This is a genomic window from Corynebacterium sp. ACRQJ (genome assembly GCF_022346045.1).
GTDB classification, from domain to species: Bacteria; Actinomycetota; Actinomycetes; order Mycobacteriales; family Mycobacteriaceae; genus Corynebacterium; species Corynebacterium evansiae.
The window spans coordinates 1-55,710 of record NZ_JAKRMT010000008.1; the positions used below are offsets into that span (position 1 = coordinate 1).

The window sequence follows — 55,710 nt, forward strand, 5'->3', positions numbered from 1 at the left end:
GAATGGCGGGGATGGGGCTGGTGGGAATGGCGGGGATGGGTGAGGTGGAGGCGGAGTCGGGTGTGGGGCGGACTCAGGCACAAGAAAACCCCAGCGCCAGCAGCAAAGTACCAGCGCCGGGGCTATCGCGGGCCGGGACCCAGCCCGGCGGCTACTTGTTGGTGTTCAGGCCGTCGATGATCTCATTGAACGTCGAGGACGGGCGCATCACAGCGTTCGTCTTCTCATCGTTCGGCCAGTAGTAACCGCCCAGGTCCACCTCGTGACCCTGAATATCCAGCAGCTCCTGGGAGATCTTCTCCTCGTTGGCCTCGAGGGCGTCAGCAACAGGCTTAAAGATCTCCGCCAGCTCAGCATCGCGAGTCTGGTCAGCCAGCTCGCGAGCCCAGAACTTCGCCAGGTAGAAGTGGGAGCCGCGGTTGTCGATCTCGCCGACCTTGCGGGACGGGGACTTCGACTCGTTCAGCACGGACTCGGTGGCAGCATCCAGAGCATCGCCCAGGATCGGGGTGCGCGGGTTATCGTCCGTCTCCTGCAGCTTGCGCAGAGACTCCGCCAGCGCCAGGAACTCACCCAGGGAATCCCAACGCAGGTGGTTCTCCTCCACCAGCTGGGCCACGTGCTTCGGCGCGGAACCACCCGCACCGGTCTCGAACAGGCCACCGCCGGCGATCAGCGGAACCACGGAAAGCATCTTCGCGGAAGTGCCCAGCTCCATGATCGGGAACAGGTCCGTCAGGTAGTCGCGCAGCACGTTGCCGGTGACGGAAATCGTATCCTCGCCAGCGCGGATGCGGTCGATGGACAGCTGCATTGCCTCCTCCGGCGGAAGAATGCGGATATCCAGACCCTCAGTGTCGTGATCCTTCAGGTAGGTCTCCACCTGCTTCTGCACGTTCCTGTCGTGTGCGCGCTCCGGATCCAGCCAGAACACAGCCGGGGCGCCGGTAGCGGCGGCGCGCTTCACGGCCAGCTTTACCCAGTCCTGCAGCGGGATGTCCTTGGCCTGGCAAGCACGCCAGATGTCACCTGCAGCTACCTCGTGCTCCATCAGCACGTCGCCGGCACCATTCAGCACCTGCACGCGACCCTCGGCCTCAATGCGGAAGGTCTTGTCGTGGGAGCCGTACTCCTCGGCCTTCTGCGCCATCAGGCCCACGTTCGGCACAGTGCCCATCGTGGTCGGGTCGAAGGCGCCATTCTTGCGGCAGTCGTCGATAACGACCTGGTAGATGCCCGCGTAGGAGGAATCCGGCAGAACTGCCAGCGCATCCTCGGTCTCGTCGTTCTTGTTCCACATCTGGCCGGAGGTGCGGATCATCGCCGGCATGGAAGCATCCACAATCACGTCGGAGGGCACGTGCAGGTTGGTGATGCCCTTGTCGGAGTTCACCATCGCCAGATCCGGGCCGTCGGCCAGAGCCTTGTCGAAGGCTTCGCGGATCTCGGCTGCGTTGTCTACCTTGCCCGCATCCAGTGCGTCCAGGATGGCGCCCAGGCCGTTCTCGCCGTTCAGGCCTGCCGGCAGCAGCTGGTCGCCGTACTGCTCGAACACGTCGTGGAAGTATGCGCGCACTGCGTGGCCGAACATGATCGGGTCGGAGACCTTCATCATCGTGGCCTTCAGGTGTACGGAGAACAGCACGCCCTCCGCCTTCGCGCGAGCCACCTGAGCCCGGAAGAAAGTGCTGAGAGCCTCGGCGCGCATCACCGTGGCGTCAACAATCTCCTTGTCCAGCACCGGCAGCTCTTCCTTCAGCACCTGCGTCTCACCGTTCGGCTTGACCAGCTGGATGCGCAGCGTGTCATCGCCGTCCATAATGACCGACTGCTCGTTGTGGCGGAAGTCGTTGGCCTCCATTGTCGCGACGTTCGTCTTGGAATCCGGCGACCACTTGCCCATGGAGTGCGGGTGCTTGCGGGCGAAGTTCTTCACGGCCTTCGGCGCGCGTCGGTCGGAGTTGCCCTCGCGCAGCACCGGGTTAACGGCGGAGCCCTTCACGGAGTCGTAGCGGGCCTGCGCGTCGCGCTCCTCGTCGGTCTTCGGCTCGGACGGGTAATCCGGCAGGTCGTAGCCCGCCTTCTGCAGCTCCGCGATGGCTGCCTGCAGCTGCGGGATGGACGCAGAGATGTTCGGCAGCTTGATGATGTTCGCATCCGGGGTCTTGGCCAGCTCGCCGAGCTCAGCCAGAGCGTCGTCAACCTTCTGCTCCTCGGGCAGCACGTCGGAGAACGCGGCCAGGATGCGGGCGGCCAGCGAAATATCGCGGGTCTCCACATCCACTCCAGAGGTCGAAGCAAAAGCCTCCACAATCGGCTTCAAAGAATACGTCGCCAAGAGTGGGGCTTCGTCGGTGCGGGTGTAGATGATCTTTGCCATGTGGCGTTCGTCTCCCAGCCTCTAGTTAGTCAGTTGGTCTTTTAGTGGTTTACGATCCAAGAATACGGCAAATATCAAACCTGTGAATGGTACGGGGTTATTGCCCACCGCGTGGCCTGTTCGGTTTTAAAGCTTAAAAATTTTTATTGACGCCTACCCGCCGCGCTTTTGCGACCCACCCGCCGCACTTCCCGCAGCCCCGTCAACCCGCCTATCAACCTGCCCTTTTACCCGTCTCTACAACTAATGAAAGCGAGCGATGCCCGTGAGCGAAACGAAACTTACAAAGTTGCCCTCCCGCCGCCCGGTTCCGCGCCAGACGGAGATCTCCACCCGCCACCGTTACATCGCCATGGTGGCGATGGCTCTGGGCGGTTTCGGCATCGGCACCACGGAGTTCGTGGCGATGGGTTTGCTGAACCTCATCGCGGAGGACTTCGCCATCTCGGAGGACCAGGCCGGCCACGTGATTTCCGCCTACGCGCTGGGCGTGGTCGTCGGCGCCCCGCTGATCACCACGCTCACGGGTTCGATCCCGCGCCGGCGCCTGGCGCTGCTGCTGATGGGCGCCTTCGTGGTCGGCAACGGCCTGAGTGTCTTCGCGCACTCCTATGGGATCCTGATGCTCTCCCGCTTCATCGCGGGCTTCCCACACGGCGCGTACTTCTCCGTCACGGCGCTGATCGCCGCGTCCATGGCGCCAAACGGCAAGCGCGGTAAGGCGGTGGCGCTGACGGGCATGGGGCTTTCCGTTGCCACCGTCATCGGTGTGCCGATTGCGCAGTGGCTGGGCTCCACCTTCGGGTGGAACGCGGCCTTCGCGATGGTCGCGGCCATCGGCGTGGTCACCTTCGTCGCCCTGTGGTTCACGGTGCCGCACATGACGTTGATGCCGCGCACCAAGCCGCTGACGGAGCTCGGCGCATTGGTGAACTCGCAGGTTCTCATGACCCTCGCCATCGGCACCGTCGGCTTCGGTGGCATGTTCGCGGTTTACACCTATATCTCCTGGACCCTGACGGAGAACGCGGGCTTCAATGCCAACCTCATCTGGATTCCGCTGATGGTCTACGGCATCGGCATGGTCATCGGCACGTATATCGGCGGTGTGCTGGCCGACCGGAACTTGGAGTACGCGATCCTCAGCACCTTGCTGTCCCTGATCGTCGTCCTTTCCGCCTTTTACTTCCTGTCCCACAATGCGGTGGCGGGCATCATCAACTTCGGCGTGATCGGCCTGTTGGGCTCCACCCTGGTACCGAACCTGCAGACCCGCCTGATGGACGTTGCGGGCGAGGCGCAGACCCTCGCCGCGGCGCTGAACCACTCTGCGTTGAACATGGCTAATGCGGCGGGAGCGGCGGTCGGCGGTGCCGTCATCGCCGCTGGTTATGGTTATTCCACCCCTGCGCTCGCTGGTGCGGCGATGGCCGCCTGTGGCGCTCTGCTGTGGATTCCTGCCTATTATTTACGACGCCGTCAGCTCGCAGCCGCCCGGGCGTAGGTTCTAAAGCTCTAAGGAAAAGTAAGGGTGAGTCGGCAGGGTTAGTAGGGTAGGGACTCATGAAGTCACTGACTATTGCGACGGTTAACGTCAATGGAATTCGGGCGGCAGCGAAAGTGCGCCACGAGGACAACCGGGGGATCCTGCCGTGGCTGGAGGCCACGCCAGCGGACGTGGTGCTGATGCAGGAGGTGCGCGCGGACGAGAAGCAGACGCGCGCTGCCCTGGAGCCCGTTCTGGACGAGTGGCACCTGGCTCAAGCTCCGGCGGCCGCCAAGGGGCGGGCCGGGGTGGCGATCCTGTCGCGTTTGCCCCTGCGGGACGTGCAGATCGGCTTCGGTGACGGTCCAGGAAGCGAGGAGTTTGCCGACTCCGGCCGCTACATCGAGGCCACGGTGGACGCCGGGGATCTGCCGGTGCGCGTGGCCTCCCTGTACCTGCCCAGCGGCTCGGCGGGGACGGAGAAGCAGGACGAGAAGTACCGCTTCCTGGATTCCTTCGGTGAGTACCTGCAGAACCGGGCGGCACAGGCCGAGCAGGCCGGACACCCCGAGCTGGTAGTCGGTGGAGACTGGAACATCTGCCACCGCCGCGAGGACCTGAAGAATTGGAAGACCAACCGCAAGAAGTCCGGCTTCCTGCCCGACGAGCGGGCATTCATGGATTCCCTATTAGGCACCTTCCCGGACGATGCCACCCAGGTCGCAGACGCCGAAGATTCCGGCCGCAACGGTAACCCCGCAGGCGTGGCCGGGGACTTCTTCGGGGCAGTGGACTACACGCCGGGGGATCTTGCCAACGCCCGCCTGGCCGCCGGCGCGGTGGAGGAGCCACACTACTTCGACGTGATGCGCCGGGTGCTGCCCGACCAGGCCGGGCCTTACTCCTGGTGGACCTATCGCGGCCAGGCCTTCGATACAGACGCGGGCTGGCGCATTGACCTACAGGTGGCCACCCGCGGCATGCTGGAACGCGCGCTGACCGCCAACAATGTCTGGGTGGATAAGGCCGCGGCCTACGACCAACGCTGGTCCGACCACTCGCCGGTGCTGGTGGAGTACGCATGCTGACCGTCCTCTACGTCCTGGGGCTTACCGCCGAATCAATGACGGCGGCCTTGGCTGCGGGACGTCAGCGGATGGACATGTTCGGCGTCATGCTCATCGCCTCCGTGACCGCCTTCGGCGGCGGCACGGTACGAGACTTACTGTTCGGCCATTACCCGCTGCGCTGGGTGGACGAGCCGATCTTCCTGGCTATCGTGCTGGGCGCCGCGCTGGTGACGGTGCTGGCCAGCTTCTTGATGGACTACTTCCGCACCATCTTCCTGGTGCTCGACGCGGTGGGCCTTTCCACCTTCGCCCTGCTGGGTGCCCAGGTGGCGCTGGAGCTGGGCTACCACCCCCTAATCGTCGTGGTCTCCTCTGTGGTGACGGGCGTGTTCGGCGGCGTGCTGCGCGATGTTTTGTGCGACCGGGTGCCACTGGTGTTCAGCGAGGAACTCTACGCCTCCATCGCCATCCTCGTGGCGGTGATGTACATGGGCATGCTGCACTTCAACATGGACGAGACCATCGGCAGCCAGCTGGTCATCGTCATTTGTCTGATCTTCGCCTTCGGACTGCGCCTGCTGGCGATCTTCTACCGCATTTCCCTGCCAGTTTTCGAATACCAGGAGCGCGAATACGTCCGCGACCCCGCCGGGCGGTTGACCATGTGGGCACTCAACAAGGCGGGAGTGCAGCGCCGTGAGATGCGCCGGCGCAGCGTGGGCGCCCCGAAAGCCCCGAAGGACAAGTCCGGGCAAAAGAAGCGCAAAAGGAAAAACCGGTTCGAACTGGTCGATCGGGGAGAGTACGAATACGGGGACGAGCAGGCGTCACAAAACCCACCCGAAGAACCCCGCAACAGCGACGAGTAAGGTTACATAACATGAACCAACCTGCGAAGAAACAGCGCGTCGTCTCCGGCCTGCAGCCGACCAGCGATTCCTATCACCTGGGCAACTACTTGGGAGCAGTCAAGCAGTTTATCCAGTTGCAGGAAGACTACGAGACCTTTTACTTCATCCCCGACCAGCACGCCATCACCGTGCCCGGCTACAGCCCCAAGGATCTGCGCAAGCGCACCCTCGCGGGCGTGGCACAGCTGCTGGCGCTGGGCATCGATCCGGAGCGCTCCACCCTGTACGTGCAGTCCCACGTGCCGGAGCATGCACAGCTGGCGTGGGTGCTGATGTGCATCACCGGTGACGGCGAGGCGCGCCGCATGACGCAGTTTAAGGACAAGTCCGCCAAGCAGGGCGGCGACAACACCACCTCCGGCCTGTACGCTTACCCGATGCTCATGGCCGCGGACATTCTGCTGTACCGCCCGCACCTGGTGCCGGTCGGCGAAGACCAGCGCCAGCACCTGGAGCTCACCCGCAACCTGGCGGAGCGCTTCAACTCCCGCTACAAGAAGACCTTCGTGGTGCCCGAGGACTTCATCCCCGAGGGCGCGGCCAAGATCTACGACTTGCAGAACCCGACGGCCAAGATGTCGAAGTCCACGGACAACCCCAAGGGCCTGATTAACCTGCTGGACGACCCGAAGGTCTCCGCCAAGCGCATCCGCTCGGCAGTGACCGATAATGACGGCGAAATCCGTTACGACAAGGAAAACAAGCCGGGCGTATCGAACCTGCTGGTCATCCAGTCCGCGCTGGGGGATAAGAGCATCGACGAACTGGTGGAGGGCTACCAGAAGGCCGGCTCTGGCTACGGCGACCTGAAGAAGGACACAGCCGAAGTGCTGGAGGCGTTTTGCACCCCGCTGCGCCAGCGCTACGACGAGTACATGGCCGACCCCGCCGAGCTGAACCGCATCCTCGCAAATGGTGCGGACCGCGCCCGCGAGATCGCGGCGAAGACCATCGAGCAGGTCTACGAGCGCGTGGGCTTCCTGGCGGAAGTAAGGCAGTAGCGAAGCAATAACGCGGAACAAGCAACGCGAAACAGCAAAGCACGGCAGCCCCCGCCGTGCTTTACTAATGTGAAGAACTTTCAAGACGAGACGACCGGAAGGAAGGGCCGTCCCTTTGGCGACCACCGATCCTGATAAGAGCAAGCTGGATAACTATGGCGTGGAGCGATCCCGCAAGGACGATCCAGGCCCGCTGGATAAGTACCGCGACAAGTGGCCGTGGCTGGATCACGTGCTGCGGATGCAGGATCGGTACTCCGAGCAGGGCGGTAACCAGTTCGCCGCCGGCATCACCTACTTCTCGGTGATGACGATCTTCCCCCTGATGATGCTGACCTTGGCCGTGCTGGCCATGATCCTGGCGGGCAACGAGAGGCTGCTGAACGACGTCATGGACAGGGTCGCCAACATGGGCGACGGCAGCATGGGAGATGTGCTGCAGACCATCATCGAGCAGTCCATCGAACAGAGGAAGTCCGTATTCTCCATCGGTCTTCTGTTGGCCCTGTGGACCGGACTGGGCTGGATCGCCCACCTGCGCCTGGGTGTTTCCGCGATGTGGAAGGTCGACGGTACGCCTTCCGGTTTCGTCTCCGGCAAGGTAAAGGACCTGATTGGCCTGGTCGGCCTGCTGGTCTCCCTGATCGCTGCCTTCGCCATCACCACCATCGGCAACTCCGGCCTGACCACCCAGCTGCTGGATGCAGTCGGGCTGGCAGACGTGCCGGGCATCCGCTACATCACCTTCGGCGTGGCCCTGCTGGTGGCGCTGATCGCTAACTTCTGCGTGTTCTTCTGGATGATCCTCTACCTGCCGCGCACCAAGGTGCCTCGCAAGTCCGCGGTGAAGGCCGCTGTTATCGGCGCGATCCTGTTTGAGATCTTCAAGCAGTTCGCCACCATCTTCTTCTCCAACGCGCTATCCAACCCCGCCGGCGCGGCCTTCGGTCCGGTGATCGGTGTGATGGTGCTGATGTACTTCATCTGGCGCATCCTGCTGTACTGCTCCGCGTGGGCTGCGACCACGCCGGAATCCTTGGCTAACCTGCGCCCGGATGCACCGCCGGCCGCCGTTATTCGCGTGCGCCAGGAGGTGCGTGCGGGTAGTGCCGACGCCAACCGTGCCGGTCTGCTTGGCATCGGCGCAGCCGCGGGCGTGGTCGTTGGCGGATTGGTCACCAAGATCTTCAAGCGCTAGCGGCCAGCTGCGAGCGTGGGACGCGAATGCAGCTAGGATCTTTAGACATGATTGACTCTGACATCATCGCGTCCCTTCCCAAAGTAGAGCTCCACGACCACCTCGACGGTGGCGTCCGTCCCGCCACCCTGGTCGAGCTTGCCGAGAAGATCGGCTACGAGCTGCCCACCACCGACCCAGTAGAGCTGGAGAAGTGGTTCTACGAGGCGGCGAACTCCGGCGACCTGCCGACCTACCTCACCACCTTCGATCACACCACCGCCGTCATGCAGACCGCCGAGGGGCTGGTGCGCATCACCCGCGAGGCCGTCGAGGACCTGGCCGCCGATAACGTTTGCTACGCCGAGCTGCGCTACGCCCCCGAGCAGCACCAGGCCGATGGCCTTTCCCTGCAACAGGTCGTTGAGGCCACGGTGCAGGGCGTGAAGGAGGGCGAGCGCCTGGTCGCCGAGCGCGGCGGTCGCATCCACGTGCGCCTGATCCTGTGCGCCATGCGCCACGCGGATCGTTCCGAGGAGATCGCCCAGCTCACGGTGGACAACTATGGCGAGCACACCCCGGGCGAGGGGTACGTGGTGGGCTTCGACATCGCCGGCGCCGAGGATGGCTTCCCGCCGTCAAAGCACGCCGCCGCGTTCGACCTGTTGCGTAAGAACCTCGTTCCTTTCACCATTCACGCTGGTGAGGCCGCCGGTGTGGACTCTCTTCGTGACGCCCTAGCGCAGGGCGCCCGACGTATCGGCCACGGCGTGCGTGTGTACGAGGACTTTAATGCCACCATGAGCGGCATCGAGCTGGGTCCGGTCGCCCGCTTCATGCGCGACCAGCGCATCGCCCTGGAGATCTGCCCGACCTCTAATACGCAGACGGGTATCTGCGACGACGTGGCGGAACATCCGTTTGGCCTGCTGTACGAGATGGGCTTCTTCTGCACCGTGAACACGGATAACCGCCTGGTTTCCGGCACCACGATGTCCCGCGAGTTCGAGCTGCTGGCCGAGCACTGCGACCTGGAGCTGTGGCAGCTGCTGGAGCTTACGAGCAACGCACTGCAGGTGGCGTACTGCGACGAGGGGCTGCGCGAGGACCTCGAGCGCAACGTGATCTATCCGGCCTACGCCGAGGTTGGCAATAACTTGCCGGACGATGCCCTGGACGCAGGCGACGCGGAGGGCACCGAGTTTTCCAACGGCATGCAGCGCCTGCACGGCCACGGCCAGCCGCACGGCGCGGGTGTTGCAGCGGGCGCAGGCCAGCAGGATATTGAGCTTTCTATGGAGAACCTCAAGGCCGAGCTGGAGGAGCTGGGCCTCAGCCTGGACGATGAGGAAAGCGATGGCGAAGCAGGCGACCAAACCTCCAGCTAGACGCATCTGAATGCTTTAAGTTGTCCCGCTTAGGGTTGGGTTTTGCCCCTGTGAACTGGCAAAATGCTCTGCATGGCGAATTCTTGGGGAATTAAGTTCAACCTCCGCCGCGCGGTGGCGATGCTGGTGATTATCTGCACGGGCGCGGCGCTTGCCGCGTGCTCGGAGACCGGTGGCCGACCGCGCGGCGGTGCGTCCGGCGACGGCGGCGGGGGAGTGGATACTCCGCGCTACACCGTGGCGATGGTGAGCCACGGCGCGCCGGGCGATACCTTCTGGGATCTCGTCCGCGCAGGCGCGGAGGATGCTGCCAAGAAGAACAACCTGGAGCTCCGCTACAGCTCCTCCCCGCAGGCACCTGACCAGGCGAACCTGGTGCAGAATGCCATCGATTCCAACGTCGACGGCCTGGCCCTGACCATGCCCACCCCGGAGGCTCTGGGGCCGGCGGCGAAGCGCGCGGCGAAGGCGGACATTCCCGTGGTCGGCTTGAACTCCGGCATGGAGCACTACAAGAAGTACGACGTCAGCGCCTTCTTCGGCCAGGACGAGTCCGTCGCCGGCGAGCGCGCCGGCGAGCGCCTGTCGAAGGACGGCGCCAAGAAGGTGCTGTGCGTCATTCACGAGCAGGGCAACCCCAGCCAGGAGTCCCGGTGCGCGGGCATCAAGAAGGGCCTCGGCGGCGGTTCTGTGGAGAACCTCTACGTCAACGGCATGGATCTGACCAGCGTGCAGTCCACAGTGCAGGCCAAGCTGGCGCAGCAGAAGGACATCGACTGGGTCATGGGTCTGGTCGCCCCCGTCGCGCTGACGGCCGTGCAGGCCAAGGAGCAGGCCGGTTCCAAGGCGAAGATCTCCACCTTCGACACCAACGCGGAGCTCGTCGCCGCAATCAAGAATGGCACCATCGAGTGGGCCGTGGACCAGCAGCCTTACTTGCAGGGCTACATGGCCATCGACGCGCTCTGGTTGGCCAAGCGCAACGGCTCCACCGTGGGTGGCGGCCAGCCGGTGCTGACCGGTCCGTCGTTCGTGGATAAGTCCAACGTGGACACCATCGCGGACGCGGCCAAGGAAGGGCTGCGATGAAAGCGATGAGTATCCTTAAGCGTCCCGAGTTCACCTCGGTGCTCGGCGCGGTCCTGATCTTCACACTGTTCATGATCGTCGCCCCGTCGTTCCGCTCCCTCGATGCGTTCTCTACGGTGCTGTACGCCAGCTCCACTATGGGCATCATCTCCCTGGCCGTCGGCCTGCTGATGATCGGCGATGAGTTCGACCTATCCTCCGGCGTGGCCGTCACCACCGCCGCACTGGCCGCCACAATGCTGAACTACAACTTCTGGCTGAACTCCTGGGTGGGCGTATTCCTCTCCCTGCTGATCGCCCTGGCCATCGGCGCCTTCAACGGAATGATGGTGATGCGCACGGGCATCCCGTCGTTCCTCATCACCCTGGCCGCGTTCCTGATGCTGCAGGGCATCAACCTGGCCGTTACGAAGCTGGTCACCGGCCAGGTCGCCACCCCGTCGATTGCCGACATGGAGGGCTTCGAATCCGCCAAGGCCGTCTTCGCCTCCTCGATCAACATCTTCGGCGTGGAGGTCAAGACTATCGTCTTCTGGTGGCTCCTCTTTGTGGCTCTGGCCAGCGTGCTGCTGTTCAAGACGCGCTTCGGTAACTGGATCTTCGCCGTCGGCGGCGATGCCGAGGCCGCTCGTGCCACCGGCGTGCCGGTACGCCGAGTGAAGGTGATCCTGTTTATGTTCGTTGGCTTCGCCGCATGGTTCGTGGGCATGCACAATCTCTTCGCCTTCGATTCCATCCAGGCTGGCCAGGGTGTGGGCAACGAGTTCCTCTACATCATCGCCGCGGTCATCGGCGGCTGTGCCCTCACGGGTGGGCGCGGCACCGCCATCGGTACGGCCATCGGCGCGCTGATCTTTGGCATGACGAACCAGGGCATCGTCTACGCAGGTTGGAACCCGGATTGGTTCAAGTTCTTCCTCGGGGCCATGCTGCTGTTTGCGGTGCTCACCAACAACTCTGTCTCCAAGTTCACTTCGGGAGGTCGCAGCTAAATGTCTTCTTCTAATGACGCCACCCCGATTATCAGCCTCCGCAATGTGGACAAGGACTATGGCGATGTCCACGTGCTGAAGGACATTGACCTGGATATCTACCCCGGCAAGGTGACCTGCATCCTGGGCGACAATGGTGCGGGCAAGTCCACCCTCATCAAGATCCTTGCCGGCCGCCACAAGCACACCAGTGGCGAGGTTCTGGTCGACGGCGAGGAAGTCAACTTCAACGGCCCGAAGGATGCCCTGGATAAGGGCATCGCCACCGTCTACCAGGATTTGGCCGTGGTCGGACAGATGTCCGTGTGGCGGAACTTCTTCTTGGGCCAAGAGCTCACTGGGCGTTTCGGCTTGCTGCGCGCCGACGAGATGCGCCGCATCGCGTCCGAGGAGCTGGAGAAGATGGGAGTGCACCTGGACGATGTCGAGGTGCCCATCGCCAACCTGTCCGGTGGCCAGAGGCAGGTCGTGGCCATTGCGCGGGCTGTGTATTTCGGCGCGCGAGTGATCATTCTGGACGAGCCAACCGCAGCGCTGGGCGTCAAACAATCCGGCATGGTGCTGCGCTTCATCAAGTCCGCCGCCGAAGGTGGGGTAGGCGTGGTGCTTATTACCCACAATCCCCACCATGCGTATCTGGTGGGCAGCCACTTTGTGCTGCTGAACATGGGCGAGCAGACCCTGGACGCGGATTATTCCGAGGTCACTCTGGAGCAGTTGACACTGGAGATGGCCGGCGGGGGCGAATTGGATTCTCTCAACCACGAGCTGCGGGATTTAAGTTAAGCTAAATGCCTGTATAACGACATTTTAAGGATGGGAGCTGACCGAAGCCGTGGCGCACTACAACCTGTACGAGTCGCTTGGGATCGACCGGAGCGCAAGCACTCAGGACATCGCAGAGGACATCGATAAGCGCCTGAGCACGGGTAATGCTTCCAACCCGGGCGGGGAAGACGAGCTGCAGGTGGCGCGCCAGGTGATTGCGGATCCGACGAAGCGCGGCATGTACGATGCCCGCCTGGACGATCCGAATGCCCCCGAGATCGACATTGCCGCGCTGCGTGACCTGGGTGAGATGCAGGTGCCGGCGCAGGGGCAGGCACAGCCCCAGCAGTTCCAACAGTTCCCGCAGCCCGGTCAGCCGCAGCAACCACAGCAACAGCCGCAGCAGCCCAAGCAGCCGTCCAAGCTGAAGCGCGAGTTCGCCCGTTCCTCGAAGCTGGCGCTGACCGTGGCGGCTATTGTCCCCCTTCTCGCAGTCCTGGTGTTGTTTGGGGCCTACAAGGGTGTGAGCTGGTTCTTCGGAGACGAGCGAGAGGTGAAGAACCTTTCCCAGGAGTTCCTGGATCTGCGTAAGAAGGGCGAGACCCAGATGTGGATGGACGATCACGTCGGCAAGGAATTCATGTCCGATGCCTCGGATTACTTCGACCTGGACGACGGCGGATACGAGGGCATGAATAAGGAGTTTGACGCCCTGGCTCTCCAGCCCAGAGAAGTCACCAAGAGCAACGATTTCGCCCGGTTTGTCTTGACCGAGGAGAGCGTTGACCGCTACGAGGACTTCTACCTCGTCTCCGTGGAGGACAACAATGGCAAGTTGAAGGGCCTATTGTTCTTCGGCGTGGGCAATAGCGGCCCGAAGCTGCTGAACATGAATATTCTCGACCGCTAGGGTCGGAACATCACATGAGTAATAACAACTGGAATAACTGGAACCCCAACTATCCTGCGCAGCAGGCTCCGCAGCAGAATAAGACCTCTCCGTGGGTGTATTCCATCGTTGCAATCTCCGTGGTGGCGCTGCTGGTCGCGGGCGTGCTGACGGCCACGGCAGTTATGGGGAAAGACAGCGGCGACGGTGAGGAATCGCCGGTAGCGGCGGAGACGGTGGCGTCCAAAAAGAGCAGCGAGAGCCCCGCCACGACCACCGAGCGTGAAAAGACTAGCGAAGCGGAGCCAACCCCGGAGGACGAGCCAACCCCGGAGGAGCCGCGAGGCAGTGGATCTTCCAGCCCAGAATATAGGTTGAGCAGCTATGGCTGGGAGGGCAGCCCCGCGCACTGCAATGCTGACGACCAGTGGCTGTACGCGGCCTATGGCGACGGCGATTACGTAGTGGTGTGCAAGGTCGGGGAGCACGGTGACTATTACTACCGAAGCTATGTCGGTGGCCACTCGATCGAGAAGGACGTGGACATGTCCTACGCAGACCCGAGCCGCGGCAGCTACAGCGTGCCCGTCGGGGGCGGAACTCGCATCGAGATCAATCAGAAGGACCTAAAGGTCTACGAACACGGCGAGGTGGCCAGCAACGTGACGTTCGACCAATTCTTCGTTGTTGATCGATAATGCCATTCCGGTCGCTTAATCAGTAGCAAGCTGTAATAATTAGGCGAATCCTAGATAGGAATTATTCGCAGAAAAGATTGAGAGCATTCGCCATGAGCAACCAGAACCCTTATGGCCAGCCGGGACCGAACCCCGGTGGCCAGAATCCGTACTCGCAGCAGCCGAACCAGCCGCAGCCGCAACAGCAGAACCAGTTTGGCCAGCCGGGTCAGCCTGGCCAGCCGAACCAGCCGGGTCAGCCGGGGCAGGCCGGTCAGGCAATGAAGCAGGGCCTGCAGTCGCTGGCGTGGAACCAGCTGGCTGCAGGCGTGGCGGGCATCGCAGCGCTGCTGGTGCTGTTCTTCAGCTTCTTCAAGTGGGTCGGTCTTACGACCAAAATTAGTGGAGATGAGTACACCGCTGGCGTGAACGGCTGGGGCATGCTCTCGGTGAGTGACAATGCCGATAAGAAGGATTTCGCCGAGGATTTCGGTAACACCGGCCTGGGCGTGCTCTTCATGCTCTTGACCTTGGGCTTGCTGATCGCCGCGGCGGTTATGTTGTGGCTGAAGATCCAGCCGCGTGTGGCCGTCTACCTGGGTATCGCCGGTGGCGCGGTGCATCTGATCTGGGCCATCTGGACAATCGTTGATTTCAATGGTCCCTACAAAGAGGCAAAGGACAAACTGGAGGAAGCTCAGTCCGCCAGCAGTAATTATGGGTTCGCATCTGGCATCACCTTGGACGGCGGCCCGAAGTTCGCGGTCTTCCTGGCAATCATCATCGCCCTGGCGATCATCGCGCTCGGCGTGCTGGCGATTGTGAAGTTCGGCCCGCTGCTGAACGTTCCGGGTAACAACCAGCCGAACCAGTTCGGCCAGCCGGGTAACCCGCAGGGCCAGTTCGGCCAGCCACAGAACCAGCCGGCCCAACAGCCGCAGTTTGGCCAGCCACAGAACCAGCCGAATCAGCAGGGTCAGTTCGGCCAGCCAGGTAACCAGAACCCGTTTAACCAGCCGGGGCAGTAAGAACCTTTCTACATCGCAAGAGAGCTCGTCATGGTAAGCCCAGACGAGCTCTTTTGTTAGTAGCTGCCCGTGAATGACCGGAAGTGATTGATCCATGAACAATCCCAATCCCTACGGCGCGATGGGTGGAAACCCTCAGTTTGGATACGGCTACCGTCCGCAACCAAACCCGTCGTATGGCTCCCGTCCCGGCACATGGATGCTGCTCGTCTCCGGCGGCGCCACAGCTTTAGCCTTGCTTATGTTCACTGCGAGCTTTCTCGGATGGACGGAGCTGAGGTTTAATCACGATGAAGGGATTATGAGGCTAAATGTGAACGGCTGGGGCAGGGTTGTCGTCACAGGTGCTCCGGAAGGTGCTGACGTTGTTGATTCGAAGTTCAGCAGTGCCGGAGTCGGCGTACCAGCCAATGTCGCAGCCCTGTCGCTACTGATTGTGGGTGCCGTCATGTTGTGGCAGGCGGTGAAGCCGCGTGTGGCCTCTTCCATGTTCATCGGCGCGGGCCTGGTGGGTCTAGGCTGGGCGATCTGGTCGATCATGAAGATCCAGCGAGCATTGAAGGCCATGGAGAGGGAAGAGGGTGCTCGACTGCGGGAAGAAGGCCTGGTTTTCGAGGAGGTCTTCCAAGGGAGTGCAGAAATCGGCGTTTATTTTGCAATTGCCATTTCGCTGGCGATCGTCGCTCTGGGACTATTTGCGCTGATTAAAAGCAACCACCAGGCGAAAGTGACCTGGGGCCAGCCCAGCCAGCAGGGGCAGTGGGGCTGGCCAGGGCCAGCCATCTAATTTCTAGAAGCGGGTGAAGCGCTTAATCAGGCCTTCCTCCAGTGCCTTCCAGCCCTTCGCCTCCTCATCGAAGGGGGCGGATGGCTGTGCGTCCGACGGGGAGCCCAGCATGTAAGCCAGGTAGTTCTGCAGCTTCGGGTAGCTCAGCAGGATCTTGTTCACGCCGTCGTCGCCCGCCCAGTCCGCGGCGTCCGCCAGCAGCTCGTAGGCGCGCCCCAGCTGGTCGGTATCCACGGCGTCGAGGGATTCCGAAATGTCGTCGTGCAGCCCAGCGAAGGAGTACTGGTTCGAGTCGTGCACCGTGACCTCCAGCTCACCGGCGTTGGCGGCGCTGACCAGGTCGCCCCAAGTATCCAGCTCTTCGAGGTCGTGATCGTGGGCGTCAATAATCCAGCGCACGAGGGCACGAGAGTTCGGGAAGGTGTTGATCTCCCCGTGGCGGCCGAGGAAGCGCGGCTTGTCGCCGACGTAGCAGCGCAGAGTGTAGACGTACTGGCCGTTCAGGCTGATGCGGATCGGATCGATGCCGGCGTCTGCCCAGATGGTCTTGTCGTAGGGATCGACGTCCTTGCCCTCGGTGGCCTTGGCCGCAGCCGCCGCCTCGGCCTCCTTCTCCTTCTGGCGCTTCTCGCGGGCCTCCTGAGCCTCGTCGATGCGCTTCTGTGCGTCCTTCACCTTTTCTTCGTCGACCTCAGGCTCAGTCAGGTGCACTTCGACGTCATCGAGCATGCCCTTCCACCGATCCAGCACGGTGCGGCCAACGCCCGACCATTCTTCCAGGCCGTTCTGCGACTGGTAGTGGTCCGGCCCGCGGCGCACGTTATCTAGGATGGAGTAGGAGTGGAACCAGTTGTTCACGCTCTTCAGACCTAGGACATTGCCTATGGAGCGCAGCAGATCGAAACCGCGGGCGACCGCGGAAGTGGATTCATAGCCCGGGCGCTGAGCCAGCTTGCGGGGCACCTCGACCAGGCTGATCTTGCCGGTGCGGGTGGGCACTACATTTGTGACCAAGTCGGACTTGAACTGCGCCCACTTGGGGTGCTCGGCCAGCTCGTTGCGCCCGCCGTCCTCGAGGAAAGCCAGGAGCTTGGCGGGGGAGTCGAAGACGAAAAGATCGTCGTCATCGCCCAGGAAGCCCTGCCAGCGCTCACCCTTGACCAGCCAGTTCGGGGCCCACAGGGTGTACCAGGTGCCGCTGGTGATCTCTAACTCCACGGCGACGATGCCGTTGCCGAATGTCCTCAAGCCATTTTCTGCTGCCATGGCTGGCATTCTACTAGGTCGGTCTGGCTACGTCGGTGTTTAGTCCTGCGTCTGGTCAGCCCGCCGGTTGCGCAGCTCCGCCGTGAGCACCGCGGGCACGGTTTCCGGCATTTCGCCCAGGAACTGCGCGGCCAGATACTCGCGCGGCGGGGGAGTGCTCACGATGCGCGCCAACCCGCTGCCGTGGGATCGTCCGTTGATGAGTGGCATGTTTTTCTCCTCTGTTTGCCGATGCCGATTCGCCTACGCCGCCGTCGGCCGGTAGAAGCCCTTGAACGGCATTCCGATATTGTCTTGCCTGATGGGGCTGATCTGCACTGGATCGCCGGCTTCGATCATGTTCCCGCCGTCGACGATCATCGCCACGTGCCCGTCCCACACGGCCAGGTCTCCCGCCTGCACTTCCGCGCGCGGAATCTGCGGCCCGACCGCCTGCGTGCTCGCCGTGCGCGGCAGATCCACCCCGGCCTGCTGGTAGGCCCACTGCACCAGGCCGCTGCAATCCAGCCCCTTGCCCGGCACCGTCCCGCCCCACTGATACGGGGTGCCCAGGGCCGTCTTCGCCGCGGCTACCGCCTTGTGTGCCTGGTCCGTCGGTGCGCCCGGCGCGCTGTTGCTATCTTGTGACGCCGGCGCCGCAACCTCTGCCGTGTCCGGATTCCTGGCAGGCAACCGCTCGGGGATCTGTTCCTTCTTCACCTCGTGCACGTCCAGGGTCAACCCGCGCAGCTCCTCCTCTAGAGTGTGCATGCGATCTTCCGCCCGCCCGACGTGTCGCAACACCACCGGCATCGCCGCGCCGAGGCCATTAACCAAGCCCAGCGGGCCGGCCATGCCGCTGGTGGCCACCGCCTGGCCGACTTCCCGCACGCAGTCGTCGAAGATGACGCTCAAATCCCCGATTGCCCGCTCTACGGCCTGGGCGGCCTGCCCCGCCAACTTGTCCAGTGCGCCGCCTGCACCTAAGGCCTGGGAAACGACCTTGGCCACCGAGTCCAGGGAACCGTGGACGTTATCGCCCGCCCGTCCCTGCAGGGCGGAGGCCGCCAGATTCCCCAGATCCTGCAGGCCCCTTACCCCAGAGACGCTGGCGCTGAGGCCGGGACTAAAGGGCGAGGGGATCGCCGCGGCCAGTGGGGCCACGAGGCTCGCTATGTCCAGCACCTCAGACCTCCCTCAACCCGCTGAAGGCATGGGAGTACTCGCCCTCGTGCCCGTCTAGTCCGCGATGCACGCTCCCGAGCGCAAACGTGGCGTCATTAAAGTAACTTTCCGCATCCCGCAACAACCCATCGTGGGCGTCCCGCGCCGTCGACAGCACCCGAAGAAAATCCTTGAGCGCCGGCGGCGCCACCATACCCACGGCGCCGTGCAGTGGCGCGACCTTTCCCTGCAGCGCGGTACTCACATCCTGCGTGCGCCCCTTTAGCCGCCCCACCAGTTCCGAATCGGCCGCTAACGCATCCCCTGAAAGCATGAAACCCTCCCCAAAAACACTCTGCAGCTTCTTTAGACTCCGCCTCGGCGCAAAAGGTTCACTTGCGGATCAACTAGAGTGGGGAACCATGGAAATTCAGGTGGTTAATCATCCGCTCGTCGCCTCCCGACTCAGCATCATGCGCGACAAGAACAGCGACAACGCACAGTTCCGCGCCGCTTTGTCCGACCTGGGGGCCATGCTGATCTACGAGGCCTCGGCGGATCTGGTGGTAGAGCACTTCGAGCTCGAAACCCCCGTGGCCACCACCACGGGCACGCGGCTGGAAAAGCCCCCGATCATCGTGCCCGTCATCCGTGCGGGCCTGGGCATGATCGATCCGGCGCTGTCCATGATCCCCGACGCACAAGTCGGCTTCATCGGCATGGCCCGCGACGAAACCACCCACGAGCCCGTGCCCTACTTGGAGGCGCTGCCGGACGACCTCAGCGACCAGCCGGTGTTCCTGGTCGACCCGATGCTGGCTACCGGCGGCTCGCTGCTGCACGCCATCCGCCTGCTGGAGGATCGCGGCGCCAACGACATCACCTGCGTGTGCATGGTCTCCGCCCAGCCGGGCGTGGATGCGCTGGTGGAGGCTAACGTGAGCGTGCGCCGGCTCTTCACCGCCACCATCGACCCCAGCCTGAACGAGGATGCGTACATCGTCCCCGGCCTGGGCGATGCCGGCGACCGCCTATACGGCCCCCGAAACATCGACCTTTAGGCGCTCCAGCAGCGCCTCCACGGCCTGCGCATCCGCCCCTGGCACCGCGCTGACCTCCAGGTAGAACTTCGCCTTCGGCTCGGTGCCGGACGCGCGGGCGACCACGCGCAGCCCCATGTCCCCGGAAGTGCCCACCAGCCGCACGCCGTCGGTGCGGTTGCCCGCGGAATCCTCGATCGGCCCGGCCTGCATGGCCGCACCCGCGAGCTCTGCCGGTGGGTTGTCCGCCCAGCGCGCGATCAGCTCCTGCGCTTGCTCCGCACTGTCGAAACGTGCGCTGACCTGCGCGGTCCTGAACACCCCATAGGTGGCCTCGATGTCGTCCAGCTCGGCAGCCAGATCCGTCTCGGCCGCCCACGCCGCCGCGATCAGCGCCGTCGCAATGCCATCCTTATCCGCCACGATGTGCGGCGCGGGCGCGGTGCCGATCGCCTCCTCGTAGGCAAAGGCCAGCTCACCCGGCCGACCGTCGGCAGCGTGCGCCAGGTTCTTAAAGCCAGTCAGCGTCTCCACGTAGTCCCAGCCCTCGGCGCGCGCCATGCGCCCCAGCAGCTGCGAACTGACCACCGTTGTCGCCACTACAGGCTTTTTCTTTGTGGACGCCCCCACGCCCGCCAGCACCCGGCGCGCCAGCAAGGGGCCAGCCTCATCCCCGCGCAGCATGTGGTATTCGCCATCCGCGCGCTTCAGGCCCAGCATGCAGCGGTCCGCATCCGGATCCAGCGCGATCAGCAGGTCCGCGTCGATGGCGCGGGCTTCCTCCAGCAGCGCGTCGGTGGCACCCGGCTCCTCCGGATTGGGGAAGTCCACCGTCGGGAAGGTCGGGTCCGGCCAGCGCTGCGAGGCCACCGCGTGCACGTTGCCGAAGCCGTTCTCGCGCAAGGCCCATTCCAGGGCGTTGCCGCCCACGCCGTGCATGGGGGTGTAGAGGATCTTCAGCTTTCGCCGCGGCGCCAGCTCCGCCTGGCGGCCGGTGGCTACCAGGGTGCTCAGCTCGGTGACGTAGCCGGAGACCACGGACAGATCCACCGACTTCGCCTCGGAGCGTGGGATCTCTGCCGCATCAGTCGGCTGGGCGGCAATGTGCTCCTCGATCTGCCGGTCGGCGGGGGAGACGAGCTGTGCTCCGCCGTCCAGGTACAGCTTGTAGCCGTTGTCCTGTGCCGGGTTGTGCGAGGCGGTGATTTGCACGCCCACGTCCATGCGCCGGGAGCGCACCAGCCACGCCAACACTGGGGTGGGGGAGGGCTCCGCGATGAGGGTCACGTCGAAGCCTGCGCCGGCGAAGGTTTCCGCCGTCGCGCGGGCTAGGGCGTGGGAGGCGTAGCGGGCGTCATAGCCCACAGCCGCACGAAAAACTCCGTCGGCGCGTAAGGGGCGCTTTCGCTCCTTGAGCCACGCAGCCACACCGGCTGTGGCGCGGGTGGCGGTGCCGACGTTCATCTCGTTTGGCCCGGGGCCGATCTTGGCGCGCAGGCCGGCGGTGCCGAACTTCAACTGGCTCATAGGTTGTTCACCAGCTCGCCGAGCAGCTTGCCCATGTCGTTGGCGGCTTCCTTGCCCGCCTGCAGAACCTCCTCGTGGTTCAGAGCCTCGCCGGTAACCCCCGCCGCCAGGTTCGTGACCAGCGAGATCCCCAGCACGTCCACGTCCGCCTCGCGCGCGGCGATCGTCTCGTAGACCGTGGACATGCCCACCAGGCCCGCGCCCAGGGTGCGCAGCATGTGGATCTCTGCCGGGGTTTCGTACTGCGGGCCGGGCATCATCGCGTACACGGCCTCGCGCATGCCGGGGCGCAGCTTCTGCACCTTGGCGCGCAGCTCGGGGCTGTAGGCATCCACCAGGTTCACAAAGTTCGCGCCCGTCAGGGGTGTCTTGGCGGTGAAGTTAATGTGATCGGCGATCAGCACCGGCTCGCCCACGGTCATGCCCTCGGTCAGGCCACCTGCGGCGTTGGTCAGCACGATCGTCTGCACGCCCGCGGCCGCTGCGGTGCGAACCGCATGGGCGGTGCGCCACAGCTCGTGGCCCTCGTAGGCGTGGGTGCGGCCCAGCAGCACTAGCACGTTACGTCCACCGATCTGCGCGCTGCGGACCGTGCCGCCGTGCCCCTGCGCGGTCGGCGCCAGGAAACCCGGCAGCTCCGACATCGGGAATTCCTGCAGGTCTTCCGCGCATTCGCACAGCACGTCGGCGGCGGGGCGCCACCCGGAGCCGAGGACCACGGCACAGTCATAGGAATCGAGGCCCGTGCGCTCCTTCAGCGCCGCCGCAGCCTCTGCGGCCAGTTCATAGGGATTTGGGGAAGCAGTCATGCCAACCAAGAATACCGCAGGCGCTAGACTAGACAGGTCAGTAAAAGTGAGAGGGACGTGAGTATTCAAGTGCAAGACGGCACACAGGAACGCGCGCAGGAAAGCAGCACCCATTCCGTCGCCCAGTTTGTGCAGAACTGGACGCGGGACAACGCACAGCGGGTCATCGACTGGCGCCGTCACCTGCACCGCAACCCCGAGCTGTCGCACATGGAGACGGAGACCACCCGCTTCCTGGCCGCCGAGCTCGAGCGCGCCGGGCTGCAGCCCGTGGCTCTGCCCTCCACGGGCCTGATCGCCGACATTGGCCCCGTCGGCGCGCCCCGCATCGCCTTCCGCGGTGACATCGACGCGCTGCCGTTGCAGGAGGTCACAGGCCTCGATTACGCCTCCGAGGTGCCGGGGGTCATGCACGCCTGCGGTCACGACATCCACACCACGATCGTGCTGGGGCTGGCCGTCGCCCTCGCCGACTTTGTTGACGCCCACGGGGAGGATGCCCTGGGAGTCCAGGTTCGCTTTATCTTCCAGCCCGCCGAGGAAGTCATGGACGGCGGCGCGGTGGACGTCATTGAAGCCGGGGCGCTGAACGGCGTATCCCGCATCTTTGCCGTCCACTGCGAGCCGAAGCTGCGCACCGGCGAGATCGGTGTGCGCACCGGTGCGATCACCTCCGCCAGCGACGTGGTGGAGATCATCCTGCGCGGCCACGGCGGCCACACCTCCCGTCCGCACCTGGCGGCGGATCTGGTGTACACCGCAGGCCTCATCGCCTCGCAGCTGCCGGGCCTGCTGTCCCGCACCGTGGATCCGCGCACCGGCACGGTGCTGACCTTCGGCGCGATCAACGGTGGCTCCACGTTCAACGCAATTCCGCAGGAGGTCCGCCTGCTCGGTACGTTCCGCACCGCGGAGGTTGGAGTGTGGCGTCGTGGCGAAGAAACCTTGCGAGAACTCCTAGAGCACCTGGTGGCACCCACCGGAGCAGAGCTCGAGCTGCGCTACACCAAGGGCGTGCCGCCGGTGATGAACGACGATGTTTCCACCGCCGCACTCGCGCAGGCCGTCAAGGACGTAGATCCGAACGCGCTGAAGGAGGCCCCGCAATCCACCGGCGGCGAGGACTTCAGCTGGTACCTGGAGCACGTGCCGGGCTCCATGGCGCGCCTGGGCGCGTGGACCGGCAAGGGGGAGAGGCCCGACCTGCACCAGCCGGACATCGTTTTCGACGAGCGCGCCCTCGGTATCGGCATCCGCCTGTTCGCCGGGGTTATTGACCAGTTCCGTTAAGGCGCTTCTGCGCGAACTTCATCGCGCTGCTGGTCAGCTGGTGGGTGCGCTGCTTGCGCTCGAATTTCCACTGCGCCTGCTGGGCGCGCTGCTGCATCTTCAGCTCCCGGAAGCGCTGGCGCTCCAACTGCTCCGGGCTGGGCTCGTACCAGGCTCTCGGGCCGACCTTCATGACGTAAAGCAGCACGAAAACCAGCGGGATTAGTAGCAGCAGGATGGCGGAGTTCGCCCACACGCCATTGAAGAGCATGGCCAGGGCGCTGCTGCCGATCACGGTGCTGAGCAGCAAGCCCAGACGCACGTTCCTGCCGCTGCGGTATTGGCGATCGACCTCGTGGGCGGAGTAGTAGGGAACGAGCTCGCGCGAAGCCTCCAGCGGTGGGAGGTCGGTGAATAACTGCGCGAGCTCGCGCTCGGAGCGGGACGTGGTGGCCTGCTGCACGCGCTCCTCGTACTCGGACATGGTGAGTCGACCGTCGGCGAAGTGCTCACCGAGCGCGCTGATAGCGTCGCTACGGTCGACATCGGAGATGCGGATTTCACGGCGGGACGGTTCGTTCATACCTCTAAAGGTAGCACTCGGTGCCTAATCCTCGGTCCAGTTGAACGTCCGCTCCACGGCGCGCTTCCACTTGTCGTAGGCGATCTTGCGCTCCTCCGGGTCGCCCTTGGGGAAGTAGGTCTTTTCCTCCTGCCAGAGGGAAACCAGCTCGTCGAGGTCTCGGTAGAAGCCCACGGCCAGGCCGGCGGCGTAGGCCGCTCCGAGGGCGGTGGTCTCCGAGACCTCCGGCACCGTCACTGGCACCTCCAGCTGGTCGGCCTGGAACTGCATCAGCAGCGAGTTGACCACCATGCCACCGTCGACGCGCAGGTTCTTCAGATCCACCTGCGAGTCCGCGTTCATGGCCTCAACGACCTCGCGGGTCTGGAAGGCCGTGGCCTCCAGCGCGGCGCGGGCAATATGCGCCTTCGTCACGTAGCGGGTCAGCCCCGCGATGATGCCGCGGTCCTCGGGGCGCCAGTGCGGCGCCAGCAGCCCGCTGAAGGCCGGCACGATGTAGCAACCGCCGTTATCGTCCACGCTGCGAGCCAGCGGCTCGATGTCGTCGGCGGTGTCGAAGAACCCCAGGTTGTCGCGCAGCCACTGCACCAGGGAGCCGGTGACGGCGATGGAGCCCTCCAGCGCGTACACGGCGGGCTGGTTGCCAAGCCGGTAGGCGACGGTGGTGATCAGCCCGTGCTCGGACCACTGCGGCTCGGTGCCGGTGTTCATCAGCAGGAAGTTGCCAGTGCCGTAGGTGTTCTTCGCCTCGCCCTGGTTAAAGCACACCTGGCCGAAGGCTGCGGCCTGCTGGTCGCCCAGGATGCCAGCGATCGGCACGCCTTGCACCGGCCCGCTGCGGCGGACCTTCCCGACGACCTCGGAGGAGCTGACGATCTCCGGCAGCATGGATTCCGGCACGCCGAACAGCTCGCACAGCTCCGGATCCCACGTCTGGGTTCGCAGATCCATCAGCATGGTGCGCGAGGCATTGGTGACGTCCGTAACGTGCCGGGCATGGTCGCTGCGCCCCGCCTTGGACTTCTTGTGCGAGCGGCGGGTGAGCTCCCAGATCAGCCACGAATCGATGGTGCCGAAGGCCAACTCCCCGCGCTCCGCCTTCTCGCGGGCGCCATCGACGTTGTCCAGGATCCACTGGATCTTCGGCCCGGCGAAGTAGGTGGAGGCGTTCAGGCCGGTGCGCTCGAAGATCATGGTCTTCTGCTCCTCGCTCAAGGAGCTCACGATCTTGTCGGTGCGTGTGTCCTGCCACACGATGGCGTTGTAGATGGGCTTGCCGGTGGCGCGGTCCCACACGACGGTGGTTTCGCGCTGGTTGGTGATGCCCACCGCTGCGAACTCTTCCACCGGGATGTCGCGGGAGGCCGCCGCGTCCGCCATCACGCGCCGGGTGTTGCGCCGGATCTCCTCCGGGTCGTGTTCCACCCAACCGGGGCGCGGGAAGATCTGCTGGTGCTCCATGTGGCTGGAGCTGATGATCTTGCCGTGCGCGTCAAAAATGATGCAGCGGGTAGACGTGGTCCCCTGGTCGAGCGCCAATACGTAGCCCCGCTTGGAGCTTTTCCACTTAGCCAAGGTCCCGGTCAGCTGGTTCGTAAGGTTTTCTACCACTCAGTCTTCTGTGTCCTCTGTGTCCTCTGCGTCCTCTGTGTCCGCTGCGCTATCTGCATCATCAGCGGCCCGCTTACGCTGGTTCGCAAACGCCGCCAGAATCAGAATCGCTACGCCCGCAGCGCCGCACAGCATCGTCACCCACCGCAGTGCCTGCAGGGTGCCGGAGGAGTACTTGGAGATGTAGATGTTGCCCTGGTCGCAGGTGTACTTGGCGCCCTCGATGTCCTCGGTGAACTTGATCGAGGTGTACACGCCCTTGTTCTTCGTCAAGGGCAGGGACACGTCGGAGATCTCCAGGTCATCCTGGCTGAACTTTAGATCCGCGGCCTCGATACGGTCGACGAGCTGCTTGCCCTCCTTATCGACCAGGGTGCACTCCTTCGCGGTCAGGGCGTCCTCATCGGCCAGTAGGTAGTACTCCTTGCCGGCCTGTACGTCGTAGCCCTTGCCGAAGTCCTTCACACCCACCAGCGAAACGATAGCGGTGATTACGGCGACGATCAGCAGTCCAAGGCCGAGGAAGATCATGCCCTTCGGCGTCTTCCTTTCGAAGCTGTTAGCCTGCTCAGCGGTAGTTTCAGTCATGGGGGTGCGTTTCCTGTCTTGTCTATTCGTTCTCAGCGGAGCTGTCGTCCTTCAGCTCCATAAGTGCCTGATTCTTGGTGACGCCATCGCCGCCTCCGACGCTCAAGGACTGCACCACACCGGACTTGTGCGCCTTGACGGCGTTCTCCATCTTCATTGCCTCGAGCACCAGCAGCACGTCGCCCTCGGCCACTTCGTCGCCTTCCGCGACCTCCACCTTGATCACGGTGCCCTGCATCGGGGCGGCCACCGTGTCGCCGGTGATGGCGATGTCCGCGGCATTCGCGCGGCGCTTCTTCGCGCGGCTCACCGAGCCGCGGCCCGCCAGGATCTCGCCCGGCACCAGCACCTCTACGCGGCGCCCGTCGACCTCCACGACCAGCTTCTCCTTCGGCAGCTCGCCCTCGGCGGCGGGCGCGAGCGGCTCCTCGTAGGCGGGCAGCTGGTTGTCCCATTCCTCTTCGATCCACCGGGTGTACACGCGGTAGTTGCCGTCTTCGGCGACGAAGGCCGGGTCGGTCAGTGCGGCCTGGTGGAAGGGGATCACGGTCGGGATGCCCTCGACCTCGTACTCTTCCAGCGCCCGGAGGGAACGTTGGATCGCCTCGGTGCGGTTGGTGCCGGTGACGATGAGCTTGGCCAGCATGGAGTCGAACTGTCCGCCGACCACCGCGCCGGTTTCGATGCCGGAGTCCATGCGCACGCCGGGGCCGGCGGGCTCGCGGTAGGTCTGGATGCGGCCCGGGGCCGGCATGAAGTTGTTCGTCGGGTCCTCGCCGTTGATGCGGAACTCGATGGAGTGGCCGACAATTTCCGGATCCTCGGTGCGAGATAGCTCCTCGCCGCGAGCGATGCGGAACTGCTCGCGCACCAGGTCCCAGCCGGTGACCTGCTCGGTGACGGGGTGCTCCACCTGCAGGCGGGTGTTGACCTCCAGGAAGCTGATCAGCCCGTCGGAGCCCACCAGGTACTCCACCGTGCCCGCGCCGTAGTAGCCGGCCTCCCGGCAGATGGCCTTGGCGGAGGAATAGATGCGCTCGTTCTGCTCTTCGCTCAAGAACGGCGCGGGGGCCTCCTCGATGAGCTTCTGGAAGCGCCGCTGGGCGGAGCAATCGCGGGTGGAGGCGACCACAACGTTGCCGTGCTTATCGGCCACGACCTGCGCCTCCACGTGGCGGGCGCGGTCCAGGTAGCGCTCCACGAAGCACTCGCCACGGCCGAAGGCGGTGATTGCCTCGCGGGTTGCGGACTCAAAGAGATCTGGGATCTCGTCCATCGTGTAGGCGACCTTCATGCCGCGCCCACCACCGCCGAAGGCGGCCTTGATGGCGATCGGAAGTCCGTGGCGCTCTGCAAAGGCGGTGACCTCTGCAGCATCCGCGACAGGTTCCTTAGTGCCCGGAGTCATAGGGGCGTCAACACTAAGAGCAATGTTTCGCGCAGTGACCTTATCGCCGAGTTTGCGAATGGCCTCCGGCGGCGGGCCGATCCAGTTCAGCCCCGCATCCACGACCGCCTGGGCGAAGTCCGCGTTCTCCGACAGGAAGCCGTAGCCCGGGTGGATCGCGTCGGCGCCGGACTTGCGCGCAGCACCGATGATCTTCTCGATGTCCAGGTAGGTCTCCGCCGAGGTCTGGCCGCCGAGAGCCAGCGCTTCGTCGGCCATGCGTACGAAGGGTGCCTCTGCATCCGGGTCCGCGTACACGGCGACGGTAGCGATGCCTTCGTCGCGCGCAGCCCGGATGACGCGCACTGCAATTTCACCGCGGTTGGCGATCAGTACCTTCGTCAAGGGAGCGGCGGTGCTGGAAGTCACGGGCAATCCTTTCGGGTAAATAATTAAAGGCTAGTTAATGAGGCTACACTGCGCGCTTAGCTGCGTTCGATGGGCACGCGCATCATATTTCCCCATTCGATCCACGAGCCATCGTAAACGCGCACATCGTCCCATCCCAAGAGGAAACGCAAAACGAACCATTCGAGAGCTGCCCGGGCGCCGTTATTGCAATAGACAACGGTGGGGCGGCTGCGGTCGAGTTCAGCGTGATTGGCTTCGATGTCCTTAACCGAGCAGAAACGTGAGTTCGCCAGTAGCGAGGAATCCGCACGCAGGTTTACTGCTCCCGGTACGTGGCCATTGCGGCGAATGGGGTAGCCCGGCAGCGTCACTTCGCCGGTGTACTCTTCTGCGTTTCGCAGGTCGATTACTTGGGAGCCTTCGAATTTCGTGCGTAGCTCGTCGACGAAGATGCGGTTTGTGTGATCGTTGCGACGGGAAGCCACGGCGTAGCCGGGCGGGTGGGGAACCTCATCCACGGCGTAGGAAATTTCCCGTTCCTCCTGCATCCAAGCGTCGCGTCCGCCGTCCAGGATGCGCACGTCGGGGTGGCCGAAGAGCTCGAAGACCCATAGCGCATAGATAGCCCACAGGTTGGCGTGGTCGCCGTAGAAGACCACGGTGTCGTCCCGGCTGATGCCCAGACGGTCCATGAGCTTTTCGAATTCCCGGGATCCAATAAGGTCACGCCACACCGGGTCGGAAAGATCTTCGTACCACTTCAAGCGCACTGCGGTGGGAATGTGACCAATATCGTAGAGCAGTGAATCCGCGTCTACTTCTACGACCTTCAGGCCGGGGGTGCCTAGCTTCGCTCCTAGCCACGCGTTCGTGACCAGCTTGTTTGGGTGGGCATATTGCTTCAGCTGAGGGCTGGGGTCGAACTCGATTCCCATGAATTACCTGCCTTTCGATCGAATGAAAGTCTAGCGCTTTAGATCACACTTATCTTCCACTGCCGTGCGGGCCAAGTGATCGTAGAATTATGTTGTTGGCTAAACACGGCCATACGCACTGCATTTTTACTTCTAGAGCTAGGGGAAACCGTGCACAAGAACATTGTTGTCTTTGAGGTTCAGGGCGGAAACGACAAGGGTGAGGACGGCCACCGCCGCGACACCATGCCGATCGTTGAGGCTATCCGCGAGAAGGGTTGGGGGGCCGAAGTTGTCTACTTCGACCCGGAGAAAGCCGACGAGATTTACGACGAGGTTGCTGCGACCTACGATGCCTACATTTCCCGCGTTAACCCGGGCCACATTCCCGGCGGCGAAAAGGGTTACTTCGACATGCTGACCAAGCTGACGGAGCAAGCTGGCCTGGTTGGTATGTCCACCCCGGCTGAGATGATGGCATATGGCGCAAAGGATGCGCTGGTGAAGTTGAACGACACCGACCTGGTGCCGGACGATACCACGGCTTACTACGATGTCGATTCCTTCCACAAGACCTTCCCTACCTCCCTGTCCTACGGTGAGCGCGTGCTGAAGCAGAACCGCGGCTCCACCGGCTCCGGCATCTGGCGCGTGCAGCTGGAGGACAAGCAGCTGGCCGAGTCCATCGAGCCGGGTTCCGCCCTGCCTATGGACACCAAGCTGAAGTGCACCGAGGCTGTAGACAACCACACGGAGGTCCGCGAGCTGGGCGAGTTCATGGACTTCTGTGACCAGTACATCGTCGGCGACAACGGCATGCTGGTGGACATGCGCTTCATGCCGCGCATCGTCGAGGGCGAGATCCGCATTCTGCTGGTCGGTCCGCACCCGGTGTTCGTGGTTCACAAGAAGCCGGCCGAGGGCGGCGATGCGTTCTCCGCAACCCTGTTCTCCGGTGCGAAGTACACCTACCAGAAGCCGGAGGAGTGGCAGGACCTGGTGGACATGTTCGCCGCGGCCCGCCCGGTCATCGCCGAGAAGCTGGGTGGCGACAACATCCCGCTGATCTGGACTGCCGACTTCATGCTGGCCGATGACGACGAGACCGGCGAGGACACCTACGTCCTGGGCGAGATCAACTGCTCCTGCGTGGGCTTCACCTCCGAGCTGGACATGGGGATCCAGCAGCTGGTTGCCGAGGAGGCCATCAAGCGCGTGGAGGCAAAGCACGCTTAAGCGCGTCAGCGCAACACTGACGTTTTGGCGTCAAAAAATATTTGTTTAACTACATAACCCGTCGCGGGGCGTTAGAGTGAGGCGCATCACAGCCTCAATTCCCGAAAGGATCTAACCCCCGCGATGATTAACCACGACGTTCGCGTCCACCCCTCTGCCGACGACTTTCCGCAGGAAGAACACCTCGCATGGAAGGTCGCGCAGGTCGCCGCCGACCCGGTCGAGGTGCCGCAAGACACCGCGGACATGGTGGTCAACCGCATTATCGACAACGCGGCCGTCGCTGCCGCTTCCATCCTGCGCCGCCCAGTAACTTCGGCGCGCACCCAGGCGTTGTGCCACACCGGGCCCAGCGCCGTTTTTGGTACTGACGCCACCGTCTCCCCCGAATGGGCCGCCTGGGCCAACGGCGTAGCGGTGCGCGAGCTGGATTTTCACGACACTTTCCTGGCCGCCGAGTACTCCCACCCAGGTGACAACATCCCGCCGATCCTGGCCGTAGCGCAGGCGCGCGGGCTGGGCGGGCGCGACCTGATCCGCGGCATCGCCACCGGCTACGAGATCCAGGTGGACTTGGTCAAGGGAATCTCCCTGCACAAGCACAAGATCGACCACGTCGCACACCTGGGGCCGTCCGCGGCCGCGGGTATCGGCACGCTGCTGCGCTTGGATCCGCAGGTGATCTACCAGGCTGTCGGCCAGGCGCTGCACACCACCACGGCCACGCGCCAGTCTCGCAAGGGGCTCATCAGCTCCTGGAAGGCCCATGCCCCCGCTTTCGCCGGGAAGATGGCGGTGGAGGCCGTGGACCGCGCCATGCGCGGCGAGGGCGCCCCGGCCCCGATCTGGGAGGGCGAGGACGGCGTGATCGCCTGGCTGCTGGACGGCCCGGACGCCCACTACGTCGTACCCCTGCCGGAGGCGGGAGAGCCCAAGCGGGCGATCCTGGATACCTACACCAAGGAGCACTCCGCGGAGTACCAGTCCCAGGCGCCGATCGACCTGGCCCGCCGCATGCGGGACAAGATCGGGGACCTCAGCCAGGTGGAAAGCATCGTGCTGCACACCAGCCACCACACCCACTATGTGATCGGCACCGGCTCGAACGATCCGCAGAAGTTCGACCCTCACGCCTCGCGCGAGACGCTGGACCACTCTGTGATGTACATCTTCGCCGTCGCCCTGGAGGACGGCGAGTGGCACCACGAGCGCTCCTACGCCCCCGAGCGCGCCCAGCGCCCGGAGACCGTGGAGCTGTGGCACAAGATCTCCACCGTGGAGGATCCGGAGTGGACCCGCCGCTACCACTCCACCGACCCGGCCGAGAAGGCCTTCGGCTGCAAGGCAGTAGTCACCCTGCGCGACGGCACCGAGATCGTCGACGAGCTGGCCGTGGCCGACGCCCACCCGCTGGGCGCCCGCCCCTTCGGCCGCGCCGACTACATCAACAAGTTCCGCACCCTGGCCGAGGGCGTGGTGGACGAGGCGGAGCAGGATCGCTTCCTCGCCGTCGCCGAGGCCACCGCGGACCTGGCCCCAGGTGAGCTCGACCAGCTGAACCTCGTGGTCAGCGACGACGTGCTGGCACGCGCACCACAGATCCCCGGCGGCATCTTCTAACCCGAAAGGACCACTCACCATGACTAAGCCGATCAAGGTTTCCAACGCACCCTTCGACCGCGGACGCACCAACTTCACCACGCCCCGCGCCCAGTCCAGCAAGACCTCCAACGTCACCGGCACCGACAAGAACATCAACAAGGGCCTCAACGGCGTGGTGGTGGACACGTCCGGTGTCTCGAAGGTGAACCCGGAGACCAACTCCCTGACCTACCGGGGCTACCCCGTTCAGGAGCTGGCCGAGCACTGCACCTTCGAGGACGTGGCCTACCTGCTCTGGAACGGCGAATTGCCGGACTTCCGCGAGCTGGAGCAGTTCCGCCAGCGCGAGCGCGCCCTGCGCCCCATCGACCGCAGCATGCTGGACCTCATCAACTCCCTGCCCAAGACCGCCCACCCCATGGACGTGCTGCGCACGGCGGTCAGTGTGTTCGGCACGGAGGACCTCAACGCGGACGATCGCAGCCCCGACGCGGTGCGCCGCACCGGTCTGACGCTGCTGGCCAAGCTGCCGACGATCATCGCCTACGACCTGCGCCGCCGCAAGAACCTGGATTACATCCCGCCGTCCCGCGACCGCGATATCGCCGAGAACTTCCTGTACATGTGCTTCGGCGACGAGGAGGGCAGCCCCGCCAACAACCGCGACGATGTCGAGGCCTTTGACCAGTCCCTCACCCTGTACGCGGAGCACGGCTTCAACGCCTCCACCTTCACCGGCCGCGTGATCAGCTCCACCATGAGCGACGTCTACTCCGCCGTCACCGGCTCTATCGGCGCCCTCAAGGGACCGCTGCACGGTGGCGCGAACGAGGCCGTGATGCACAACTTCCTGGCCGTCGAGGACCCGGCAGCCGCCGAGCAGTGGGTGCTGGACCAGTGCGACGCGAAGAACAAGATCATGGGCTTCGGCCACCGCGTGTACAAGAAGGGCGATTCGCGCGTGCCCACCATGGAGGCCGCCATGCGCCGCACCGCCGCCAACCACGACGGCCAGCGCTGGGTGGAGATGTACGACAACATGCAGAAGGCCATGGACCAGCGCACCGGCATCCAGCCGAACCTGGATTTCCCGGCGGGCCCGACCTACTACATGCTGGGCATCGACATCCCGTTCTTCACCCCGATCTTCGTCATGGCCCGCGTTGTCGGCTGGACCGCCCACATCGTGGAGCAAAATGAGGACAACGCCCTGATCCGCCCCCTCTCCAGCTACGTCGGCCCGGAGCAGCGCTCCGTTAAGGCTGACTAACTAGCCCCAGAGGTCGCAGAAGTCGTAGCCGAAGTGGGCCAGCCCCCGCCGCAGGGCGGGGAGCGATAGGCCAATCACGGCCGACGGGTGCCCGTCGATGCTCTCGATGAACCAGCCGCCGAGCGCTTCCAGGGTGAAGGCGCCGGCACATTTCAGCGGCTCGCCGGTGGCGGCGTACGCCTCGATCGCCCGATCGGAGACATCGGCGAACTGGATCTGCGTGGCCACGGCTTCCTCGTAGATCTGGCCCGTGGTGGCGTCAAAAAGCGCATGCCCGGTGACTAGCTCTGCGCGCTTCCCGCGCTGCTGGCGCCACCGCCGCACCGTCTCCTCGCGCGTGTGCGGCTTGCCCTGCAGCTCGCCGTCGATCAGCAGCATGCTGTCGCCGCCCAGCACCAGTTCGCCGTCTACCGCCCGCGCCTTCGCAGTGGCCAGGTGCTGCACGTACTGCGCCGGGGTGGGGTTCACCAGCTCCGCGACGGCGGCCTCCTCGTCCACGCCGGGGGAGACCTTGCGCGGGAACACCCCGGCGGCGTTCAGCACCTTCTCGCGCGCCGGCGAGGTGCTGGCCAATGTCAGCTGCATGCCCTAGCCCCGCGGCATCCGCGGGTTGCGGAACGCACCCGGGCTGTTGTGACGCAGCTCGCGGCCGTAGTGCCCGCGCGTATCCGGCTTCGCGTTGCGCAGCGCCTCGGCCTCCTTGGCTAGGTCGTCGATGATGAGTTGCAGCGCCCGGGTCTCTACCTCGTTCGGGTTGCCCTTGATCACTTGAAAGTCAGTCACGCGCTTCCTCCTAGAACGGCAGGTTGTCGTGCTTGCGCGGGTAGCCGTCCTCGGCCTTGCGCTCCACCAGGCGCAGGCCGTCGACGATGCGTGCGCGGGTCTCGCGCGGCGGGATCACCGCGTCCACCAGGCCTCGCTCCGCGGCGGAGTAAGGCTCCGCCTGGTAGCTGTCGTCCTGCGCGATCTGCGCGGTCGGCCATGCGTACACCAGGTCGGTGCCCAGGCGCTTCGCACCCAGGGAAAGGTAGGCGTCGCCGAAGGCCTTGCGGGTGACCACGGCGATCTTGCCGACGCTCGCCGCTGCCGTCACTCCGATCAGCTTCGCGGTGCGGCGGAACAGCACGTCCGGTGCGTAGCCCGCCGAGTCCACGAAGGTCACCAGTGGGATGTTGAAGGCGTCGCAGAAGCGGATGAAGCGCGCTGCCTTCTCAGCCGCCGCGTCGTCGATCGCCCCTGCTTGTTGTTCGGGCTGGTTCGCGATGACGCCCACACTCCGGCCGCCCACGCGCACCAGTGCCGTGATCAGGTTCGGCGCATGGAGCTTCTGGAGTTCCAGTACAGAGCCCGCGTCCACCACGCGGTCCAGCACCTTGTGCATGTCGTAGGCCTGCGCGTCCGAGTCGGGGATCAGGCTGTCCAGCTCGTCTGTTTCCGCCTCGGCGTCCGCCTCCTCCCCGGGCAGGGGGAGTGCCCGGTTGTTGCTGGGAAGGTAGCCCAGGATGTCCGCGACGAGTCCCAGTGCGGAGGCGTCGTCCTCGGCGACGATGTGGGCGGTGCCGTCTGTGGCGTCATCTACCAGTTCGCCGGCACCCTTGACCGCAACGACGACGTCGGACAGAACCACCGAGTGCACCAGCGCGCCACTGGTGGGGCCGGCGACCAGGGCGATCTGCGGAACCACGCCGGACAGCTTCGTCTGCAGGTTGTGGATGCGAGAGAAGAACTCCAGGGCCGCGATGCCCTCGTTCGGGCGGGCGCCGGCGCCCTCGTAGATGCCGATCAGCGGGGTGCCGGACTTCACGGCCAGCTCCATGACCTTCAGGATCTTCTCGCCCGCGGTCTCGCCGATCTGGCCGTCGAAGAGGGTGGCGTCCTGCGAGAAAACGCACACCGGGCGGCCGTCGATGGTGCCGTAGCCGGCGACGATGCCGTCGGTGGCGGGGCGGAACTTGTCGGCCTTAAAGGCGGTAGAACGGTGGCGGGCCAGCGCGTCGGTCTCCACGAAGCTACCGGCATCCAGCAGTGCGTCCACGCGGCGACGAGCGCGCGGGATTTCGTCCCCCTGCGGCTTGTGGGTCTCCGCCAGTCGATCGCGGAGGTCGGCGATCTTCCCGGCGGTTGTCGATGTGTCGGTGGTAGAGCTCATGGTCGCCATAATACGGTGTAAAAACTTCAGCGCCGTGATTGGTGGGGCTAGAGTGTCTGAGGGAAGGCATGTGAAGAGAAAGGACAGTACTCCCATGCGCACGCCGCTAGACCCCCGCCGCCTGGCCGAGCGCCTGGCCCCGCTGGGCTACCGCCACGTCGAAGTGCTGGAAACCACCGGCTCCACCAGCACCGATTTGGCCGACCGCGTGCGCTGCGGGGAGGACTTGCCCGACATGTCCCTACTCATGGCCGAGGAACAGACCGCCGGGCGCGGCCGCAAGGGCCGCTCCTTCGAGGCCCCGGCCCGCAGCCAGCTGATCTGCTCCGTGCTGGTGCGCCTGCCGGAGGTGCCGGTTGACCGTATCAGCCTGCTGCCGCTGCTCACGGGCCTGTCGATCGTGGAGGGCATCCGCGCCTCCGCGGACATCCCCATCCAGCTGAAGTGGCCCAACGACTGTGTGCTGGACGGCCGCAAGCTGGTGGGCATCCTGGTGGAGGCCGTGCACCTGGATCCGCACCCGGCGATCATCCTGGGCTTCGGCATCAATTACGACCTGCAGACCGACGAGCTGCCCGTCGCCCACGCCAGCTCCATCGACCTGGAATGCGCCCGCTTGGGACTGCCCTGCCCAAGCCGCGAGGACGTCGCGGTGGCCGTGTTCGCGGAGTTGGCGACGAATCTGGAGAGGTGGCGTCGACTAGGAGGGGCGGCCCAGACCGTACTGCCGCGCTACCGCCAGGCTTCCGCGACCATCGGCACCTCCGTGCGCGCTTTCCTGCCCGGCGACGAGGTCGTGGAGGGCGCGGCCACCGACATCGACGACGACGGCGAGCTGCTGGTCCGCACCAGCGAGGGCACGCGCGTGATCCGCGCCGGGGAGATCGTGCACCTGCGCGCCGACGGCACGGGCGACTACGGAGGGCGCTACGCATGAGCAAAATCACCTTCGACCCCGGCGAGCAGGTCTTAGCGGAGCTGAGCCCCGCGCGCCGCTCCATGTTCTTCCCGGTGCTGCGCCTGATGCTGTGGACGGGCTTGTTCTGGATGGGCATCGGCGCTCTGGATCAGTACTTGGCCACCAATGCTTTGGACGCCCCTACCGTGGAAGCCTTCCTCTGGCTCCGCCGGGGCCTGCTGGTTGCGTGGCTGTGGGTCTGCTGGAGGCGCTGCGTGCGCCACCTGATCTTCCGCGCGCGCTCCCGCATGCTGCTGACCGACAGGCGGCTGATCACCGCGACCGGCCACCTGCGCAGCCGGATCGGGCAGATCCCGCTGGCCAACGTGGTGGATTGCCGCTCCCACCGGGGGAACGTGGCGGTGTACGTGGCGGGCGCCCGGGTGCCGTTGGTGCTGCATTCGGTTCCCTATACCCGCAAGTTCGAGAGGCTGCTGAGAAGCCAGCTTAGGCGTGTCGGGCCGGGGAACTATAGTTAGAAGGCGTGAGTGAGAACAACGGGAAAAACACAGCCGACTGGTCACTAGCCCGCGAGACCGCGCACGCGCCGGGCGCGCCGCTGGTGACGATCATCGGTGACGGGCAGCTGGCGCGGATGACACAACAGGCGGCGATCGAGCTGGGCCTTAGCTGCCGCGTGCTGGCCGGGGCGCCGGATTCCTCGGCCGCGCAGGTGACCGCCGACGTGGTGCTGGGGGATTACGCGCTGGAGGAGCACGTCCGCGAGGTCTCCCGCGACTCCGACGCGGTGACCTTCGACCACGAGCACGTGCCCAATCGCTTCCTGGATGCCCTCATCGACGAGGGTGTGAACGTGCAGCCGCAGCCGTCGGCGCTGATCCACGCGCAGGACAAGCTGGTGATGCGCAAGAAGCTGCGCGAGCTGGGCGCCCCGGTGCCGGCGTTTGCCGCCATCGAGTCCGCCGAGGACATCGCCGGGTTCTTCGAGGCCGTGGGCGGCCAGGTGTGCCTAAAGGCCCGCCGCGGTGGCTACGACGGCAAGGGCGTGTGGTTCCCCGCCACGGTGGACGAGGCCCGCGAGCTGGTGGAGAAGCTGCTGGACAAGGAGATCCCCCTGATGGCGGAGAAGAAGGTCGCGCTGGTGCGCGAGCTGTCCGCCATGGTGGCCCGCACCCCGTCCGGCGAGGTGCAGGCGTGGCCGGCAGTGGAATCCCTGCAGGAGGACGGAATCTGCGTGGAGGCCGTGGCACCTGCCCCGAACTCCACGCCTGAGATCCTGGCTGCCGCCGAGCAGCTGTCCCGTGACGTCGCCACCGAGCTGGGCGTCACAGGCGTGCTGGCGGTGGAGCTGTTCGAGACCACCGACGAGAACGGCCAGCCGGAGATCATCGTCAACGAGCTGGCGATGCGCCCGCACAACACCGGCCACTGGACCCAGGATGGTTGCATCACCAGCCAGTTCGAGCAGCACGTCCGCGCCGTACTGGATCGCCCGCTGGGCTCCACCGAGCCGACGGCGCCGGTGGTGGTCATGGCAAACGTGCTGGGAGCGGCCGAGGATCCGGCGATGCCGATGCACGAGCGCATGGACGCGGTGTGGCGTCGCTTCCCGAACGCAAAGATTCACATGTACGGCAAGGATTGGCGCCCGCGCCGCAAGATCGGCCACGTCAATATGCTGGGGGAGAATCCGACGCGCACGCGCGAGCAGGCGCGCCTGGCCGCGAAGTTCCTGGAAACCGCCGAATGGGAGGACTAACCGATGACTGAGAACGTACGCACCCCGCTGGTCGGCCTGGTGATGGGATCCGATTCCGACTGGCCCACCGTCGAGCCGGCAGCCGAGGTGCTGGCCGAGTTCGGCATCCCCTTCGAGGTCGGCGTGGTCTCCGCGCACCGCACCCCGGAGCGCATGCTCGACTACGCCCGCACCGCCCATACTCGCGGCGTGAAGGTGATCATCGCCTGCGCCGGCGGTGCCGCCCACCTGCCCGGCATGGTCGCCGCGGCCACCCCGCTGCCGGTGATCGGAATTCCGCGTGCCCTGGGCAACCTTGATGGCCTGGATTCCCTGCTCTCCATCGTGCAGATGCCCGGCGGCGTGCCAACTGCTACCGTCTCCATCGACGGCGCGAAGAACGCGGGCCTGTTGGCCGTGCGCACCCTCGCGGTGGCTGACGAGGCTCTGATGGACAAGATGGTCGAATACCAGGAGAACATGCGCGACGCGGTGCTGGAGAAGGATCGTGCTCTGCAGCAGAAGCTGATGGGGTGAAGCGTTCTAACTGGGTAGTGCTCGGCGGGGCTGCCTACTCATCTACTTTGTGGAGAACGGGGAATACTCCTTGAGGCCTGTCGGTAGCAGAAAAACTATCTTGCAAAGTTCTTATAAACCCATCTTCGCAGAGGATTAAACTATCTGGTTTCGTGTCGTCTAGTTTCGCGGCCTGAACTCGGTATTTATCCCCTAAATGCGTCAGGGTTACATCATCTATATGGTCGATACTGCCAATTTTGTGAAGTCGAGTTCCTTTCTCGACGCTTATCTCTTGAATATTTGTGGAATAGGATGATCTATCCTTGCTTCCTTGGTAGAGGTCGACAATTCCGGGAAGAAAATCAACTTCATAGTCCCCGTCGGGCGTGATTATTCTCAGGAAGCTGACGGTAAGGACCTGCCCTGTGTCTGGATTGGATACAACATCTCCATCATTCGGGCGACTTAATGGGTTCCCGGATTGGTCGATGATTAAATAGGCCATAATTTACCTCCTGTACTCTGGCTACTGTAATAGTTAGGAGTATGAAATCAATACTCGTTACCGGCGCAGCCCAAGGCTTCGGCCGCGCAATCGCTGAGTCCTTCGCCGAGGCCGGCTGGACCGTCGGCGCCTACGACCTCGACGGAGACAAGGTCCGCGACTGGGGTAAACATCCGAACATCATCCCCGGCACCCTCGACGTCGCCGACCCCGACCAGTGGTCCGCCACTGTTACCGACTTCGCCGCCCGCACCGGGGGAATCAATGCACTCATCAACAACGCGGGCGTGCTCTACGGCGGCGACTTCATCGACCGCGGGAGCTTCCAGCAGGATTCCGCCCTCGTCGACGTCAACGTCAAGGGCGTGATCTACGGCTGCCGCGCGGCCTTCGAGCACCTCAAGGCGGCCGGCGACGGCGTGGTCGTCAACGTCTGCAGCGCCTCCTCCATCTACGGCACCCCGGATATGGCCACCTACTCCGCCACCAAGTTCGCCGTCCGCGGCATCTCCGAGGCGCTGGATTTCGAGTGGGATAAGCACAACATTCGCGTCCGCACCGTCTTGCCCCTGTACTCCCGGACCGCGCTCATCGCCGATGTGGAAACGGCGGGCATGCGGCGGCTAGGGGCGTCCACAACCCCACAAGACGTGGCCGCAGAAGTAGTAAGGGCCGTGACCGCGCCGCGCCGCAGCCCCACGAAGGTGCATTTCCCGGTCGGTTGGAAGACGAAGCTGCTGGAGGCAACCAGCCACTTCTCGCCGCCGTTTCTCACCCGTTTCGTTAATGGCCTGCTCGTTTACGGCGATAGGGTGCGCCTGTAACTAGACTCTTCATACATGTCTTATGAAGCAGTTCCTCGTCCGGTGTGGTGGCGGGATGCCTCCTGGTGGGTGCTTGTAGCTGTTGTGGTCATGGTGTTCTTCTTTCTCGGTGCCGGAAGCACATTTGGCACCGCCATGAACATCGCCCCCTGGCAGGTTGTTGTTGCCAGCACAGGTCTAGTTTTGGGGTTCATCGGCTTGCTCCTCCAACGCTTTCGCCCTGAATGGGGTGTGGCAGTCACTGCAGTTGGCATGTATGCCTATGCGACGTCTGCGCTGCTAGTGTGGCCACTTGGCTACTTGGTGGTGGCCTATGAGGCTTATTTCATCTCCGCGAAGCTGATGCTGCGCCGCAAGCTGTGGCTGACTTTACTGTTGCTTGGCTCTTTCTACGCGATGGCGTGGGGGACCATTTACAACGCGCGCAAGGGAAGAGACGGTGATTTTGCATGGGGCGGTGAGGATTTTCGGACCGCTGAGTTCTGGACGTTCTGGGGAGTAATCGCCCTGCTCACCGCCGTGACCATCGCCCTGATGTGGCTGGCTGGCCGCTTTTCGTTGCGCCGTGACCAGGCAGTGGAGGCGCTGGCCGCCCGCGCCGAGCTCGCCACCGTCAGCGAGCGCAACCGCATCGCCCGGGAGCTGCACGACATCGTTGCGCATTCCCTCACTGTCGTCATCGCGCAGGCGGACGGCGGTCGCTACGCAGGTCGCAAGGATCCTGACAAGGCCATCGAGGCCCTCGACACGATCGCCGCGCGCGGTCGCTCGGCCTTGACCCAGATGCGGGAGCTGCTCTCTGTCCTTCACGATGACGCCCCCTCGCCGCGTTCTACCACCGTCACCCCTGGGGTGGCTGGCGTGCCCGACCTGGTGGCGGATGCAAAGCGCAGTGGGGTGCAGGTGGAGCTGCACGTCACGGGCGAGCCGCGCCAGTTGGACGAGGTCCGCGATCTCAGTGTGTACCGCATCGTGCAGGAATCCCTGACTAACGTGCTGAAGCACGCTGGTTCTGTGCCGGCCCAGGTGCGGCTGGAGTGGGAGCCCGCCCAGGTGACCATTAGCGTGGATAACGCGCCGGGTGATGACCGGATCGAAGGCTCTGGCCGCGGCCTGACTGGCATCCGCCAGCGCGTGGCGATCCACGGTGGCGAGGCTAAGTGGGGAGCCTCGGCGTTGTACCCCGGTGGGTGGAACGTGACCGCGACGGTGCCTTATGCGAAGGAGGATTAAGTGATTAGCGTAGGTTTGGCCGACGATCAGCAGCTGGTACGGGCAGGGTTTGGCCTGGTGTTGGATTCGCAGGACGATATCACCGTCCGGTGGCAAGCCGCCGACGGGCAGGAGGCCTGCGAGCTGGCAGAGTCGCAGCCCGTGGACATCATCCTTATGGATGTGCAGATGCCCCGCATGGATGGCATCGAGGCTACCCGCCAGGTGGTTTCCGGTGATTCCGGTGCGCGCGTGATCGTGCTGACTACCTTCGATAACGACAACTACGTCCTCGGTGCAGTGGAGGCCGGGGCCAGCGGCTTTCTGCTCAAGGACACTGACCCCGAGGACCTCATCTCCGCCGTCCGCACTGTTGGCGATTCGGCTGCCGTTATTAGCCCGAAGGCCACCGCGCGCCTGCTGCGTAGCATCCGCATGGAGCAGACTCCACAGCGTCGCGAGCCCGTGGAGCTGGACCTTCCCGATCCGCTGACCCCGCGCGAGCTGGAGATCCTGCAGCTCATTGCGCTGGGCCTTAGTAACCAGGAGATCGCGGACAAGCTTTACATTTCGCTGCCTACCGTCAAGACGCACGTTGGCCGGGTGCTCACGAAAACCCAGTCGCGCGATCGGGTGCATGCGGTGCTGTTTGCCTTCAAGTATCGCCTCGTCAATTCCGAGGATTTACTCGAACAGACTTTCTAAAACCTCTACCTTAGCTTTACGGGTGTTTTCGCCGTTAGGGCTGGTGGCGTCAATAAAAAGGAAAAAAGTTTCGCCGGGGGTATTGACTTGGTTTGATGGTGTGTTCTATTCTTTGGGTAGGAAGTTTGGCGGGGCACCACAACCTCGCCGCTGGATTAGGGGAACTCCATGACTACCTCACCACCATCGTTTCGAATAGCCAGTTCGCAGGACCCGCTGACCGTCGCGGCGCGGCAGCTCAATCAACAACAATTCCAACTGATAATGGCATGCGCCCCGGACGGGGAGGATCTGGTGCCCGATTTTTGCACCCGCCTCGCCGTGCGTCTGGGTGTTTCCGCCGGGGTCGCGGAGGCCTGGGCCGAGGCCGCTTTCGTGTTGCGCGACTTTCCGCGCCTCGTCGAGCTGTTTGACCAGGGGTGTTACACCGCCCGCCACTTGCTGCGGGTGGCGCAGGATCTTTTCGCCGTGGCGCCGGACGATCGCTCGGCCGTCGAGGAAAAGGTTCTTTGCGAATTGACGCCTTCACGTCCCGACCAGCACGTGTTCTCACCGCGGACTATCCACAACCGCATCTCGAAGATTTTGCGGGAGGTCGATCGGAACGTCGTACCTAAGGATGAGGCACCCGCGGCCGAGCCAAGCTTCAATGTGGATTGCCGCGACCCGGAGTACACCACCTTCACGCTGCGGGTTCCGCGGATGGAGGGCATTGAGATCGACAAGATCGTGCGCGCCACCGCCAAAAAGTACGAGTGCTCGCAGCCGGAGGCGATGCTGCGGCTGATCACCGACAAGGCCGAGGTTTCGGTGACTCTGAACCTGTACCACGACCCGGCGAACGACGGTGCGGTGCTGGGGGAGGACCACTGGCTGAATCGCTCCGCTTCCAAGACCTGGCTGCAGCGGGTGACGCACCTGTCTGCGCCGGGCTACGCGGAGTGCGAGGGCTATGCGCCGACGGAGGGCATCAAGGCAGCCGTCGCTGGGCGCGACCTGCACTGCCGCTTCCCGGGCTGCGAGGTTCCCGCCTACAAGTGCCAATACGACCACGTAAGGCGATACGGCAGCGGACCGACGTCCACGGCGAACCTGCACTTACTCTGCTCGAAGCATCACAACCTCAAGACCGCCGGCAGCTGGGACGTCGCCCTGCACCCCGACGGGCACGAGGTCTGGACCTCCCACGGCGACGGGCACAGTGTGATCACCGAGGCCGAGGGGCCGCTGGGGCGGGAGACCTTCGCCCAGCGCAACGTCCGCAAAACCAAGGCGCTGGCCGAGTATCACCAGGCGATCGAAGAGCAGGAGGGCGGGCCGTCATACTGAGGTAGGACACGCAAGATCAACCCCTCGTCCGATGTGGGAACACCACCCCGGGCGGCAGCATGGGAACCATGATCATCGTGGAAAACCTCACCAAGAGGTACGGCAAGAAAACAGTAGTCAACGACCTTTCATTCACTGTCCCGGACGGGCAGGTGACCGGCTTTCTCGGGCCCAACGGCGCGGGCAAGTCCACCACCATGCGCTGCATGCTCGGCCTCGACAAGCCGAGCGCCGGCAAGGTGACCTTCAGCGGCAAGGGGTACGCTGGCGATTTCGCAGGCCTGGATAACAAGTCCAGCATCGCCGGCGCGGTCCTGGACGCCGCCTGGTTCACCCCTGCCCGCAGCGGTCGCAACCACCTGCGCGTCATCGCGAAGGGTGCGGGCATCTCCGACAAGCGCGTGGACGAATGCCTCGACATGGTGGGCCTCACCAGCGCGGGCAAGAAGAAGGTCGGCGGCTACTCCCTGGGCATGAAGCAGCGCCTCGGCCTGGCCGCCGCCCTCCTTGGCAACCCGCAGCACCTGATCCTCGACGAGCCGGTCAACGGCCTCGACCCGGAGGGTGTGTCCTGGATGCGCCGCATCATCCGTCAACTCGCCGACGACGGCCGCGGCCTGTTGGTTAGCTCCCACCTGCTCAGCGAGATGCAGCAAACCGCCGACCGACTGGTACTGATCGGCCAGGGCAAGCTCATCGGCGAGCAAACCCTAGAAGAGTTCCTCGCCGGCGGCGCCCACGTGGAGGTCGAGTGCAAGGAAGCGGTTCTGCTGGCAGACAGCCTGCGCAGCCGCGGCTTCCAGGTCGAACTGGATAGGGAGCGGACGCTGCGTGTGGGCGTCAACGATATTCCAGAACACGAGGTGCGCGCGGCGATCGCGGCAACGGCGCTGGAGGAAAAGTTCGCGGTGACCAAGCTCGCAACCACCGCAGACAACCTGGAGCAGCGCTTCCTCGCCGCGACCGCAGGCCAGCAGGAATACCGCAGCAACTAGCCCTCCTCACACAGAAAAGAGAACAACCATGCTCAAAGCAATCTCCTCCGAAACTACGAAGCTGCTGAGCCTCCGCAGCACCTGGATCTACGTGATCCTGTTCACGGGTTCGATCTACGGCCCGACGACGCTGTACATGCTTTTCGATGACTCCCCGCGATTGGACGGCGGCTGGCCCGACCTCCTATTCGGCGGGATGATCTTCCTAATGATCGCCATTATTTTCGGCGCCTCGACGACCGGCGGCGACATCAGCAACCACATGACGGCCCACGCTTTCCTTACTCAGAAGCACCGGAGTTCCTGGCTGCTGGCCCGCGCGCTGGTGGCGGCGGTGTTCGTGGAGCTGAACTACATCCTCGGCGTGGCGCTCAGCTGGGCGGTGTTCAATGTATTCCCGGCTGGGCACTTCACCGGCGAAGATCAGCTGCTGCTGTGGGGATACGCGGTGGGCGCCCCCGCCTTCGCCGTGATGGCCGTCGGCATCGCCGCGCTGCTGCGCAATCGAGTGGGTGCCATCGCGCTGCCGCTGGTGTGGATGCTGGTGGTCGAGGGGCTGCTGTACAGCGCTGGCGACAGCATCCCCTTCCTGAAGACCCTGTACCACCTGTCTCCGGGCAGCCGCGTGCAGGACATGCAGACCTGGATCTACGCCCAGGACCACACCGACATGGTCAGCCCCGGCTTCGGCTTCGCGGTGATGATCGCCTGGATGGTCGCACTGCTGGTGCTGGGGCTGTACAGCAACAAGACCCGAGACGTGAAATAAGTTTCAGTTACACTGGCATCATGATCGCAGTAAAAGAATTAACCAAAAAGTATGGGTCCACGGAGGTTCTCCATGGACTCACTTTTTCTGTCCCCGACGGGCAGGTCACAGGCTTCTTGGGGCCCAACGGTTCCGGCAAATCCTCAACGATGCGCTGCATCCTGGGGCTGGACACGATAGGCAAGGGCGAGGTCACCTTCGACGGCCAGCCCCTAAGCGCCTACCGCGCCCAGCGCCCGCACATCGCCGGCGCGCTGCTGGAACCCACCTGGTACATGCCCGGCCACTCCGCCCGGGCGCACATCCGCTCCATCGCGCAGGCGGCCGGGATCTCGCAGTCCCGCGCTGACGAGTGCCTGGAGCTGGTGGGCCTGGCCGGGGTGCAGAAGCGCAAGATCAAGAAGTTCTCCCTCGGCATGAAGCAGCGCCTGGGCCTGGCCGTGGCACTGTTGGGCGACCCGAAGCACCTAATCCTCGACGAGCCGGTCAACGGCCTCGACCCGGAGGGCGTGCACTGGATGCGCGAGCTCATCCGCCGCAGCGCCTCCGAAGGCCGCGCCGTGCTGGTCAGCTCCCACCTGCTGCACGAGATGGAACTCACCGCCGACCGCCTGGTCGTCATCGGCAAGGGCTCCCTCATCGGCGAGTACACGATGGACGAGTTCCTTCGCACGGGCGCCCAGCCCACCATCCGGATGCGCGTGGCCGATCCCGATTCTTTTGTGGACGCCACCTCGCGCTTGGATGGCATCAACCTCACACGGCGCCCCGACGGATCCCTGGAGTTCGCCTCCGAGGCTCCCGACCTGGACCGGCGCCTCGGCGAACTGGTGCGCGATACTGGCGCGGTGGTGCTGGAGATGACCCCGCAGCGCGCGGGCCTGGAGCAGAAGTTCCTGGACGCGACCGGGCAGGCAGTGGAGTACAGGACTCAAGACAGGAGGGGTCAGTAATGCTAGGAATCATCCGCAGTGAATGGACGCGCTCGCGCGTCATGTGGGGCACCTGGATCATGCTGGGCTTCGTCCTGCTGTTCTACATCGGCGCCAACGCGCTGACCCTGAGCTACTACCGGTCCGAATACGGGATGAACGAGCCGGAGGTGGGCCTGACGGAGCTGGGCGTGGGTCTCATGCCGGCGTACCTGCTGATCCTGTCGCTGTCGGCCGTGCGGGTCAGCGGCACGCGCGGGCACAACCTGCACGCGCAGTCCTTCCTGGTGATCCCCGCCCGCTGGCAGCAGCTGTTCGCGCAGATGTTCGTCAACGCAGCCCTGGCGATGGTGACCATGGCCGTGGCGGTGGGAGTCTCTGTGGCGATGATGGCGACCCTGCCGCAGGAGATCAACACCGACCAGCTGCCGCTGCTGGGCTACACGATCCTGTTCGCCGGGCTGATCAGCCTGATGGCCTCGGCGATCGGCGTGTTGATTCCCTCTACGGCCGGTGCGGTGGCGCTGCCACTGGTGTGGGCGACCGCGGTGGAGCTGATCTCCCAGCAGCTCAGCCAATGGATCGCCGACAACATCGCGCCCTACCTGCCGTTCAACAACATCTGGATGATCCTGGGCGGCAGCGTCTCTATCGGCGCGCACGAAACCCCCGTCAGCGTGGCCATCGTCTGCGCCTGGACGGTGGTGCTGGTGGCCTGGGCCTTCTTTGTCCACCAGCGCAAGGACGTTAAATAGTCGCGTTTTCCGCCGCTGCGATCTCGGCCGTAGGCTCGGTGGCCATCACCACCGAGCCGCCGTCGCGCAGCGGCTTTAGTGTATCCAGCATCGACTGGGTATCGGTCCACGCGGGCACCAGCACCCGCGGGCCTTCCGGGGCGGGGGCGGCAGCCGGGCCGGGGTAGTCATCCGGCTGCACGCGCAGCTCGGGGGAGAAGTCGTTCACTCCGAAGGGCAGCTCGCCGCCGGACTCCTCCACGCCGCGGCCGAAAGGATCGTCGGAGAGCACGAAAACCTCACCCGAGTGGGCCTCCGCCAGAGCTAAGTCATCGGTAAAAAGCACGTCGCAAGAGTCGGCGTCAACAATAGAAACACCAGTCCGCCAGCAACCCAGAACGATCATGAGCGGCTGCCAATCCGGGGCGCAGGCGATCCCGACCGAGGCCGGGGCGAGCGAATCCAGCAGGTGGGCGGCCTTCGATTGCCAGTTGTGCAGGGTTTGGGCGGACAGCTCCATGCGGCCGGCGGGGGTGTAGGTGGTCAGGCGCGGGCTGGCCGGATCCTGGGCTACGAGCGGGGCGATAATATCCATTAGTTCACACACATCGGACCGTCGCCGCCGGCGTCGATCGGATCCTTTCGGTCGGTGCCCTGGCCGGTACCCGGCGTGCCGACGGTGGCGGGCTTGTCAGAGTCGGAACCAGAGCCAGTAGTGTCAGTGCCGGTCTGGGCTGCGGAGGCGTCCTCGTCCGGGATGCCGTCGCCGTCGAGGTCCTTGATGCCCTCGGTGAGCGTGCCGACGTTCGGGTCATCCGGCTTGGTCAGCGGGGCCGACTGCTCCAGGACGCCCGGGCCGGCGTAGGTGCCGGACAGGGTGACGGAGAGCTCGTGCTCGTCCAGGGAGGAATCCTCCACCACCGTCAGCCCGCCCAACTGCTTCGCCAGGGCGCGGGCCGCCGGATCGTCGGGGTTCTTGGCGTTGACCTGGGACTCCGAAATGCCGGTCTCGGCGTGGTTGCCGACCTTGCCCGGCTTGTAGCCGTAGTCCTTAGCCAGGTCCGACACCCTGGCGGCGAGACCGGGCGCCTCGGAGGCGTTGAAGACGTTGACCTTGTAGTCCTTGGCCTTGTAGTCGGTGATGTCGGCGGGCTTGTCGGAGGAAGTGCTCTCCTCGCCCGGTTTGTCGCCCAGCAGGTCCTTGAAGAACTCGTGAACCTGGTCGTTATCCACCGTCACGACGGATTCGCCGTAGTCGCCCGTGCCGTCGATGCTGGTCACGGGGATGGTCTGGAAGCTCACGTCGCCGCCGGCCATGTTCTGCATCTGCGTGGCCAAGCCCATGACGTCCCAGCCGCTGTCCAGCACCACGGAGCGCTGCACCGCGTCGTTGAGTTTGGACATGCTGCCCGGGTCCGTCAGCGTCTTGGAGGAAAGCACCTTGTTGGCCAGGCTGGCCATGTAGGCCTGCTGGCGGGTGATGCGGTCCAGGTCGCCGCGCGGCAGCTCGTGGCGCTGGCGGACGAAGCTCAGTGCGTCCTGGCCGTTGAGGGTCTGGCGGCCCTTCTTGAACTTCGCGCCGGACAGCGGCTCGTCGACCTTGTTCTTCAGGCACACGTCCACGCCACCAACGGCGTCGGTGAGCAGCACGAAGCCCAGCAGGCCGACCTCGGCGTAGTGGTCGACGTTGATGCCAGTGAGGTCCGCCACCGAGCTGATAAGCGCCTGGCGACCGGCTTCGGTGGACTTCTGGTCGATGTCGGACTCGCTGTAGTCGCTGTCCTTCGCCAGCTCCTGCGACTTCTCGAACTTGGCGGTGCCGTACACGCCGTTGAGCTTCATGTTGCCGTTGTCAGGGGTGCTGACGTACGTGTCGCGGGGCAGCGACACCGCCGTCGCCGAGGAGCCATCGTTCGGGATGCGGATGAGGATCATCGTGTCCGTGTTCGTGGCTTCTTCCTCGCCCGCACGGAGCATGTCGATTTCCTTCTGGGACAGCGGGTTGCCCTTCGCATCCGTACGGGAATCCACGCCCACCAGCAGAATGTCGGTCGCCCCGTCCGGCTGGTTGCCGAGGTTCAGGTTGTCCGCCTGGGCCAGCCCACCGTTCAGGTTGCCGACCGCCATGTAGCCGATACCCATCACGACCAGCGCGAGTGCCGAGACCGCAGCCAGCACCCCGCGCGACCAGCCGGGGCCGATCTGCTTGGCTTCTACGCCACCGGGGGCTGCCTGGATACGCCGTGAATGGCGGCTTCTCTGATGCCCTGTCTGCTCTGTCATTATTCACACTTTAGCGGCAAAGATGCCGCTGGTGTAGTACTGATTTTATGAGTGTTTTGGTTTTCGGAGCCTCCGGTCAGGTAGGCCGTGCCCTGCTGCGCCTCCGCCCCGACTTTGTGCCGGTAGGGCGCGCGCACGCGGACCTCGCCGTTGCGGGATCTGTGGATTCTTTCTTATTGACGCCGCCGTCTGACGTTGAAGCCATCGTCAACCTCGCTGCATTCACAGCCGTGGACGATGCCGAGAAGCCTGAAAACGCGGGTGTGGTGCATCAGGTAAACGCGGTAGCCCCGGGGAGGTTAGCCTCCTGGGCCGAGATGCACGGGGTGCCGATGTGGCACGTCTCCACCGACTACGTGTTCTCCGGAGACCTGCCGGTGGGCTGCGAAAACCCGGTCGACGGCCAGCCCGGCCCGTTGAACGCCTACGGGCGCAGCAAGCTGGAGGGGGAGTGGCGGGTGCTGAACCTCGGCGGGCACGTGGTCCGCACGGGCTGGGTTTACGACGCGACTGGGCGCAACTTCGCCACCACCATGGCGCGCTTGGCGCGGGCGGGCGTGAATCCCTCGGTAGTGGACGACCAATTCGGCCGGCCCACCCACGCCGACGTGCTGGCGGCGGAGCTGGCGGCGATGGTGGATGGGCGGCAGTCTCCGGCGATCAGCCACGTGACCGGTTCCGGGCCGCTGACCACGTGGTGCGGCTTCGCCCGCGAGATCTTCGCCACACTGGGGTGCGATCCGGCGCGAGTAAAGGCCATTCCGAGCAGCGAGTATCCCACTCCCGCGCGCCGGCCCCGCAACAGTGCCCTGCAGATTCCGGCGACCGGCCTGCCCGCGTGGCGGGATAGTTTGCGGGCTGCCCTGGGGTAACCTCAACGGCCATGACAGAGGCACCCATCGCGATTATCACCGTGACCTATTCACCGGGGGAGTACCTAAACAAGTTCCTGGACTCGGTGCCAACTAACGCGCGGGTCGTCATGGTGGACAACGGTTCTACGGACGGAGCTCCCGAAGCGGCCGCAGAGGCCGGGCGCGCGGAGCTGCTCTACAGCGGGGGCAACGTCGGCTACGGGGCCGGCATGAACCTCGGCGCCCGCCACCTGCGTGCGGCCCGCGAAGCCGGAGAGATCAACCCGGACTACCTGGTGATCTCCAACCCGGACGTCGTGTTTAGCGAAGACGCGATCGAGAAACTATTGGAGGCGGCGCGGCGTCACCCTCGAGCAGGAGCGCTGGGCCCCCGCATCGTAGAGGCAGACGGCAGCGCCTACCCATCCGCCCGCGCGGTGCCGCAACTCGGCTCCGGCATCGGGCATGCGCTGCTGGGCAAGATCTGGCCGACCAATCCCTGGACCAAGCGCTACCTGGACGACGAAGACATGGACAGCGAGCGGACCGCAGGCTGGCTGAGTGGCTCCTGCCTGCTGCTGCGCTGGGATGCCTTCGAGGCCCTGGGCGGGTTCGACGAGCGGTACTTCATGTACATGGAAGACGTGGACCTGGGCGACCGGCTGGGGCGCGCGGGGTGGCTGAATGTTTTCGTTCCGAGCGCGGAGATCCGGCACGCCAAGGGGCACGTGGCGGGCAAGCACCCGGACGTCGTGCTAAAGGCCCACCACGACAGCGCCTACCGCTTCCAGGCGGATCGGCTGCCGGGGCGGCGCTACCTTCCGGTGCGCATGGTGCTGAAGGCCGGGCTGAAGATCCGCGAGAAGATTGCAATTGCGGCAGCGCACGGCGTGGGTTGAACGCCGCGGCAAAAACAGTGACTAGTGTGTGAAAACCAATAGCAAAAAGCAGTAAGGAACAGAAAGGCCAAAGAAGTGGTAGATCTCGCAGCCACGACCGACGCAGTGATCCTGGTCGGAGGCAAGGGCACCCGACTGCGCCCCCTGACTAACTCCATCCCGAAGCCGATGCTGCCGGTGGCCGGTGCACCATTCCTGGAGCACCTGCTGGCTCGCATCAAGGCCGCCGGGATGACGCACGTGGTGCTCGGCACCTCGTTCAAGGCTGAGGTCTTCGAAGAGCACTTCGGCGACGGCAGCCACCTGGGCCTGGAAATCGAGTACGTGGTGGAGGAGGAGCCGCTGGGTACCGGCGGCGGTATCCGCAACGTGCTGGACCACCTGCGCTACGACCGCGCGATGGTTTTCAACGGCGACGTGCTGGGCGGGACGGATCTGAATGCCGTGTTGAAGACCCACGTGGAGCAGGAGGCCGACGTGACGCTGCACCTGCTGCGCGTCTCCGACCCCCGCGCCTTCGGCTGCGTGCCGACGGACGCCGAAGGCCGCGTGAGCGCGTTCCTGGAGAAGACGGAGGACCCGCCGACGGACCAGATCAACGCCGGCAGCTACGTGTTCAACCGCTCCGTGATCGAGAAGATCCCCGCCGGCCGCCCGGTGAGCGTGGAGCGCGAGATCTTCCCGGCCCTGCTGGAATCCGGAGCCCGCGTGTTCGGCCACGTGGACCAGTCTTACTGGCGCGACATGGGTACGCCGGCGGACTTCGTGCGCGGGTCCTCGGACCTGGTGCGCGGCATCGCCCCCTCACCGTTGCTCGATGGACGCCACGGGGAGAGCCTGGTGGACGAGTCCAGCGCCATCGCCGGCGGGGCACTGCTGCTGGGCGGCACCGTGATCGGCCGCGGCGTGGAGATCGGCGGCGGGGCGCGCGTGGAGGAATCCGTGGTCTTCGATGGCGTGCAGATCGAGGCGGGCGCGACCGTGGAGCGCTGCGTGATTGCCGCGGGCGTGCGCATCGGTGCGCGGGCGCACCTGGTGGACTGCGTGATCGGTGAGGGTGCCGTCATCGGTGCCCGCTGCGAGCTGCGCGATGGCCTGCGCGTGTGGCCGGGAGTGAGTTTGCCGGACGGTGGCGTGCGCTTTTCCTCCGACATCTAGCGTTTTTCGCCGTCCGAGGAAAAATTTAGACAAATTTCACTACATCTAGTGTGTCCTGAACTAAAGGTTCAGGAAAATGTCCATATGTTGTGGTTTTAGGTAGCGTTCCGTGCATACGTTGTGGTTGCGTTAGAGCCTATTTTCTCAGGAGGCTGTGGCTGTAGGGGCGCTAGTGACTGATGTGAATGAAGTGGCTTGAGGGAATTTCCCAAAGCTTGACGCGGTGTAATTACCCGTGTGTAATCTTCAGTAGACCAACAAAGTCAGGCATCAGATACATCAGATACATCAGATGAGGAGACCTCCGTGGACAAGTCAGTAGACACCGCCCTTCGTGGCCACTTTGCTGACGGTTCCTCGGCGGTAGAGCAGGAGGCGAACGTGGACAATGAAGCTCGCCAGAAGAACCTCTTCGATCTGACGCAGGACTTCGATCTGCTTTTCGATGCAGTAGAGCAGGACTGGCAAGAGCAGGCGCTGTGCGCGCAAACCGACCCGGAGGCGTTCTTTCCGGAGAAGGGTGGCTCCACCCGCGAGGCCAAGCGCATCTGCCAGGCCTGCGGCGTGCGCGACGAGTGCCTGGAATATGCATTGGAGCACGACGAGCGCTTCGGTATCTGGGGCGGGCTCTCCGAGCGCGAGCGTCGCCGCCTGAAGAAGCGTATTGGCTAACTAAAGCCGGGGATCGATCTGAGTGGGGGAGACGTTCAGATAGCAGGCCACAAGGCGCACAATGATCATCCGCAGGATGTCCTGCAGCTCCCGCGCGGAAGTCGCGCGGGATTCCACTGGACGGCGGAAAATAATGATGCGCGGCCGGGTAGGGGCGCCAGTGTTGTCCACGCCGGCGGTGACCAGTCGGCCCAGCGGAACCTGACCATCGGCGACCACATCCTCCGGCCACTGCCGGTAACCCGCGCTCAGCCGCATGCGCGGCACGACGTCGACGGCGACGTCGAGGCTGGAAAGTTCGGCGTCAAAACGCTCCAAAATAGGTTCGAACGCATCCAAAACCGCATCGTCGAAGCGCCCCGAACGCGACTTATTCCGCGGCACCTCCGGCAGCAAGATGCCCCGGATGCCCCTGCCTCGGGGGTCCTGCCTCATGCGCGCGTCCTGCTTCATAGGAACACATCTTAACCGCGCTGCGGCGACATGCCACGAGGGCACGCTCGAAAGCCAGGGTAAAAGGGCTACACTAATGCGCGTGACTTTTATCCGACAATGCTCTCGCCCCGGCTGCGGCAAGCCTGCCGTCGCCACGCTGGAGTTCAACTATGCAGAGCAGCTGGCCATCGTGGGGCCGCTGAGCGTTAGCGGAAACCCTCACCGGTGGGACCTGTGCGAAAGCCACGCCCGCCGCACCACCGTTCCGCAGGGCTGGACGTTGGAGTTTGCCGACGAACCCGCGGCCGCCGAAGCTGACGAAGAAGACTTGATGGCGCTGGCCGAGGCCGTGCAGCAGGCCGCCGAGCACGAGAAGCAGGAGCAGGCGCAACCCGCCCCCCGGCTCTACCGGCGCTCGGAGATCCCCGAAGCCACGCCGCACCATCCATCCATGAAGAACCTGCCCCGGTCCACGCCGCGCCGCCACCTGCGCGCGGTCCGCGACCAGCACTAGCGAAAGGAAACCCCATGGCTACCCATTCCCCCAAAGACGTAGCAGCGGCCATCAAGGCCTATGACGTCCGTGGAGTTGTCGGCGAGGGCGCCGGATTCCTCAACGAGGAGTTCGTGCGCGACGTGGCTGCCTCCTTCGCCCGCCTGATGCGCGAAGAGGGCGCGGAGACGATCGTCATCGGCCACGATATGCGCGACAGCTCTCCGAGCCTGGCCGCCGCCTTCGCGGAAGGCGTGAACGCGCAGGGGCTGGACACCGTCACCCTGGGGCTCACCAGTACCGACGAGCTGTACTACGCCAGCGGCGTGAAGGAATGCCCGGGTGCCATGTTCACCGCCTCCCACAACCCGGCGAAGTACAACGGCATCAAGCTCTGCCGCGCCGGCGCACGTCCGGTGGGGCAGGATTCCGGCCTGGACCGCATCTCCTCCGAGCTGGTCGAGGGCATCCCCGCCTACGACGGCGAGCCCGGCACCAACACCACCGAGGACGTGCTGGAAGGCTACGCCGACTACCTGAACAACCTGGTGCCGCTGAACATCCGCCCCCTGAAGGTCGCGGTGGACGCGGGCAACGGCATGGGTGGGCTTACCGTTCCCGCCGTGCTGAAGCAGGACTCGCTGGAGATCTTCGACCTCTACTTCGAGCTCGACGGCAACTTCCCGAACCACGAGGCCAACCCGCTGGACCCGAAGAACCTGGTGGACCTGCAGAAGTTCACCGTGGACAAGGGTGCGGACCTCGGCATCGCCTTCGACGGCGACGCGGACCGCTGCTTCATCGTGGACGAGCTGGGCGAGGCCGTTTCCCCCTCCACCATCTGCGCCATGATCGCCGAGCGCTACCTGGACGAGCAGCCGGGCGCGACGATCATCCACAACCTGATCACCTCCAAGTCCGTACGCGAACTGGTGGAGGCCAAGGGCGGCAAGCCGGTGCGCACCCGCGTGGGCCACTCCTTCATCAAGGCGCAGATGGCCAAGGAAGGCGCTGTCTTCGGCGGCGAGCACTCCGCGCACTACTACTTCAGCGACTTCTTCAACGCGGACTCCGGCATGCTGGCCGCCCTGCACGTGCTGGCGACCCTCGGCGGGCAGGACAAGCCGCTGTCCGAACTGAAGCGCGCCTATGAGACCTACCGCGCCTCCGGGGAGATCAACTCCGAGGTTGCCGACCAGGCAGGACGCACCGAGGCCGTGGTGGAGGCCTTCGCCGACCGCACTGCATCCGTCGACCGGCTGGACGGCGTGACCATCGAGCTGCAGGACGGCTCGTGGCTGAACGTGCGGGCGTCAAACACCGAACCGCTGCTGCGCCTCAACGTCGAGGCGCGCGACGACGAGGGAGTACAGGCCATCGTCGACGAAGCTCTCGCCGTGATCCGGGCTTAGGAGGCACACATGCGCCGCATCGAAGGTGCTGTCCAGAACTACGCGTGGGGGTCGCACGAAGCGCTGGCGAAGCTGCAGGGGCGGCCTACCCCGACCGAGCAGCCCGAGGCCGAGCTGTGGTTCGGCGCGCACCCAGGTGCTCCCGGGGTGCTGCTGGACCTGATTAACGCCGATCCCGAAGGACAACTGGGGCAGGGGCGCAAGGCCCTTCCGTTTCTGCTGAAGCTGCTGGCCGCCGAGCGCGCACTGAGCATTCAAGTGCATCCGACGAAGGCACAGGCCGAGGCGGGATTCGCCGCCGACGAGGCCGCCGGGATCGCCCGCGACGCCTTCGAGCGCAACTACAAGGACGACAACCACAAGCCCGAGCTGCTGGTCGCCCTAGGTGAGTTCGAGGCGATAGCGGGCTTCCGGCCGGTCGCCCGCACTGCCGAGCTGCTGGATCGGCTGGCCCTGCCCGAACTGGATTTCCTGCGAGGCGATCTGCGCGGCGCGGTCGAGCGCGCGCTGCACATGCCGCCGGGGGATCTTCCGGAGATTATTGACGCCCTCACGCGGCGCTGCCGGGAGCTCGTGGCCAACGCGGACGATTGGGTGGGCGAGGTGGCGGACCTGGTTCTGCGCCTGGAGCAGCAGTACCCGAACGACCGGGGCGTGCTGTTTGCGCTGCTGCTCAACCGCGTGGTTCTGCAGGAAGGCGAAGCACTGTACCTGGACGCGGGACAGCTGCACGCCTATGTGCGCGGCACGGGCGTGGAGATCATGGCGAACTCGGACAACGTGCTGCGCTGCGGGCTGACTCCGAAGCACATCGACGTCGAGGAGCTGCTGAGCGTGGTGCGCTGGGAGGAGCTCGCGGATCCGCGCCTGCAGGCCGATGCGGATGGGGTGTATCACACCCCGGCGGAGGAATTCAGCCTGCGCAGAGTGGACGGGGATGCAGAGGTCGCCGGGCCGGCAATCGTGTTGGCCGTCGGGGGAGCCACGGAGTGCGGGGAGCTGCACCTGGATAGCGGCTCCGCCGCGTGGGTGCCCGCAGGCGAGGAGGTGCGCGTGAGCGGGAAGGCCTTTATCGCCCGTCCCGGGGCTTAGGCTTCGGACCTGCCGTGGTGTCGGTGGGGCCGTCTGAGGCCTCGCCGTTGTTAGGTTCCTTCGGTTCCCCGGACTCGTCAGTCCCGCGCTGCGGCTCGGCGGTCTTAGTCGAGTCGGAAGGCTCCAGAGGGAAGCCATCCGTCGGGAATGGGATCTCGGCGCTGCCGTCCGTGGCCTTGCCGGTATCGGTGACGGGGTTGGGCTTAGTTGTGCCAGGCTGTTCCGCCTGCGACGCGCCCGGCAGAGCCGACGAGACCTGTGGAGCCTGCTGGGTCGACGGGGGCTGGGTCGGAACCTGTGGCTGCTGTGCCTGCCCGGGGGACTCCAGGCCCTCCGCGACGATGGTCTCGGATGGCTGCGAGCCGTTGTTCTGCTGGCCGTTCCAGGCGTTGGGTGGCAGGTAGGGATCCTGGCCCAGCGGGGCGACATTGCTGAAGTTCGACCCGTTCCCGGACTGCGGGGCGCGCGTGGAGTAGGCAGGAGGATCCGGCTGCGAGGTCGGCTCGTCGGAAACCACATCGTGATCCTGGGAAGCCGCGCCTGTGCTGATGGCGACAGTCGACTCCTCTGTCGTATTGCGCTTCGGGGAGGTGGCCTCCGAACCCGACTGCCAGGTCCAGACGCCGATGACTCCGGCCAGGACTAAGCCGACGATGGCGATGCCGCTGATGGCGCGGGGAACCGGGGAGTGTTGCTCACCGGTCTCGTAGATGACGGCGGTGCCCTTTTCTTCTTCGGCGCCGCGTTGTTCTTCTTCGGCCATCTGGCTCACCTCCTTTTCGG

The 55,710-nt window shown here is 64.6% G+C and carries 57 protein-coding genes; 37 read left to right on the forward strand and 20 right to left on the reverse strand.

Annotated features, from left to right (window positions below):
* Window positions 1-151: 151 nt before the first annotated feature.
* Window positions 152-2,380, reverse strand: coding sequence for an NADP-dependent isocitrate dehydrogenase (locus MHX52_RS05745; RefSeq protein WP_239317075.1), 2,229 nt, complete (start codon window positions 2,378-2,380; stop codon window positions 152-154).
* A gap of 259 nt (window positions 2,381-2,639) precedes the next feature.
* On the opposite strand from MHX52_RS05745, the gene MHX52_RS05750 reads away from it, so the two are divergent.
* From MHX52_RS05750 to MHX52_RS05810, 13 genes are all read left to right on the forward strand, one after another.
* On the forward strand, window positions 2,640-3,884 hold the full coding sequence (locus tag MHX52_RS05750) for an MFS transporter (RefSeq protein WP_192816331.1): 1,245 nt from the start codon (window positions 2,640-2,642) through the stop codon (window positions 3,882-3,884).
* A 59-nt stretch (window positions 3,885-3,943) separates the two neighbouring features.
* Entirely contained in the window at window positions 3,944-4,954 is a 1,011-nt protein-coding gene (locus tag MHX52_RS05755; RefSeq protein ID WP_239317077.1) for an exodeoxyribonuclease III, read from the forward strand.
* On the forward strand, window positions 4,948-5,805 hold the full coding sequence (locus MHX52_RS05760; protein ID WP_239317080.1) for a trimeric intracellular cation channel family protein: 858 nt from the start codon (window positions 4,948-4,950) through the stop codon (window positions 5,803-5,805). The genes MHX52_RS05755 and MHX52_RS05760 overlap by 7 nt, the downstream gene beginning before the upstream one ends.
* A gap of 11 nt (window positions 5,806-5,816) precedes the next feature.
* Entirely contained in the window at window positions 5,817-6,848 is a 1,032-nt protein-coding gene (gene trpS, locus MHX52_RS05765) for a tryptophan--tRNA ligase (RefSeq protein WP_239317082.1), read from the forward strand.
* Window positions 6,849-6,963: 115 nt separating this feature from the next.
* The gene (locus MHX52_RS05770; RefSeq protein WP_049049791.1) at window positions 6,964-8,046 is read left to right on the forward strand and encodes a YhjD/YihY/BrkB family envelope integrity protein; all 1,083 of its coding nucleotides are present in this window, start codon (window positions 6,964-6,966) and stop codon (window positions 8,044-8,046) included.
* Window positions 8,047-8,093: 47 nt separating this feature from the next.
* Window positions 8,094-9,413, forward strand: coding sequence for an adenosine deaminase (locus MHX52_RS05775; protein ID WP_049049792.1), 1,320 nt, complete (start codon window positions 8,094-8,096; stop codon window positions 9,411-9,413).
* A gap of 63 nt (window positions 9,414-9,476) precedes the next feature.
* Complete coding sequence (locus tag MHX52_RS05780) at window positions 9,477-10,502, forward strand: sugar ABC transporter substrate-binding protein (RefSeq protein WP_049049793.1); 1,026 nt, start codon at window positions 9,477-9,479, stop codon at window positions 10,500-10,502.
* Window positions 10,499-11,494 (forward strand): ABC transporter permease, encoded by a 996-nt coding sequence (locus tag MHX52_RS05785; protein WP_035004401.1) that lies wholly within the window; start codon window positions 10,499-10,501, stop codon window positions 11,492-11,494. The genes MHX52_RS05780 and MHX52_RS05785 overlap by 4 nt, the downstream gene beginning before the upstream one ends.
* Window positions 11,495-12,280, forward strand: a complete 786-nt coding sequence (locus MHX52_RS05790; RefSeq protein ID WP_035004399.1) for an ATP-binding cassette domain-containing protein — start codon at window positions 11,495-11,497, stop codon at window positions 12,278-12,280. It begins immediately after the preceding gene.
* Between the two features lie 49 nt (window positions 12,281-12,329).
* Window positions 12,330-13,172 carry a hypothetical protein gene (locus tag MHX52_RS05795; protein WP_049049794.1) on the forward strand — a complete coding sequence of 281 codons (843 nt, stop codon included), beginning with the start codon at window positions 12,330-12,332 and terminating at the stop codon, window positions 13,170-13,172.
* 14 nt (window positions 13,173-13,186) lie between these two features.
* Entirely contained in the window at window positions 13,187-13,849 is a 663-nt protein-coding gene (locus MHX52_RS05800; RefSeq protein ID WP_035004397.1) for a hypothetical protein, read from the forward strand.
* A 92-nt stretch (window positions 13,850-13,941) separates the two neighbouring features.
* Window positions 13,942-14,856, forward strand: coding sequence for a hypothetical protein (locus MHX52_RS05805; protein WP_049049795.1), 915 nt, complete (start codon window positions 13,942-13,944; stop codon window positions 14,854-14,856).
* A 94-nt stretch (window positions 14,857-14,950) separates the two neighbouring features.
* Window positions 14,951-15,643 carry a hypothetical protein gene (locus MHX52_RS05810; protein ID WP_239317084.1) on the forward strand — a complete coding sequence of 231 codons (693 nt, stop codon included), beginning with the start codon at window positions 14,951-14,953 and terminating at the stop codon, window positions 15,641-15,643.
* Window positions 15,644-15,646: 3 nt separating this feature from the next.
* Here MHX52_RS05810 and MHX52_RS05815 read toward each other — a convergent pair whose 3' ends face one another.
* Genes MHX52_RS05815 through MHX52_RS05830 form a run of 4 tightly spaced genes read right to left on the reverse strand, consistent with a single transcriptional unit; the run spans window position 15,647 to window position 18,386 of the window.
* Window positions 15,647-16,909, reverse strand: a complete 1,263-nt coding sequence (locus MHX52_RS05815) for a hypothetical protein (RefSeq protein ID WP_035004394.1) — start codon at window positions 16,907-16,909, stop codon at window positions 15,647-15,649.
* Window positions 16,910-16,948: 39 nt separating this feature from the next.
* The gene (locus MHX52_RS05820) at window positions 16,949-17,119 is read right to left on the reverse strand and encodes a hypothetical protein (RefSeq protein WP_005291698.1); all 171 of its coding nucleotides are present in this window, start codon (window positions 17,117-17,119) and stop codon (window positions 16,949-16,951) included.
* 33 nt (window positions 17,120-17,152) lie between these two features.
* On the reverse strand, window positions 17,153-18,073 hold the full coding sequence (locus MHX52_RS05825) for a C40 family peptidase (protein ID WP_239317086.1): 921 nt from the start codon (window positions 18,071-18,073) through the stop codon (window positions 17,153-17,155).
* A 1-nt stretch (window position 18,074) separates the two neighbouring features.
* Window positions 18,075-18,386 carry a hypothetical protein gene (locus tag MHX52_RS05830; RefSeq protein WP_049049799.1) on the reverse strand — a complete coding sequence of 104 codons (312 nt, stop codon included), beginning with the start codon at window positions 18,384-18,386 and terminating at the stop codon, window positions 18,075-18,077.
* An 88-nt stretch (window positions 18,387-18,474) separates the two neighbouring features.
* On the opposite strand from MHX52_RS05830, the gene upp reads away from it, so the two are divergent.
* A complete protein-coding gene (upp, locus tag MHX52_RS05835) occupies window positions 18,475-19,113 on the forward strand; it encodes a uracil phosphoribosyltransferase (RefSeq protein WP_070487854.1) in 639 nt (212 codons plus the stop codon).
* Here the strand turns inward: upp and MHX52_RS05840 are convergent.
* Window positions 19,084-20,619 (reverse strand): phospho-sugar mutase, encoded by a 1,536-nt coding sequence (locus tag MHX52_RS05840; protein ID WP_239317088.1) that lies wholly within the window; start codon window positions 20,617-20,619, stop codon window positions 19,084-19,086. The two genes, upp and MHX52_RS05840, sit on opposite strands and share 30 nt — an antisense overlap.
* On the reverse strand, window positions 20,616-21,428 hold the full coding sequence (locus tag MHX52_RS05845; RefSeq protein ID WP_035004389.1) for a purine-nucleoside phosphorylase: 813 nt from the start codon (window positions 21,426-21,428) through the stop codon (window positions 20,616-20,618). Before MHX52_RS05845 ends, MHX52_RS05840 begins: the two co-directional genes overlap by 4 nt.
* Before the next feature lie 57 nt (window positions 21,429-21,485).
* Between MHX52_RS05845 and MHX52_RS05850 the strand changes: the two genes are divergently transcribed.
* On the forward strand, window positions 21,486-22,718 hold the full coding sequence (locus tag MHX52_RS05850) for an amidohydrolase (protein ID WP_239317090.1): 1,233 nt from the start codon (window positions 21,486-21,488) through the stop codon (window positions 22,716-22,718).
* Here MHX52_RS05850 and MHX52_RS05855 read toward each other — a convergent pair.
* The 5 genes from MHX52_RS05855 to MHX52_RS05875 are packed head-to-tail and all read right to left on the reverse strand — an operon-like array spanning window position 22,699 to window position 28,212.
* Entirely contained in the window at window positions 22,699-23,280 is a 582-nt protein-coding gene (locus tag MHX52_RS05855; RefSeq protein ID WP_051901660.1) for a DUF1707 domain-containing protein, read from the reverse strand. The two genes, MHX52_RS05850 and MHX52_RS05855, sit on opposite strands and share 20 nt — an antisense overlap.
* A 24-nt stretch (window positions 23,281-23,304) precedes the next feature.
* Window positions 23,305-24,891, reverse strand: coding sequence for a glycerol kinase GlpK (gene glpK / locus MHX52_RS05860; RefSeq protein ID WP_239317092.1), 1,587 nt, complete (start codon window positions 24,889-24,891; stop codon window positions 23,305-23,307).
* Window positions 24,892-25,479 (reverse strand): hypothetical protein, encoded by a 588-nt coding sequence (locus MHX52_RS05865; RefSeq protein WP_239317094.1) that lies wholly within the window; start codon window positions 25,477-25,479, stop codon window positions 24,892-24,894. It abuts the gene before it with no gap.
* Window positions 25,480-25,501: 22 nt separating this feature from the next.
* Window positions 25,502-27,295 (reverse strand): acetyl/propionyl/methylcrotonyl-CoA carboxylase subunit alpha, encoded by a 1,794-nt coding sequence (locus tag MHX52_RS05870; protein ID WP_239317096.1) that lies wholly within the window; start codon window positions 27,293-27,295, stop codon window positions 25,502-25,504.
* Window positions 27,296-27,351: 56 nt separating this feature from the next.
* Window positions 27,352-28,212 carry a sulfurtransferase gene (locus tag MHX52_RS05875; protein ID WP_239317099.1) on the reverse strand — a complete coding sequence of 287 codons (861 nt, stop codon included), beginning with the start codon at window positions 28,210-28,212 and terminating at the stop codon, window positions 27,352-27,354.
* Window positions 28,213-28,362: 150 nt separating this feature from the next.
* On the opposite strand from MHX52_RS05875, the gene MHX52_RS05880 reads away from it, so the two are divergent.
* The 3 genes from MHX52_RS05880 to MHX52_RS05890 all read left to right on the forward strand — a co-directional run bounded on the left by MHX52_RS05880 (window position 28,363) and on the right by MHX52_RS05890 (window position 32,299).
* Window positions 28,363-29,427 carry a Cj0069 family protein gene (locus MHX52_RS05880; protein WP_239317101.1) on the forward strand — a complete coding sequence of 355 codons (1,065 nt, stop codon included), beginning with the start codon at window positions 28,363-28,365 and terminating at the stop codon, window positions 29,425-29,427.
* Between the two features lie 123 nt (window positions 29,428-29,550).
* A complete protein-coding gene (gene prpD, locus MHX52_RS05885; protein ID WP_239317103.1) occupies window positions 29,551-31,047 on the forward strand; it encodes a 2-methylcitrate dehydratase PrpD in 1,497 nt (498 codons plus the stop codon).
* Window positions 31,048-31,066: 19 nt separating this feature from the next.
* A complete protein-coding gene (locus MHX52_RS05890; RefSeq protein WP_035004377.1) occupies window positions 31,067-32,299 on the forward strand; it encodes a bifunctional 2-methylcitrate synthase/citrate synthase in 1,233 nt (410 codons plus the stop codon).
* Here the strand turns inward: MHX52_RS05890 and MHX52_RS05895 are convergent, their stop codons facing one another.
* From MHX52_RS05895 to MHX52_RS05905, 3 genes are read right to left on the reverse strand one after another with little or no spacing between them, the layout of a single operon-like run.
* Entirely contained in the window at window positions 32,300-32,884 is a 585-nt protein-coding gene (locus MHX52_RS05895) for a nucleoside triphosphate pyrophosphatase (protein ID WP_035004374.1), read from the reverse strand. It lies immediately after the preceding gene.
* A gap of 3 nt (window positions 32,885-32,887) precedes the next feature.
* Window positions 32,888-33,082, reverse strand: coding sequence for a hypothetical protein (locus tag MHX52_RS05900; RefSeq protein ID WP_035004372.1), 195 nt, complete (start codon window positions 33,080-33,082; stop codon window positions 32,888-32,890).
* A 10-nt stretch (window positions 33,083-33,092) separates the two neighbouring features.
* Window positions 33,093-34,457, reverse strand: coding sequence for an acyl-CoA carboxylase subunit beta (locus MHX52_RS05905; RefSeq protein ID WP_239317105.1), 1,365 nt, complete (start codon window positions 34,455-34,457; stop codon window positions 33,093-33,095).
* Between the two features lie 85 nt (window positions 34,458-34,542).
* On the opposite strand from MHX52_RS05905, the gene MHX52_RS05910 reads away from it, so the two are divergent.
* From MHX52_RS05910 to purE, 4 genes are read left to right on the forward strand one after another with little or no spacing between them, the layout of a single operon-like run.
* On the forward strand, window positions 34,543-35,385 hold the full coding sequence (locus tag MHX52_RS05910) for a biotin--[acetyl-CoA-carboxylase] ligase (protein ID WP_239317107.1): 843 nt from the start codon (window positions 34,543-34,545) through the stop codon (window positions 35,383-35,385).
* Window positions 35,382-35,885, forward strand: coding sequence for a hypothetical protein (locus MHX52_RS05915; protein ID WP_239317109.1), 504 nt, complete (start codon window positions 35,382-35,384; stop codon window positions 35,883-35,885). Before MHX52_RS05910 ends, MHX52_RS05915 begins: the two co-directional genes overlap by 4 nt.
* 5 nt (window positions 35,886-35,890) lie before the next feature.
* Entirely contained in the window at window positions 35,891-37,126 is a 1,236-nt protein-coding gene (locus MHX52_RS05920) for a 5-(carboxyamino)imidazole ribonucleotide synthase (RefSeq protein ID WP_370642224.1), read from the forward strand.
* 3 nt (window positions 37,127-37,129) lie between these two features.
* Window positions 37,130-37,642, forward strand: a complete 513-nt coding sequence (purE, locus tag MHX52_RS05925) for a 5-(carboxyamino)imidazole ribonucleotide mutase (RefSeq protein WP_035004359.1) — start codon at window positions 37,130-37,132, stop codon at window positions 37,640-37,642.
* Between the two features lie 34 nt (window positions 37,643-37,676).
* On the opposite strand, the gene MHX52_RS05930 is transcribed toward purE, so the two are convergent.
* On the reverse strand, window positions 37,677-38,129 hold the full coding sequence (locus tag MHX52_RS05930) for a hypothetical protein (RefSeq protein ID WP_239317111.1): 453 nt from the start codon (window positions 38,127-38,129) through the stop codon (window positions 37,677-37,679).
* A gap of 41 nt (window positions 38,130-38,170) precedes the next feature.
* Between MHX52_RS05930 and MHX52_RS05935 the strand changes: the two genes are divergently transcribed.
* The 8 genes from MHX52_RS05935 (at window position 38,171) to MHX52_RS05970 (ending at window position 45,650) form a co-directional block, all read left to right on the forward strand.
* Window positions 38,171-38,953, forward strand: coding sequence for an SDR family oxidoreductase (locus MHX52_RS05935; RefSeq protein ID WP_239317112.1), 783 nt, complete (start codon window positions 38,171-38,173; stop codon window positions 38,951-38,953).
* 15 nt (window positions 38,954-38,968) lie between these two features.
* Window positions 38,969-40,186: a sensor histidine kinase gene (locus tag MHX52_RS05940; protein ID WP_070487834.1), complete on the forward strand. Its 1,218-nt coding sequence runs from the start codon at window positions 38,969-38,971 to the stop codon at window positions 40,184-40,186.
* A complete protein-coding gene (locus tag MHX52_RS05945; protein WP_239317113.1) occupies window positions 40,187-40,870 on the forward strand; it encodes a response regulator transcription factor in 684 nt (227 codons plus the stop codon). It abuts the gene before it with no gap.
* Between the two features lie 168 nt (window positions 40,871-41,038).
* Window positions 41,039-42,199, forward strand: coding sequence for an HNH endonuclease signature motif containing protein (locus tag MHX52_RS05950; RefSeq protein ID WP_239317114.1), 1,161 nt, complete (start codon window positions 41,039-41,041; stop codon window positions 42,197-42,199).
* A gap of 59 nt (window positions 42,200-42,258) precedes the next feature.
* Window positions 42,259-43,194 carry an ABC transporter ATP-binding protein gene (locus MHX52_RS05955; protein ID WP_035004349.1) on the forward strand — a complete coding sequence of 312 codons (936 nt, stop codon included), beginning with the start codon at window positions 42,259-42,261 and terminating at the stop codon, window positions 43,192-43,194.
* 28 nt (window positions 43,195-43,222) lie between these two features.
* The gene (locus MHX52_RS05960; protein ID WP_239317116.1) at window positions 43,223-43,963 is read left to right on the forward strand and encodes an ABC transporter permease; all 741 of its coding nucleotides are present in this window, start codon (window positions 43,223-43,225) and stop codon (window positions 43,961-43,963) included.
* A gap of 20 nt (window positions 43,964-43,983) precedes the next feature.
* Window positions 43,984-44,916 (forward strand): ATP-binding cassette domain-containing protein, encoded by a 933-nt coding sequence (locus MHX52_RS05965; protein WP_070487829.1) that lies wholly within the window; start codon window positions 43,984-43,986, stop codon window positions 44,914-44,916.
* Complete coding sequence (locus MHX52_RS05970) at window positions 44,916-45,650, forward strand: ABC transporter permease (RefSeq protein WP_049049820.1); 735 nt, start codon at window positions 44,916-44,918, stop codon at window positions 45,648-45,650. The genes MHX52_RS05965 and MHX52_RS05970 overlap by 1 nt, the downstream gene beginning before the upstream one ends.
* Here the strand turns inward: MHX52_RS05970 and MHX52_RS05975 are convergent.
* Entirely contained in the window at window positions 45,643-46,224 is a 582-nt protein-coding gene (locus MHX52_RS05975) for a TIGR03089 family protein (protein ID WP_239317118.1), read from the reverse strand. The genes MHX52_RS05970 and MHX52_RS05975 overlap by 8 nt on opposite strands.
* On the reverse strand, window positions 46,224-47,912 hold the full coding sequence (locus tag MHX52_RS05980; RefSeq protein WP_239317120.1) for an LCP family protein: 1,689 nt from the start codon (window positions 47,910-47,912) through the stop codon (window positions 46,224-46,226). Before MHX52_RS05980 ends, MHX52_RS05975 begins: the two co-directional genes overlap by 1 nt.
* A 47-nt stretch (window positions 47,913-47,959) precedes the next feature.
* Here MHX52_RS05980 and MHX52_RS05985 point away from each other — a divergent pair, with 47 nt between their 5' ends.
* The 4 genes from MHX52_RS05985 (at window position 47,960) to MHX52_RS06000 (ending at window position 51,495) form a co-directional block, all read left to right on the forward strand.
* Window positions 47,960-48,784: a sugar nucleotide-binding protein gene (locus tag MHX52_RS05985; protein ID WP_239317122.1), complete on the forward strand. Its 825-nt coding sequence runs from the start codon at window positions 47,960-47,962 to the stop codon at window positions 48,782-48,784.
* 11 nt (window positions 48,785-48,795) lie between these two features.
* Window positions 48,796-49,665: a glycosyltransferase family 2 protein gene (locus MHX52_RS05990; protein WP_239317124.1), complete on the forward strand. Its 870-nt coding sequence runs from the start codon at window positions 48,796-48,798 to the stop codon at window positions 49,663-49,665.
* A gap of 75 nt (window positions 49,666-49,740) precedes the next feature.
* Window positions 49,741-50,823: a sugar phosphate nucleotidyltransferase gene (locus MHX52_RS05995; protein WP_035004335.1), complete on the forward strand. Its 1,083-nt coding sequence runs from the start codon at window positions 49,741-49,743 to the stop codon at window positions 50,821-50,823.
* Between the two features lie 306 nt (window positions 50,824-51,129).
* The gene (locus tag MHX52_RS06000; RefSeq protein WP_034971252.1) at window positions 51,130-51,495 is read left to right on the forward strand and encodes a WhiB family transcriptional regulator; all 366 of its coding nucleotides are present in this window, start codon (window positions 51,130-51,132) and stop codon (window positions 51,493-51,495) included.
* Here MHX52_RS06000 and MHX52_RS06005 read toward each other — a convergent pair whose 3' ends face one another.
* Window positions 51,496-51,948 (reverse strand): metallopeptidase family protein, encoded by a 453-nt coding sequence (locus MHX52_RS06005; RefSeq protein ID WP_239317126.1) that lies wholly within the window; start codon window positions 51,946-51,948, stop codon window positions 51,496-51,498.
* Window positions 51,949-52,030: 82 nt separating this feature from the next.
* Between MHX52_RS06005 and MHX52_RS06010 the strand changes: the two genes are divergently transcribed.
* The 3 genes from MHX52_RS06010 to manA are packed head-to-tail and all read left to right on the forward strand — an operon-like array spanning window position 52,031 to window position 54,927.
* Window positions 52,031-52,444, forward strand: coding sequence for a DUF3499 domain-containing protein (locus tag MHX52_RS06010; RefSeq protein WP_237746278.1), 414 nt, complete (start codon window positions 52,031-52,033; stop codon window positions 52,442-52,444).
* A 14-nt stretch (window positions 52,445-52,458) separates the two neighbouring features.
* On the forward strand, window positions 52,459-53,835 hold the full coding sequence (locus tag MHX52_RS06015; protein WP_070487824.1) for a phosphomannomutase/phosphoglucomutase: 1,377 nt from the start codon (window positions 52,459-52,461) through the stop codon (window positions 53,833-53,835).
* A 9-nt stretch (window positions 53,836-53,844) separates the two neighbouring features.
* Window positions 53,845-54,927 (forward strand): mannose-6-phosphate isomerase, class I, encoded by a 1,083-nt coding sequence (gene manA, locus MHX52_RS06020; protein ID WP_239317128.1) that lies wholly within the window; start codon window positions 53,845-53,847, stop codon window positions 54,925-54,927.
* Here manA and MHX52_RS06025 read toward each other — a convergent pair.
* Window positions 54,905-55,690, reverse strand: a complete 786-nt coding sequence (locus MHX52_RS06025) for a hypothetical protein (protein WP_035004325.1) — start codon at window positions 55,688-55,690, stop codon at window positions 54,905-54,907. The genes manA and MHX52_RS06025 overlap by 23 nt on opposite strands.
* Window positions 55,691-55,710 lie beyond the last annotated feature (20 nt).

Coding starts and splice junctions, on each gene's coding strand:
- MHX52_RS05745 (WP_239317075.1), bottom strand. CDS start 2,380: ATGGCAAAGATCATCTACACCCGCACCGACGAAGCCCCACTCTTGGCG.
- MHX52_RS05750 (WP_192816331.1), top strand. CDS start 2,640: ATGCCCGTGAGCGAAACGAAACTTACAAAGTTGCCCTCCCGCCGCCCG.
- MHX52_RS05755 (WP_239317077.1), top strand. CDS start 3,944: ATGAAGTCACTGACTATTGCGACGGTTAACGTCAATGGAATTCGGGCG.
- MHX52_RS05760 (WP_239317080.1), top strand. CDS start 4,948: ATGCTGACCGTCCTCTACGTCCTGGGGCTTACCGCCGAATCAATGACG.
- trpS (WP_239317082.1), top strand. CDS start 5,817: ATGAACCAACCTGCGAAGAAACAGCGCGTCGTCTCCGGCCTGCAGCCG.
- MHX52_RS05775 (WP_049049792.1), top strand. CDS start 8,094: ATGATTGACTCTGACATCATCGCGTCCCTTCCCAAAGTAGAGCTCCAC.
- MHX52_RS05780 (WP_049049793.1), top strand. CDS start 9,477: ATGCTCTGCATGGCGAATTCTTGGGGAATTAAGTTCAACCTCCGCCGC.
- MHX52_RS05785 (WP_035004401.1), top strand. CDS start 10,499: ATGAAAGCGATGAGTATCCTTAAGCGTCCCGAGTTCACCTCGGTGCTC.
- MHX52_RS05790 (WP_035004399.1), top strand. CDS start 11,495: ATGTCTTCTTCTAATGACGCCACCCCGATTATCAGCCTCCGCAATGTG.
- MHX52_RS05800 (WP_035004397.1), top strand. CDS start 13,187: ATGAGTAATAACAACTGGAATAACTGGAACCCCAACTATCCTGCGCAG.
- MHX52_RS05805 (WP_049049795.1), top strand. CDS start 13,942: ATGAGCAACCAGAACCCTTATGGCCAGCCGGGACCGAACCCCGGTGGC.
- MHX52_RS05810 (WP_239317084.1), top strand. CDS start 14,951: ATGAACAATCCCAATCCCTACGGCGCGATGGGTGGAAACCCTCAGTTT.
- MHX52_RS05815 (WP_035004394.1), bottom strand. CDS start 16,909: ATGGCAGCAGAAAATGGCTTGAGGACATTCGGCAACGGCATCGTCGCC.
- MHX52_RS05820 (WP_005291698.1), bottom strand. CDS start 17,119: ATGCCACTCATCAACGGACGATCCCACGGCAGCGGGTTGGCGCGCATC.
- MHX52_RS05830 (WP_049049799.1), bottom strand. CDS start 18,386: ATGCTTTCAGGGGATGCGTTAGCGGCCGATTCGGAACTGGTGGGGCGG.
- upp (WP_070487854.1), top strand. CDS start 18,475: ATGGAAATTCAGGTGGTTAATCATCCGCTCGTCGCCTCCCGACTCAGC.
- MHX52_RS05840 (WP_239317088.1), bottom strand. CDS start 20,619: ATGAGCCAGTTGAAGTTCGGCACCGCCGGCCTGCGCGCCAAGATCGGC.
- MHX52_RS05845 (WP_035004389.1), bottom strand. CDS start 21,428: ATGACTGCTTCCCCAAATCCCTATGAACTGGCCGCAGAGGCTGCGGCG.
- MHX52_RS05855 (WP_051901660.1), bottom strand. CDS start 23,280: ATGAACGAACCGTCCCGCCGTGAAATCCGCATCTCCGATGTCGACCGT.
- MHX52_RS05865 (WP_239317094.1), bottom strand. CDS start 25,479: ATGACTGAAACTACCGCTGAGCAGGCTAACAGCTTCGAAAGGAAGACG.
- MHX52_RS05875 (WP_239317099.1), bottom strand. CDS start 28,212: ATGGGAATCGAGTTCGACCCCAGCCCTCAGCTGAAGCAATATGCCCAC.
- prpD (WP_239317103.1), top strand. CDS start 29,551: ATGATTAACCACGACGTTCGCGTCCACCCCTCTGCCGACGACTTTCCG.
- MHX52_RS05890 (WP_035004377.1), top strand. CDS start 31,067: ATGACTAAGCCGATCAAGGTTTCCAACGCACCCTTCGACCGCGGACGC.
- MHX52_RS05895 (WP_035004374.1), bottom strand. CDS start 32,884: ATGCAGCTGACATTGGCCAGCACCTCGCCGGCGCGCGAGAAGGTGCTG.
- MHX52_RS05905 (WP_239317105.1), bottom strand. CDS start 34,457: ATGGCGACCATGAGCTCTACCACCGACACATCGACAACCGCCGGGAAG.
- MHX52_RS05910 (WP_239317107.1), top strand. CDS start 34,543: ATGCGCACGCCGCTAGACCCCCGCCGCCTGGCCGAGCGCCTGGCCCCG.
- MHX52_RS05915 (WP_239317109.1), top strand. CDS start 35,382: ATGAGCAAAATCACCTTCGACCCCGGCGAGCAGGTCTTAGCGGAGCTG.
- purE (WP_035004359.1), top strand. CDS start 37,130: ATGACTGAGAACGTACGCACCCCGCTGGTCGGCCTGGTGATGGGATCC.
- MHX52_RS05930 (WP_239317111.1), bottom strand. CDS start 38,129: ATGGCCTATTTAATCATCGACCAATCCGGGAACCCATTAAGTCGCCCG.
- MHX52_RS05935 (WP_239317112.1), top strand. CDS start 38,171: ATGAAATCAATACTCGTTACCGGCGCAGCCCAAGGCTTCGGCCGCGCA.
- MHX52_RS05940 (WP_070487834.1), top strand. CDS start 38,969: ATGTCTTATGAAGCAGTTCCTCGTCCGGTGTGGTGGCGGGATGCCTCC.
- MHX52_RS05950 (WP_239317114.1), top strand. CDS start 41,039: ATGACTACCTCACCACCATCGTTTCGAATAGCCAGTTCGCAGGACCCG.
- MHX52_RS05955 (WP_035004349.1), top strand. CDS start 42,259: ATGGGAACCATGATCATCGTGGAAAACCTCACCAAGAGGTACGGCAAG.
- MHX52_RS05960 (WP_239317116.1), top strand. CDS start 43,223: ATGCTCAAAGCAATCTCCTCCGAAACTACGAAGCTGCTGAGCCTCCGC.
- MHX52_RS05965 (WP_070487829.1), top strand. CDS start 43,984: ATGATCGCAGTAAAAGAATTAACCAAAAAGTATGGGTCCACGGAGGTT.
- MHX52_RS05970 (WP_049049820.1), top strand. CDS start 44,916: ATGCTAGGAATCATCCGCAGTGAATGGACGCGCTCGCGCGTCATGTGG.
- MHX52_RS05975 (WP_239317118.1), bottom strand. CDS start 46,224: ATGGATATTATCGCCCCGCTCGTAGCCCAGGATCCGGCCAGCCCGCGC.
- MHX52_RS05980 (WP_239317120.1), bottom strand. CDS start 47,912: ATGACAGAGCAGACAGGGCATCAGAGAAGCCGCCATTCACGGCGTATC.
- MHX52_RS05985 (WP_239317122.1), top strand. CDS start 47,960: ATGAGTGTTTTGGTTTTCGGAGCCTCCGGTCAGGTAGGCCGTGCCCTG.
- MHX52_RS05990 (WP_239317124.1), top strand. CDS start 48,796: ATGACAGAGGCACCCATCGCGATTATCACCGTGACCTATTCACCGGGG.
- MHX52_RS06005 (WP_239317126.1), bottom strand. CDS start 51,948: ATGAAGCAGGACGCGCGCATGAGGCAGGACCCCCGAGGCAGGGGCATC.
- MHX52_RS06015 (WP_070487824.1), top strand. CDS start 52,459: ATGGCTACCCATTCCCCCAAAGACGTAGCAGCGGCCATCAAGGCCTAT.
- manA (WP_239317128.1), top strand. CDS start 53,845: ATGCGCCGCATCGAAGGTGCTGTCCAGAACTACGCGTGGGGGTCGCAC.
- MHX52_RS06025 (WP_035004325.1), bottom strand. CDS start 55,690: ATGGCCGAAGAAGAACAACGCGGCGCCGAAGAAGAAAAGGGCACCGCC.